Annotated in this window: 60 protein-coding genes and 1 riboswitch (1 of these 61 only partly in view); of the genes, 17 read left to right on the forward strand and 43 right to left on the reverse strand. The window is 36.0% G+C overall.

What is annotated here, in order from left to right; genetic code table 11:
* Positions 1 to 738, reverse strand: partial view of a TonB-dependent receptor gene (locus EKL99_RS10750; protein WP_126576932.1) — the 5' portion only. The gene continues 2,202 nt to the left of window position 1, outside the view; 738 of the gene's 2,940 nt are visible here — the first part of the coding sequence; it begins with the start codon at positions 736 to 738; its stop codon lies off the left edge, out of view.
* Between the two features lie 233 nt (positions 739 to 971).
* Between EKL99_RS10750 and EKL99_RS10755 the strand changes: the two genes are divergently transcribed.
* From EKL99_RS10755 to EKL99_RS10785, 7 genes are all read left to right on the forward strand, one after another.
* Positions 972 to 1,994 carry a LacI family DNA-binding transcriptional regulator gene (locus EKL99_RS10755; RefSeq protein ID WP_126515124.1) on the forward strand — a complete coding sequence of 341 codons (1,023 nt, stop codon included), beginning with the start codon at positions 972 to 974 and terminating at the stop codon, positions 1,992 to 1,994.
* 246 nt (positions 1,995 to 2,240) lie between these two features.
* The gene (locus tag EKL99_RS10760) at positions 2,241 to 3,602 is read left to right on the forward strand and encodes an MFS transporter (protein ID WP_126515125.1); all 1,362 of its coding nucleotides are present in this window, start codon (positions 2,241 to 2,243) and stop codon (positions 3,600 to 3,602) included.
* A 3-nt stretch (positions 3,603 to 3,605) separates the two neighbouring features.
* Positions 3,606 to 4,262 carry a beta-phosphoglucomutase gene (pgmB, locus tag EKL99_RS10765; RefSeq protein WP_126458345.1) on the forward strand — a complete coding sequence of 219 codons (657 nt, stop codon included), beginning with the start codon at positions 3,606 to 3,608 and terminating at the stop codon, positions 4,260 to 4,262.
* Positions 4,263 to 4,355: 93 nt separating this feature from the next.
* The gene (locus EKL99_RS10770; RefSeq protein ID WP_126576933.1) at positions 4,356 to 6,662 is read left to right on the forward strand and encodes a glycoside hydrolase family 65 protein; all 2,307 of its coding nucleotides are present in this window, start codon (positions 4,356 to 4,358) and stop codon (positions 6,660 to 6,662) included.
* Between the two features lie 213 nt (positions 6,663 to 6,875).
* Positions 6,876 to 8,753 (forward strand): glycoside hydrolase family 13 protein, encoded by a 1,878-nt coding sequence (locus EKL99_RS10775; protein ID WP_126576934.1) that lies wholly within the window; start codon positions 6,876 to 6,878, stop codon positions 8,751 to 8,753.
* 114 nt (positions 8,754 to 8,867) lie between these two features.
* Entirely contained in the window at positions 8,868 to 10,553 is a 1,686-nt protein-coding gene (locus tag EKL99_RS10780) for an alpha-amylase family glycosyl hydrolase (RefSeq protein WP_126576935.1), read from the forward strand.
* Positions 10,554 to 10,634: 81 nt separating this feature from the next.
* Positions 10,635 to 10,874 (forward strand): transposase, encoded by a 240-nt coding sequence (locus EKL99_RS10785; protein ID WP_126561245.1) that lies wholly within the window; start codon positions 10,635 to 10,637, stop codon positions 10,872 to 10,874.
* A 20-nt stretch (positions 10,875 to 10,894) separates the two neighbouring features.
* Here EKL99_RS10785 and EKL99_RS10790 read toward each other — a convergent pair whose 3' ends face one another.
* Positions 10,895 to 11,308: a hypothetical protein gene (locus EKL99_RS10790; protein WP_126458331.1), complete on the reverse strand. Its 414-nt coding sequence runs from the start codon at positions 11,306 to 11,308 to the stop codon at positions 10,895 to 10,897.
* Positions 11,309 to 11,470: 162 nt separating this feature from the next.
* Here EKL99_RS10790 and greA point away from each other — a divergent pair, with 162 nt between their 5' ends.
* The 4 genes from greA (at position 11,471) to EKL99_RS10810 (ending at position 13,375) form a co-directional block, all read left to right on the forward strand.
* Positions 11,471 to 11,947, forward strand: a complete 477-nt coding sequence (greA, locus tag EKL99_RS10795) for a transcription elongation factor GreA (RefSeq protein WP_126458328.1) — start codon at positions 11,471 to 11,473, stop codon at positions 11,945 to 11,947.
* Between the two features lie 55 nt (positions 11,948 to 12,002).
* Positions 12,003 to 12,392: an HIT family protein gene (locus EKL99_RS10800; protein WP_126458325.1), complete on the forward strand. Its 390-nt coding sequence runs from the start codon at positions 12,003 to 12,005 to the stop codon at positions 12,390 to 12,392.
* 225 nt (positions 12,393 to 12,617) lie between these two features.
* A complete protein-coding gene (locus EKL99_RS10805; RefSeq protein WP_126458322.1) occupies positions 12,618 to 13,076 on the forward strand; it encodes a transglutaminase-like domain-containing protein in 459 nt (152 codons plus the stop codon).
* A 65-nt stretch (positions 13,077 to 13,141) separates the two neighbouring features.
* A complete protein-coding gene (locus EKL99_RS10810; RefSeq protein WP_126576936.1) occupies positions 13,142 to 13,375 on the forward strand; it encodes a hypothetical protein in 234 nt (77 codons plus the stop codon).
* On the opposite strand, the gene EKL99_RS10815 is transcribed toward EKL99_RS10810, so the two are convergent.
* Positions 13,367 to 14,521 carry a HAMP domain-containing sensor histidine kinase gene (locus tag EKL99_RS10815; protein ID WP_126576937.1) on the reverse strand — a complete coding sequence of 385 codons (1,155 nt, stop codon included), beginning with the start codon at positions 14,519 to 14,521 and terminating at the stop codon, positions 13,367 to 13,369. The two genes, EKL99_RS10810 and EKL99_RS10815, sit on opposite strands and share 9 nt — an antisense overlap.
* Positions 14,522 to 14,695: 174 nt before the next feature.
* Between EKL99_RS10815 and EKL99_RS10820 the strand changes: the two genes are divergently transcribed.
* From EKL99_RS10820 to aat, 3 genes are all read left to right on the forward strand, one after another.
* On the forward strand, positions 14,696 to 15,571 hold the full coding sequence (locus EKL99_RS10820; RefSeq protein ID WP_126458313.1) for a flavin reductase family protein: 876 nt from the start codon (positions 14,696 to 14,698) through the stop codon (positions 15,569 to 15,571).
* Between the two features lie 26 nt (positions 15,572 to 15,597).
* Positions 15,598 to 15,975, forward strand: coding sequence for a DUF3127 domain-containing protein (locus EKL99_RS10825; RefSeq protein ID WP_091203008.1), 378 nt, complete (start codon positions 15,598 to 15,600; stop codon positions 15,973 to 15,975).
* Between the two features lie 101 nt (positions 15,976 to 16,076).
* A complete protein-coding gene (aat, locus tag EKL99_RS10830; RefSeq protein ID WP_126576938.1) occupies positions 16,077 to 16,715 on the forward strand; it encodes a leucyl/phenylalanyl-tRNA--protein transferase in 639 nt (212 codons plus the stop codon).
* 3 nt (positions 16,716 to 16,718) lie between these two features.
* Here aat and EKL99_RS10835 read toward each other — a convergent pair whose 3' ends face one another.
* From EKL99_RS10835 to rplM, 15 genes are all read right to left on the reverse strand, one after another.
* Positions 16,719 to 17,429 (reverse strand): HesA/MoeB/ThiF family protein, encoded by a 711-nt coding sequence (locus EKL99_RS10835; protein ID WP_126576939.1) that lies wholly within the window; start codon positions 17,427 to 17,429, stop codon positions 16,719 to 16,721.
* Between the two features lie 200 nt (positions 17,430 to 17,629).
* Positions 17,630 to 18,772 (reverse strand): 2-iminoacetate synthase ThiH, encoded by a 1,143-nt coding sequence (gene thiH, locus EKL99_RS10840; protein WP_126576940.1) that lies wholly within the window; start codon positions 18,770 to 18,772, stop codon positions 17,630 to 17,632.
* Positions 18,773 to 18,911: 139 nt separating this feature from the next.
* Positions 18,912 to 19,289 carry a GxxExxY protein gene (locus EKL99_RS10845; protein ID WP_126561252.1) on the reverse strand — a complete coding sequence of 126 codons (378 nt, stop codon included), beginning with the start codon at positions 19,287 to 19,289 and terminating at the stop codon, positions 18,912 to 18,914.
* A 187-nt stretch (positions 19,290 to 19,476) separates the two neighbouring features.
* A complete protein-coding gene (locus EKL99_RS10850; protein ID WP_126576941.1) occupies positions 19,477 to 20,247 on the reverse strand; it encodes a thiazole synthase in 771 nt (256 codons plus the stop codon).
* Positions 20,234 to 20,866, reverse strand: a complete 633-nt coding sequence (locus EKL99_RS10855; RefSeq protein ID WP_126576942.1) for a thiamine phosphate synthase — start codon at positions 20,864 to 20,866, stop codon at positions 20,234 to 20,236. Before EKL99_RS10855 ends, EKL99_RS10850 begins: the two co-directional genes overlap by 14 nt.
* On the reverse strand, positions 20,859 to 21,614 hold the full coding sequence (locus EKL99_RS10860; protein WP_126576943.1) for a hydroxymethylpyrimidine/phosphomethylpyrimidine kinase: 756 nt from the start codon (positions 21,612 to 21,614) through the stop codon (positions 20,859 to 20,861). The genes EKL99_RS10855 and EKL99_RS10860 overlap by 8 nt, the downstream gene beginning before the upstream one ends.
* Positions 21,590 to 22,186: a thiamine phosphate synthase gene (locus EKL99_RS10865; RefSeq protein ID WP_126576944.1), complete on the reverse strand. Its 597-nt coding sequence runs from the start codon at positions 22,184 to 22,186 to the stop codon at positions 21,590 to 21,592. The genes EKL99_RS10860 and EKL99_RS10865 overlap by 25 nt, the downstream gene beginning before the upstream one ends.
* 46 nt (positions 22,187 to 22,232) lie before the next feature.
* Entirely contained in the window at positions 22,233 to 24,077 is a 1,845-nt protein-coding gene (thiC, locus tag EKL99_RS10870; RefSeq protein WP_126458286.1) for a phosphomethylpyrimidine synthase ThiC, read from the reverse strand.
* A gap of 96 nt (positions 24,078 to 24,173) precedes the next feature.
* The gene (gene thiS, locus EKL99_RS10875; protein WP_126458283.1) at positions 24,174 to 24,380 is read right to left on the reverse strand and encodes a sulfur carrier protein ThiS; all 207 of its coding nucleotides are present in this window, start codon (positions 24,378 to 24,380) and stop codon (positions 24,174 to 24,176) included.
* A gap of 63 nt (positions 24,381 to 24,443) precedes the next feature.
* Positions 24,444 to 24,540, reverse strand: a riboswitch (TPP riboswitch).
* An 81-nt stretch (positions 24,541 to 24,621) separates the two neighbouring features.
* Positions 24,622 to 25,182, reverse strand: coding sequence for a DNA-3-methyladenine glycosylase I (locus EKL99_RS10880; RefSeq protein ID WP_126458280.1), 561 nt, complete (start codon positions 25,180 to 25,182; stop codon positions 24,622 to 24,624).
* A gap of 2 nt (positions 25,183 to 25,184) precedes the next feature.
* Positions 25,185 to 25,838, reverse strand: a complete 654-nt coding sequence (locus EKL99_RS10885) for a queuosine precursor transporter (protein WP_126576945.1) — start codon at positions 25,836 to 25,838, stop codon at positions 25,185 to 25,187.
* Positions 25,839 to 25,984: 146 nt separating this feature from the next.
* Positions 25,985 to 26,809, reverse strand: a complete 825-nt coding sequence (tsf, locus tag EKL99_RS10890) for a translation elongation factor Ts (RefSeq protein ID WP_126458271.1) — start codon at positions 26,807 to 26,809, stop codon at positions 25,985 to 25,987.
* Positions 26,810 to 26,916: 107 nt separating this feature from the next.
* A complete protein-coding gene (rpsB, locus tag EKL99_RS10895) occupies positions 26,917 to 27,729 on the reverse strand; it encodes a 30S ribosomal protein S2 (protein WP_126515137.1) in 813 nt (270 codons plus the stop codon).
* 180 nt (positions 27,730 to 27,909) lie between these two features.
* Positions 27,910 to 28,296 carry a 30S ribosomal protein S9 gene (rpsI, locus tag EKL99_RS10900; protein ID WP_126453913.1) on the reverse strand — a complete coding sequence of 129 codons (387 nt, stop codon included), beginning with the start codon at positions 28,294 to 28,296 and terminating at the stop codon, positions 27,910 to 27,912.
* Positions 28,296 to 28,751, reverse strand: a complete 456-nt coding sequence (gene rplM / locus EKL99_RS10905) for a 50S ribosomal protein L13 (RefSeq protein WP_066080505.1) — start codon at positions 28,749 to 28,751, stop codon at positions 28,296 to 28,298. Before rplM ends, rpsI begins: the two co-directional genes overlap by 1 nt.
* A 340-nt stretch (positions 28,752 to 29,091) precedes the next feature.
* Between rplM and EKL99_RS10910 the strand changes: the two genes are divergently transcribed.
* A complete protein-coding gene (locus EKL99_RS10910; protein WP_126563441.1) occupies positions 29,092 to 30,117 on the forward strand; it encodes a LacI family DNA-binding transcriptional regulator in 1,026 nt (341 codons plus the stop codon).
* 245 nt (positions 30,118 to 30,362) lie between these two features.
* Here the strand turns inward: EKL99_RS10910 and EKL99_RS10915 are convergent, their stop codons facing one another.
* The 4 genes from EKL99_RS10915 to EKL99_RS10930 form a co-directional block, all read right to left on the reverse strand.
* Positions 30,363 to 31,319, reverse strand: a complete 957-nt coding sequence (locus tag EKL99_RS10915) for a geranylgeranylglycerol-phosphate geranylgeranyltransferase (RefSeq protein ID WP_126576946.1) — start codon at positions 31,317 to 31,319, stop codon at positions 30,363 to 30,365.
* Positions 31,320 to 31,411: 92 nt separating this feature from the next.
* The gene (locus tag EKL99_RS10920; RefSeq protein ID WP_126458259.1) at positions 31,412 to 32,350 is read right to left on the reverse strand and encodes a mevalonate kinase; all 939 of its coding nucleotides are present in this window, start codon (positions 32,348 to 32,350) and stop codon (positions 31,412 to 31,414) included.
* Positions 32,351 to 32,409: 59 nt separating this feature from the next.
* Positions 32,410 to 32,604, reverse strand: coding sequence for a hypothetical protein (locus tag EKL99_RS10925; protein ID WP_126458256.1), 195 nt, complete (start codon positions 32,602 to 32,604; stop codon positions 32,410 to 32,412).
* 44 nt (positions 32,605 to 32,648) lie between these two features.
* Positions 32,649 to 33,749 carry a diphosphomevalonate/mevalonate 3,5-bisphosphate decarboxylase family protein gene (locus tag EKL99_RS10930; protein ID WP_126576947.1) on the reverse strand — a complete coding sequence of 367 codons (1,101 nt, stop codon included), beginning with the start codon at positions 33,747 to 33,749 and terminating at the stop codon, positions 32,649 to 32,651.
* A 113-nt stretch (positions 33,750 to 33,862) separates the two neighbouring features.
* Between EKL99_RS10930 and EKL99_RS10935 the strand changes: the two genes are divergently transcribed.
* Positions 33,863 to 34,342, forward strand: a complete 480-nt coding sequence (locus EKL99_RS10935) for a TspO/MBR family protein (protein WP_126458250.1) — start codon at positions 33,863 to 33,865, stop codon at positions 34,340 to 34,342.
* Positions 34,343 to 34,386: 44 nt separating this feature from the next.
* Here the strand turns inward: EKL99_RS10935 and EKL99_RS10940 are convergent, their stop codons facing one another.
* From EKL99_RS10940 to aspS, 18 genes are all read right to left on the reverse strand, one after another.
* Positions 34,387 to 35,595, reverse strand: coding sequence for an NAD(P)/FAD-dependent oxidoreductase (locus tag EKL99_RS10940; RefSeq protein WP_126576948.1), 1,209 nt, complete (start codon positions 35,593 to 35,595; stop codon positions 34,387 to 34,389).
* Positions 35,592 to 36,269, reverse strand: a complete 678-nt coding sequence (locus tag EKL99_RS10945) for a glycerophosphodiester phosphodiesterase family protein (protein WP_126576949.1) — start codon at positions 36,267 to 36,269, stop codon at positions 35,592 to 35,594. The genes EKL99_RS10940 and EKL99_RS10945 overlap by 4 nt, the downstream gene beginning before the upstream one ends.
* Before the next feature lie 538 nt (positions 36,270 to 36,807).
* Positions 36,808 to 38,178, reverse strand: coding sequence for an NADH-quinone oxidoreductase subunit N (locus tag EKL99_RS10950; RefSeq protein WP_126458241.1), 1,371 nt, complete (start codon positions 38,176 to 38,178; stop codon positions 36,808 to 36,810).
* A 13-nt stretch (positions 38,179 to 38,191) separates the two neighbouring features.
* On the reverse strand, positions 38,192 to 39,634 hold the full coding sequence (locus tag EKL99_RS10955; protein WP_126458238.1) for a NuoM family protein: 1,443 nt from the start codon (positions 39,632 to 39,634) through the stop codon (positions 38,192 to 38,194).
* Between the two features lie 107 nt (positions 39,635 to 39,741).
* Positions 39,742 to 41,625, reverse strand: a complete 1,884-nt coding sequence (gene nuoL, locus EKL99_RS10960; protein ID WP_126453956.1) for an NADH-quinone oxidoreductase subunit L — start codon at positions 41,623 to 41,625, stop codon at positions 39,742 to 39,744.
* A 6-nt stretch (positions 41,626 to 41,631) separates the two neighbouring features.
* The gene (gene nuoK, locus EKL99_RS10965; RefSeq protein ID WP_066079401.1) at positions 41,632 to 41,952 is read right to left on the reverse strand and encodes an NADH-quinone oxidoreductase subunit NuoK; all 321 of its coding nucleotides are present in this window, start codon (positions 41,950 to 41,952) and stop codon (positions 41,632 to 41,634) included.
* A gap of 1 nt (position 41,953) precedes the next feature.
* Positions 41,954 to 42,466, reverse strand: a complete 513-nt coding sequence (locus tag EKL99_RS10970; RefSeq protein WP_126453958.1) for an NADH-quinone oxidoreductase subunit J — start codon at positions 42,464 to 42,466, stop codon at positions 41,954 to 41,956.
* On the reverse strand, positions 42,467 to 43,012 hold the full coding sequence (locus EKL99_RS10975) for an NADH-quinone oxidoreductase subunit I (protein ID WP_126553083.1): 546 nt from the start codon (positions 43,010 to 43,012) through the stop codon (positions 42,467 to 42,469). It abuts the gene before it with no gap.
* A 205-nt stretch (positions 43,013 to 43,217) separates the two neighbouring features.
* Positions 43,218 to 44,270, reverse strand: coding sequence for an NADH-quinone oxidoreductase subunit NuoH (nuoH, locus tag EKL99_RS10980; RefSeq protein WP_126458229.1), 1,053 nt, complete (start codon positions 44,268 to 44,270; stop codon positions 43,218 to 43,220).
* Positions 44,263 to 45,312 carry a 2Fe-2S iron-sulfur cluster-binding protein gene (locus tag EKL99_RS10985; RefSeq protein WP_126453964.1) on the reverse strand — a complete coding sequence of 350 codons (1,050 nt, stop codon included), beginning with the start codon at positions 45,310 to 45,312 and terminating at the stop codon, positions 44,263 to 44,265. The genes nuoH and EKL99_RS10985 overlap by 8 nt, the downstream gene beginning before the upstream one ends.
* A 67-nt stretch (positions 45,313 to 45,379) precedes the next feature.
* The gene (nuoF, locus tag EKL99_RS10990) at positions 45,380 to 46,747 is read right to left on the reverse strand and encodes an NADH-quinone oxidoreductase subunit NuoF (RefSeq protein WP_126553081.1); all 1,368 of its coding nucleotides are present in this window, start codon (positions 46,745 to 46,747) and stop codon (positions 45,380 to 45,382) included.
* A gap of 1 nt (position 46,748) precedes the next feature.
* Positions 46,749 to 47,279 (reverse strand): NAD(P)H-dependent oxidoreductase subunit E, encoded by a 531-nt coding sequence (locus EKL99_RS10995; RefSeq protein WP_126458223.1) that lies wholly within the window; start codon positions 47,277 to 47,279, stop codon positions 46,749 to 46,751.
* Between the two features lie 86 nt (positions 47,280 to 47,365).
* A complete protein-coding gene (locus tag EKL99_RS11000; protein ID WP_126576950.1) occupies positions 47,366 to 48,604 on the reverse strand; it encodes an NADH-quinone oxidoreductase subunit D in 1,239 nt (412 codons plus the stop codon).
* Between the two features lie 34 nt (positions 48,605 to 48,638).
* Positions 48,639 to 49,160 carry an NADH-quinone oxidoreductase subunit C gene (locus tag EKL99_RS11005; protein WP_126458220.1) on the reverse strand — a complete coding sequence of 174 codons (522 nt, stop codon included), beginning with the start codon at positions 49,158 to 49,160 and terminating at the stop codon, positions 48,639 to 48,641.
* Between the two features lie 4 nt (positions 49,161 to 49,164).
* A complete protein-coding gene (locus EKL99_RS11010) occupies positions 49,165 to 49,713 on the reverse strand; it encodes an NADH-quinone oxidoreductase subunit B (RefSeq protein WP_113664545.1) in 549 nt (182 codons plus the stop codon).
* An 87-nt stretch (positions 49,714 to 49,800) separates the two neighbouring features.
* Entirely contained in the window at positions 49,801 to 50,166 is a 366-nt protein-coding gene (locus EKL99_RS11015) for an NADH-quinone oxidoreductase subunit A (protein ID WP_126458217.1), read from the reverse strand.
* Positions 50,167 to 50,454: 288 nt separating this feature from the next.
* Positions 50,455 to 50,649, reverse strand: coding sequence for a cold-shock protein (locus EKL99_RS11020; RefSeq protein ID WP_007137066.1), 195 nt, complete (start codon positions 50,647 to 50,649; stop codon positions 50,455 to 50,457).
* 132 nt (positions 50,650 to 50,781) lie between these two features.
* A complete protein-coding gene (gene aspS, locus EKL99_RS11025) occupies positions 50,782 to 52,527 on the reverse strand; it encodes an aspartate--tRNA ligase (RefSeq protein ID WP_126458214.1) in 1,746 nt (581 codons plus the stop codon).
* Positions 52,528 to 52,753: 226 nt separating this feature from the next.
* Here aspS and EKL99_RS11030 point away from each other — a divergent pair, with 226 nt between their 5' ends.
* Positions 52,754 to 53,098: a toxin-antitoxin system YwqK family antitoxin gene (locus EKL99_RS11030; protein WP_126458211.1), complete on the forward strand. Its 345-nt coding sequence runs from the start codon at positions 52,754 to 52,756 to the stop codon at positions 53,096 to 53,098.
* A gap of 534 nt (positions 53,099 to 53,632) precedes the next feature.
* Here the strand turns inward: EKL99_RS11030 and EKL99_RS11035 are convergent.
* From EKL99_RS11035 to galK, 3 genes are read right to left on the reverse strand one after another with little or no spacing between them, the layout of a single operon-like run.
* Entirely contained in the window at positions 53,633 to 55,303 is a 1,671-nt protein-coding gene (locus tag EKL99_RS11035; RefSeq protein ID WP_126458206.1) for a sodium/sugar symporter, read from the reverse strand.
* Between the two features lie 31 nt (positions 55,304 to 55,334).
* Complete coding sequence (locus EKL99_RS11040; RefSeq protein ID WP_126576951.1) at positions 55,335 to 56,384, reverse strand: UDP-glucose--hexose-1-phosphate uridylyltransferase; 1,050 nt, start codon at positions 56,382 to 56,384, stop codon at positions 55,335 to 55,337.
* A 1-nt stretch (position 56,385) separates the two neighbouring features.
* Positions 56,386 to 57,555 (reverse strand): galactokinase, encoded by a 1,170-nt coding sequence (gene galK, locus EKL99_RS11045; protein WP_126458199.1) that lies wholly within the window; start codon positions 57,553 to 57,555, stop codon positions 56,386 to 56,388.
* Between the last annotated feature and the right edge of the window lie 116 nt (positions 57,556 to 57,671).

Raw genomic sequence — 57,671 nt, forward strand, 5'->3', positions numbered from 1 at the left:
AATTTGCATTTCCCCTGCTTTACCTTTTTTGGTAGTAATTATAATTACCCCATTCGAAGCACGAGATCCGTAGATAGCAGTTGCCGAAGCATCTTTCAAAACCGTAATCGATTCAATATTATTTTGATTAATAGTACTCAAAGGATTTCTACTTCCTTCTACGCCACCAGCAGCAACCGGTACACCATCAATAACATACAACGGATCGTTATTAGCAGATAGTGAAGAGCCACTTCTAATTCTGATAGTTGCACCTTCACCTGGAGAACCTCCTCCATTAATAACCTGCAAACCAGCTACTTTCCCTGTTATCATTTGATCTGCAGAAGTAACAGGTCCTTTATTAAAATCTTTGGAAGTCAGCACGGTTACCGCTCCTGTAGCATCTTTTTTCTTAACAGTCCCGTAACCCACTTGGATCACCACTTCTTTTAATTGATTGGCATCTTCTTCTAAAGACACGTTTAATGAATTTTGAGCAACATAAGTCACGACCGTATTGGTGTAACCAATATAAGAGAACACAATTTTATCCCCTCTTTTTACATTAGACAACTGATATTTACCATCAAAATCAGTAGAAACACCATTATTTGTACCCTGTACATTTATGTTTACTCCCGGAATTGGCTCTCCTGACACTTTATCAAGAACGGTTCCGCCAACAATATTCTGAGCCAGAACACTAAAAGGGAGCAGCAGTACTAAAATCAACAACTTTTTATAAATTGTTTTCATACATTTTCTTTAATTTAATTGAATTTTCCTTGAATTTTTAAGCGTAACTATTACTTCGAATGTTAAATTTATGTAAATTTTTGCACGCCCGACAAGAGCCCTTTTTAATTGGGTTACGAAAACGTAATAGTGTTGAAAACTTTTTGTTTTATTTAAATTTTAACCCGTTTAATTACCATTTGTAAAATTAAATTTTATCTTTATTACGAAATAAAATTTTACTCCCTCTCCACATGAAAAGGAAAATAACGCTTAAACAAATTGCCAAAGAATTAGACGTTTCTATTTCTACCGTTTCTAAGTCATTACGGAACAGTCCAGAAATAGGCGAGGAAACCAGACTTAAAGTACAAGCTTTCGCCAAATTTTACAATTACAAACCCAATAACATTGCGCTGAGCCTAAAAAACAGAAAAACAAAAACCATTGGAATTATCATCCCGGAAATTGTGCATCATTTCTTCTCCACTGTCATCAATGGAATTGAACAAGTGGCCAATGAAAACGGGTATAGCGTACTCATTTGCCTCTCAGACGATTCCTTTGATAAAGAAGTCCTGAATATGGAAATGCTCGCTAACGGCAGTATTGACGGATTCATTATGTCACTGTCTAAAGAAACCCAATTCAAAGGCGATTTTCACCACATTACAGAAGTCATCAATCAGGGAATGCCTGTAGTCATGTTTGACAGAGTTACGAACGATATCCTTTGCGACAAAGTCATTATAGACGATCAATCTGCAGCCTATGAAGCCGTTCAGAGCTTGATTGATAAAGGACGGAAAAAAATCGCCTTAGTTACCACTGTTGATTATGTGAGTGTGGGTAAACTTCGCACAGATGGTTATATCAAAGCATTACTGGACAATGACATCCCCTTCAATGAAAATCTTATTATCAAAATTGAAGATGTTGATACCTGCGAAATCACTATTGGAAAACTATTAGAAGACAAAGCCATTGATGCCGTCTTTGCAGTAAACGAACTTTTTGCAGTAACGATAATTAAAACTGCCAATAAAATAGGATTAAATGTTCCTAAAGACTTAGCCGTTATTGCCTTTACAGATGGTATCATTTCTAAATATTCTACACCTACTATTACTACTGTAAGTCAGAATGGTATCAAAATGGGAAATAAAGCGGCAAAAATGCTGATTGAAAGACTCGAATCTGAGGAAGATGAAGAAGATGAAAATTACAAAACTGAAGTAATTGAAACGCATCTGATAGAAAGAGAATCTACACATTAGATATTATACGTTTTCAGTTGCCTTCATAAAACTGCGACTGAAAACTGTGACTAATTTTTAAAACAGCTGTATTATATTCAGTACTACAACCTTGTAGTGAAAAATGTTTCTTTTTATTTGTATCTGAAAAACAAAAGTTTAAAATATATTTTTATATTTACCCCATCAAAGCCTCACTTTTACTTCGAAAATAAGACAAGTTTTGATAAGCATATCGCTTATCGTATTAATTTATAAATTACGATAATGGAAAAGCGTAGATTAAGTTTCTGGCAAATTTGGAACATGAGTTTCGGATTTCTGGGAATACAGATGGGTTTTGCACTGCAAAATGCTAATGCCAGCAGAATTCTTCAGATTTTTGGTGCTGATGTGCACGAACTATCCTGGTTTTGGATCATTGCCCCGTTGATGGGACTTATTGTACAGCCCATCATAGGCCATTACAGTGATAAAACGTGGGGAAAATTTGGAAGACGAAAACCCTTCTTTTTAGTGGGTGCTTTGTTGGCCTCCATTGGTTTAATATTAATGCCGCAAGCCGAAATTTTCATTGCTCTTTTGCCTGCCTTATGGGTAGGTGCCGGAATGTTGATGATTATGGATGCCTCTTTCAATATTGCTATGGAACCTTTCAGGGCTTTAGTAGGCGACAATTTAAGAACGGATCAAAGAACACTTGGATTTAGCGTACAAACCGCCTTAATTGGTTTCGGTGCCGTGATTGGTTCTTGGCTGCCTTATGTTTTGACGAATTGGTTTGGCGTTTCCAATAGAGATAAGGATGGCGGTGTTCCCATGCATTTGATTTTATCTTTTGTAATTGGAGCTGTTATACTTATAGGTTCTATCCTGGTTTCCATTTTTTCTACCAAAGAATATTCTCCGGAAGAGCTAGCCCAATTTGAAGACGAAATGGCGCATCAGAAAACCAAAGTGGCTGATGCCAATGCTAAAGAATCCAGCGTACTGGACATTTTTGATGATTTCAGAAAAATGCCTACCACGATGCGGCAATTGAGCTGGGTACAATTTTTCTCTTGGTTTGGTTTGTTTGGAATGTGGGTTTTTACCACTCCGGCCATAGCCCATCATATTTATGGTTTACCTATTTCGGACAGCAAAAGTGAGGCGTATCAAAACGCAGGAGACTGGGTTGGCGTGTTGTTTGGTATTTACAATTTGGTTTCTGCTTTCTATGCTTTTGCGTTGCCTTATATCGCAAAAAAAATCGGAAGAAAATTAACCCATTCCCTATCCCTTATTATTGGTGGCCTTGGATTAATTTCGATCTATTTTGTCCCTAACGAAAACTGGCTTATTCTTTCTATGGTTGCAGTGGGTATCGCTTGGGCTAGTATTCTATCTATGCCGTATGCCATATTAGCCGGATCAATCTCCCCAATGAAAATGGGAGTTTACATGGGTATTTTCAACTTCTTTGTCGTTATTCCCCAAATTATCAATGCCTTAATTGGCGGACCATTAGTTAAATATGTATACCATGACAATGCCATATTTGCATTAGTCACTAGTGGTGTCAGCTTTTTGATTGCTGCTATTTTAGTAGTTAAAGTACAAGATGTTGATGACCTAATAAAACAATAATCAATGAATACAAAAGCATTTATATTCGACCTAGACGGAGTGATTGTAGACACGGCTAAATACCATTATTTAGCGTGGCAAAAAATTGCAAATGAATTAAATATCGAATTTACACTGGAACACAACGAATTACTAAAAGGAGTCAGCCGGGTGCGCTCTTTGGATATTATATTAGACCTAGGAAAAGTAACCGCCTCACAAGAAGACAAAGACCAATGGTTAGTCCAAAAAAACGAGGAATACTTATCTTATTTAGTGGATATGAATGAAAGTGAGATTCTTCCGGGAGTTTTTGAAATTTTAAAATTTTTAAAACAAAACGACCAACCCATCGCATTGGGTTCAGCCAGTAAAAACGCCAGACCCATTCTGGAAAAAACAGGACTACTCTCTTATTTTGACGCTGTTGTAGACGGAAATGATGTGACCAATGCGAAACCCGATCCGGAAGTATTCTTAATGGCCGCAAAATTATTAAAAATAAAACCAGAAGATTCAATTGTTTTTGAAGATTCAGTCGCAGGAGTTCAAGCGGCGAATATTGGTAATATGACCAGCATAGGAATTGGGGAAGCAACTACTTTGCACGAAGCAAAATACATCTTCAACGATTTTACAGCTATCGATACCCAATTCATAGAAGAATTAATTAACAAATAACGAAACAAATTCAAAAAAGTAAAAAGGATAATATTATTTGTGCATCACAATAATTTTTGAATTTTTAATCTTTGAATTTTTAAATTATAAAAAATGAATCAAGATTATATAAAACCAGACAATTGGTCTATCATAGAAGAAGGATTTGATGCCGAGTGTGTAAAATCATCTGAAAGTCTGTTCAGCATTGGCAACGGTGCTATGGGACAACGGGCTAATTTTGAAGAAAATTATACTGGTGAAACATTTCAGGGAAGTTATGTTGCAGGAATTTATTATCCGGATAAAACCAAAGTGGGCTGGTGGAAAAACGGGTATCCGGAATACTTTGCTAAAGTTTTGAATGCACCAAACTGGATTGGAATTGATATTGAAATCAATGGAGAAAAATTAGATTTGAATACCTGTGCTGAAGTCAAAAACTTTCGTCGGGAGCTGAACATGAAAGAAGGTTGGTACCACCGTTCTTTTGAAGCCACTTTAAAAAACGGAACCGAAATCGCAGTTAGTATTCGTCGTTTTCTTTCAATCGTGTTGGATGAAGTTGGGGTTATCAATTATGAAATTACCCCTTTGAACAAAGATTCAAAAATCGTTTACAAACCTTACATTGATGCTGGTGTAACCAATGAAGATGCGAACTGGGAAGAAAAATTCTGGGAACTGCTTGATGTAAAAAAATCAGGAAATGAAGCTTTTGTAACGGCACAAACCTTCAAAACACATTTCAAAGTAACCACTTTCATGCAAAATAGCATTTTTACTAGTGGTGAAAAAACGGGAATTTCTCCTTCTAATATTGATGCAACTGCTGATAAAATTCAGTTTAGTTATGATGTAATTGTGGGACAGGGTCAAAAATCATCGATCCAAAAAATTGGCGGGTATACGGTTTCTTTAAACCATGAAAATACCATTACTGCTGCCGAAAAAGTGATTCAATCCGCTTTAGCAGTAGGCTATGACCAAATGTTGCAGGACCAGATTGATGCTTGGGCAAAAATTTGGGAAATGTCAGACATTACAATTGATGGCGATGTCAAAGCACAACAAGGAATTCGTTTCAATATTTTCCAATTAAACCAAACCTATTTAGGCAAAGATTCCCGATTGAATATTGGTCCAAAAGGTTTCACCGGAGAGAAATACGGAGGTTCTACCTATTGGGATACGGAAGCGTACTGCATTCCGTTTTACATGGCGACCAAAGATCAGGAAGTGGCTCGGAATTTATTGACGTACCGTTACAATCAATTGGATAAAGCCATTGAAAACGCTACTAAATTAGGATTTACTAACGGAGCAGCTTTGTATCCAATGGTGACGATGAACGGCGAGGAATGTCATAACGAATGGGAAATTACTTTTGAAGAAATTCATAGAAACGGAGCTATCGCTTTTGCCATTTATAACTTTTACAGATACACTGGCGATTACAGTTATATTCCTGAAAAAGGACTGGAAGTATTAATAGGAATTGCTCGTTTCTGGTATCAAAGAGCGAATTTTTCGACTAATTTAAACCAATATGTAATTCTTGGCGTTACGGGTCCAAACGAATATGAGAACAACGTAAACAATAATTTTTACACCAATTATATTGCAAAATGGTGTCTGGAATATACCTACGAACAAATTCAGAAAGTATCGCTGGAATATCCTTCGGATCACAAAAGAATTACCGAAAAGGTAAAAATCTCCGATTCCGAATTACAGTCTTGGAAAAAAATTTCGGACAATATGTACTTCCCTTTTTCGGAAGAACATAATGTGTACTTGCAACAAGACGGTTTCTTGGACAAAGAATTGGTTCGTGTAGTTGATTTGGATAAAAGCCAAAGACCCATCAATCAGAAATGGTCTTGGGATAGAATTTTGCGTTCGCCATACATCAAACAAGCCGATGTTTTACAGTGTTTTTATTTCTTTGAAGATCATTTTTCGAAAGAAGAACTGAAAAACAATTTTGAATTTTATGAATCCTTTACGGTTCATGAGAGCTCCCTTTCGCCCTGCGTACACTCGATTCAAGCCGCTTTATTAGACAAAATGGACATGGCGTACTCGTTCTATTTGAGAACGTCACGTCTGGATCTTGATGATTACAATAAAGAGGTCGAAGAAGGGTGTCATATAACATCAATGGCCGGAACCTGGATGAGTATCGTAGAAGGTTTTGGCGGAATGAGAGTTAAAGATGATACGCTTCATTTTTCTCCAAAAATTCCAAAACAATGGAAAGGCTATTCGTTTAAAATCAACTTTAGAAATCAAATTCTGAAAGTAGCGATCAATCATAAAGAGACTTCATTTACAATTCTTGGAGATAAAGAATTGGAAATTGTGGTAAATGGCAAGACTCTTGTGGTCACTACTGAAAATTTAGTCTCCGTAAACTAACATTTGCTAGAACTTGTAGTTAATTCTATCATTTGAACCCAAGCCTTGCTAGGCTTACTGACAATCCCAATATCTATTGGGATTGTTCGATTGAAAACTACTCTTAAATAAAAAAAGAATGGCCTCTAAAATGCTGAAAATAGTTCTTTTCAAACATGAATCCGTTTTATTTGAAGCCAATACAACATTAAATAGCACTAAAAAATACATACAATGAAGAAAACAGATCAATTTCCGTTCTTAAACAGAAGCTTTCTAAAAAAAATAACTTTATTCCTTTTTTTTATGTCAATAACTGTACATGCGCAAATCGACAAAGTGGAACCGCCTTTTTGGTATGCAGGAATGCAGAATCCAGAGCTGCAAATTCTTTTTTATGGCAAAGGCATTGCTCAAAACCAAGTAACGGTTTCTAATAGCATAAAAATAACCGACGTAAAAAGAACGGAAAATCCCAACTACCTATTTGTTACCATTGACACTAAAAAAGTGGTGGCATCAGATCTGATTTTTACCTTTAAAAACAAAAGTAAAGAAACCTTTACACAAAAATACAGCCTTAAGAAAAGAAGAGAAAACTCAGCACAACGCAAAAGCTTTGACGCTTCGGATATGATGTATTTGTTGATGCCAGATCGCTTTGCCAACGGAAACAGAAACAACGATAGTGAAAATTCAACCCAAGAAAAATACAATAGAGAATTACCCGGAGGAAGACACGGTGGCGATATTGAAGGGATTATAAAAAATCTGGATTACATAGCAGAACTAGGTGCAACAACAATTTGGAGTACACCACTGTGCGAGGATAATGACGCTGCTTTTTCGTATCACACCTACGGACAATCTGATGTGTATAAAATAGATCCCCGTTACGGAACCAATGAAGATTATGTTCGATTGGCTGCTGAAATGCACAAAAAAGACCTGAAACTGGTGATGGATTACGTGACGAATCACTGGGGAATTGAACATTGGATGATCAAGGATTTACCCACAAAAGAATGGATCAATCAATTTGACACCTACACCCAAACAAATCATAAAAGAACAGTTATTCACGACACCAATGCCTCTGAAATTGATAAAAAAATCACGCTGGACGGTTGGTTTGTCCCATCGATGCCCGATTTAAATTTGAAGAATCCGTTGACTTTAAAATACTTGATTCAAAATGCCATTTGGTGGATAGAATATGCTGATTTAGATGGCTTCAGAGTCGACACCTACAATTATTCTGATCCAAAAGGAATTGCAAAATGGACCAAATCCATAACCGATGAATACCCCAATTTTAATATTGTAGGCGAAGTCTGGATGCAAAGTCAAGCGCAAATGGCGTATTGGCAAAAAGACAGTAAAATTGCAGCAATACAAAATTACAATTCATATCTGCCAAGTGTAATGGATTTTACATTATATGAAGCCGTCACTAAAGTTTTCAATGAAGATGACGGCTCTTGGGACAAAGGAATGGTAAAACTCTATGACAATTTTACCAATGATTTTCTGTATCCTAATGTCAATAATATGTTACTATTTGCAGAAAATCATGATACCAATCGCATCAATCAAACCTACGGGAACGATATCAGAAAATACAAAATGGCAATGACTTTGATGGCTACCGTTCGCGGGATTCCACAATTGTATTACGGAAGCGAAATAGGCATGGCCGGTGATAAAAACAAAGGTGATGCAGCTATTCGTCTTGATTTTTCAGGCGGTTGGGAAGGCGATAAAAACAATGCTTTTACGAAGGAAGGACGAACTCCGGAGCAAAACCACTATTTTGATTTTACCGCCAAATTGTTCCAATGGAGAAAAACAAAAGCAGTGGTTCATTTTGGAAAAACAACCCATTATATTCCGGAAAATAATATCTATGCTTATTTTAGATACAATGCAAATGAAACGGTAATGGTTTTAATGAACAACAGCAACGAAACCAAGACGGTAAACACACATCGTTTCAAAGAAAATATCAAAGACTTTAAAACTGGAAAAGATGTCATTTCTGAACTCACCTTTGACGTGACGAACGAAATTATAATCGAACCTAAATCTGTTTTGATTTTAGAACTGAAGTAATTCACACTCTAAAATACAAGAATCCGGAGAACTACTGAAAAAAATACCAGATACTGACTGCTGCTCCTTGAAAAAGAAGCTCCAGCAAAAAAATAATTATTCAATTTAAAAAAAATGAAAAAAAAATCTTTACTATTAATTCTATCCGTGCTCGCTTTTTGCGTGAGTTGTTCCGGTACCAAACCTGTTACGGAAAACAACACTCCAATAAAAAAGACAAAAAAAACTCCTTTTGTCTGGGAAGGTGCTAATGTCTATTTCCTTATGACAGATCGCTTTAATAATGGTGATCGTTCCAATGACATTACTTTAAACAGAACTAAAACTACAGGAAAACTTCGTGGTTTTGAAGGAGGAGATATCAAAGGAATTACTAAAAAAATTGAAGAAGGTTATTTTGACAAACTAGGGATAAATGCCATTTGGTTTACTCCTGTAGTGGAACAAATTCATGACGCTGTAGATGAGGGCACTGGATTGAGTTATGGCTATCATGGCTATTGGGCCAAAGATTGGACGGCATTAGATCCCAATTTTGGAACTAAAAAAGAATTAGCTGAATTAGTAAAAAAAGCGCATGCACGAGGAATCAGAATCATTCTTGACGGCGTCATTAATCACACCGGTCCTGTGACTGAAATAGATACTGTTTGGCCAAATTACTGGGTTCGTACCAATCCGGTTTGTGATTATAAAAATTATCAAAATACAACAACCTGCACTTTGGTGGCCAATCTTCCAGACATCAGAACTGAAAGCACCCAGAATGTAGACTTACCTCCTTTTCTTGTCGAAAAATGGAAAAAAGAAGGTCGATACGAACAGGAAATGAATGAGTTAGATGCTTTTTTTTCTCGGACAGGCTATCCTAAAACTCCAAAATATTACATCATAAAATGGCTGACAGACTACGTTGCTGATTATGGGATAGACGGCTACAGAGGAGATACCGTAAAACATACAGACGAAACCGTCTGGGCAGATTTCAAAACGCAATGTGACTATTCATTTGAGACTTGGAAGAAAAAAAACCCTACAAAAGTACTGGATAACAACTCCTTTTACACCATTGCCGAAGTCTATAATTATGGTATCAGCGGTGGACAAGATTTTGATTTTGGAGATAAAAAAATAAACTATTTTAAAAATGGTTTCAACAATATGATCAATTTTGAGTTCAAATGGGACGCCCAAAAAGACTATGAATTCATATTCTCAAAATACTCTGACAGGCTCAACAACGATTTAAAAGGATACAGTGTTTTAAACTATTTATCCTCACATGATGACGGCGCTCCATTTGATGCAAAACGCACCAAAAGCATCGAAGCCGGTACAAAATTATTGTTGAGTCCGGGACTTTCTCAAGTATATTATGGTGATGAGAGTGCACGTCCCTTAGTAATTGAAGGCACAAACGGCGATGCTACCTTACGCTCCTTTATGAACTGGAAAGATATAAAATCCAATCCTGAAACTAAAAAAATACTGACACACTGGAGAAAATTAGGAAAGTTCAGAAAGAACCATCCTGCTGTGGGAGCTGGAATTCACACCATGATTTCGGACACGCCCTACACATTTTCAAGAACATACACTAAAGGAACTTTCACAGACAAAGTAGTGGTTGGTCTGGATCTCTCTACTGGCAAAAAAGAAATTATTGTAGCCCCTATTTTTGAAGATGGATCTAGAGTAAGAGATGCCTATTCCGGAAAAGAAGCCAAAGTTTCAAAAGGAAAAGTGACTATTCGAACCGACTTTGATATTGTTTTATTAGAAATGCGAATCAAGGGTTAAGAAGATAGATGTTCTTTTGGAGATAAAATTTATCAAAACAAAGAATTTTTATCTGATTTTGAAAAAGAAAAAAACGCTGTAATGTTCACACCCGTTAAAGCAGTAAAAGGAGAATCTCAAGAAATTAGAAATAGAGATAAAGTTTCAAACGACTTGTATTCAACAGCAGTATCAAGAATTAGACAACCTATTGAATCCCTTTTTAATTGGTTGATTGAAAAAACCAATATTCAAAGAGCATGCAAAGTTAGATCCACAAAAAGATTATTAGGGCAGCTGTTTGGCAAGATAGCAGCTGCCTTTATAAACTTAATATTTTAACCCTTGATTCGCATTTGTAATTAATTATAAACCCGAAGCACATTTCCATTGACTTGAACGCGATACTGCTTCATAGGATATTGTAAAGTTCCTTGTCCGGTAAATAAACTGTATTCTTTACCGTCGCATCCGCAAACGGCATTTATCCCATTTATGGTCATGGTAGAACAAGAACTCATCGCTTGATTGGGACAAGCGGCATCAAAAGCATTGTAACCACTGCCTGTATTGAAAACAATAACACCTCGAGCGCCTATTCCGGATACATAAACCGCATTACTAACGAATTTAAGATTAGAGTATTCCGGCAAATTCAGGTTCAGGTCTACGGCGAAAGTATAATTAGGCACAAATGGATTGGTGTTGTCAAAACCAGAATCACTACACGAAAAAAATAAAGGAATAACAACGAAGAGCAGCAGAATTTTTTTCATTTTAAAATAGTGTCGAAGTATTAGTGAAACAAATTTAATTTATTTAACTTTGAATTATATATGATTAACATATATTTATCGACGAAAAAAAAATAATAATATCTTTGTGGAAAGAAATCCCGTCCTGATGGGATTTTTTCTATTTATATAAATGAAGAATTTATGAGTACAGTATCGTATTACACAGCAGAAGGCTTAAAAAAATTAAGAGAAGAATTAGATTATTTAAAAAGCGTAATGCGCCCAAAAGCATCGGCTGATATAGCTGAAGCACGAGATAAAGGTGATCTTTCTGAGAATGCAGAATACGATGCCGCAAAAGAAGCACAAGGGATGCTGGAAATGCGTATTGCCAAAATGGAAGAAATACATTCTAACGCCAGATTGATTGATGAAACCCATCTGGATGTTTCTAAAGTATTGGTATTATCCAATGTAAAAATCAAAAACCAAACGAACGGAATGGAAATGACTTATACATTAGTTGCCGAAAGTGAAGCCGATTTAAAAACAGGTAAAATCTCGGTAACCTCACCTATTGGAAAAGGTTTGTTAGGAAAATCAGTTGGAGAATTTGCTGAGATCACGGTTCCAAACGGTGTGTTGAAATTCGAAATTTTAGAAATATCTCGCGACTAATTAAAGGTTTATTCGGTTAACCGATTAATCGATTCAACAATTAACCAATTTCACAATGTCAAGTATATTTACCAAAATTATAAACGGAGAAATTCCGTGCTACAAGATTGCTGAAGATGAAAATTTCTTGGCTTTTTTGGATGTAAATCCAAATGCAAAAGGACACACACTTTGTATTCCGAAACAAGAAATTGATAAGATTTTTGAGATGGAAGATAATTTATATATTGGACTGATGCAGTTTTCTAAAAAAATCGCAGTTGCGCTTGAAAAAACGGTTCCGTGTAAACGAATCGGAATGGCAGTTGTAGGACTTGAAGTTCCTCATGCGCACGTTCACTTGATTCCATTGAATGAAATGGATGAAATGCGTTTTCAAAATAAAGTATCGCTGTCCAAAAATGAATTTGAAGCGTTGGCAGAAAGTATTAAAACCAATTTGTAAATTTGCACAAATAAAACAAATTGGTATGATTTTAGTTTAAAAGGGAATAGGTGAAAACCGATTCCCTTTTCTATTTTAGAGAACTTAAGTAAGTCGAAAGTTTAAAAGTCGTAAAGTCAAAAGAATTAACTTTAAGTAAAATAGCTTTAAATCAGATTGTTAAATAATTTTATCCTGATTTTAAAATACGACATTATACCATGGTTATTACTTACATTCGAGACTATGAAAAATATATTTTTGTTGCTTACCTTCTTTTTCTCCTTTATGAGTGTTGGACAGGTCAATCCCGGATATCTATTGGTTGATGCTAAAACGGCAGCTATTCCAGCTAATTCAACTACATCTACTGAAGCTATTGCCAATTATATCAATGCTAATTTTAAAACAGAAACCGATAAAATAAGAGCTGATTTCTATTGGACCGCATCTAACATCAGCTATGATGTTGCGAATAGGTATGCCGTAAATTCCCATGAAACGGGAGCTGAGAAAATCACGAAGACATTAAAAACTAAAAAAGGGGTTTGCATTCATTATGCAACGGTTTTTAATGCGCTTGTGCAAAAGATAGGAATCCAATCCTATATCATTGAAAGATATACCAAACAAAACGGAAAAGTAAGTGACTTGGCTCATGCTTGGACAGCAGCTGAAATTGACAAAAAGCGGTTGTATTGTTGAATGATTTTATACACTATCGAAACAATAAGTTTAAGCCTTCTTTTTCAGATACTGAAATTAGCCGTATGATTGAAATTCCGAGAATGAAACTGGTAAAGTGTCAAAACGATATGTATATCGTGGGTTCCGTTGGTAATCAAAACGTTTCTAATGTCACATCGATTAAAAAATCAATTGGAGCCTCTTTGGCGCAAGCCGAAGAGCACGCATTGTTTGTTAAAAATTATTTGAGTAAGTCCAAAATAGTCAGAAAAACAATGTTTTCTAAAACTACATGGTTTGGAGTTCCATTACGCTAGGTTGCTTTTTTTTAAACTCACTTGCATGGTGGTTCCTTTTCCAATTTCGGAGTTCAGTACTTTGATGGTTCCTTTGTGGTATTCTTCCACGATTCTTTTGGTTAGTGAAAGTCCCAATCCCCATCCGCGTTTTTTAGTGGTAAATCCAGGTTCGAAAATGGTTTTAAATTGTTGTTTTTGAATTCCTCCGCCAGTATCAGAAACATTTATTTTTACATAATCCCCTTCTTGTTCAATTTCTAAAGCTAATTTTCCTTTTCCTTTCATTGCATCGATGGCGTTTTTTACTAAATTCTCGATGGCCCAACTGTGCAGCGTAGGATTAAGAGATACCATAATAGGAGTTTTTGGCGCTTGGAACGAAAACTCAATTTGTTTGGAGAATCGGGATTGCAAATAGTCGTAAGATTGTTGTGTTTCGGCTACAATATCTTTGTTTTCTAATTTGGGTTCCGATCCTATTTTCGAGAAACGATCGGTTATGGTTTGCAAACGCTCAATATCTTTTTCAATTTCGAAAGTAGTACTTTCATCCATGTTTTCAGATTTCAGGAGTTCAACCCAACCAATTAATGAAGAAAGTGGTGTGCCTATTTGATGCGCCGTTTCCTTCGCCATTCCTGCCCAAAGTTTGTTTTGTGTTGCCATTTTGGTGCTTCTATAAAAATTATAAACTAAACCGCCAAAAAGCACTATGATCAGCACTAAAGCAACGGGATAATATTTCAATTTATTCAGTAAAGCCGAGTTGCCGTAATATAATTTTTGAAATTTCCCAGGGACATACTCAATGACTATGGGTACGTTTTCGTTTTTTAAGTTCTGCAAGAATGCGACTGCCTTTGAATTATTTTTTACAATAGCGTCGTCAATATTTACGGTGTTTATGATGCTGTCATTCTCTGTCAGTATAATAGGAATTGAAGTGTTGTCACTGAAAATTTGCAGCGGAAGATCAACATCTGTATTTTCATTGGCATTAATGAGTGTTTTTTGGGCTTGTGCCCAAAGATTCATTTTTAATCGTTCTTCGTTTTTGAAGATTTGAAAAAAAGTGTATGTGTTCCAAAGAATCAGTGAAATGATTAAAAAAGAGGCAGAAATTATAATCCAACGGGTTGTATTTCTTCTTTCAGAAAACTGCATAAATGAAAATTTGAATTATAAATATAACGAAATAAACGCTGTGGTATTTTAGTTTTAAAGAAAGATTTTTTTTTAGAGTAAATTCAGATGTAATTTTATTCTAATTGGATATACTCTTTCATAAACTGATCCGATTTGTTTACTTTTGTAGAGTACAGCTATAAAGTAAAAAATATGATTACGATTGATCCTAAAAGTATCGAAACGGCAAAATTACAAGGCTATTTGCAAAGTTCAGTTGGACCTAGACCTATTGCTTTTGCCAGTACTATGGATGCGGAAGGTAATGCTAATGTATCGCCTTTTAGTTTTTTTAATGTGTTCAGCGCAAATCCTCCAATCCTTATTTTTTCACCAGCAAGGCGCGTTCGTGATAATTCGATAAAACACACGTTGATCAATGCTGAAGCAACTCGGGAAGTAGTCATTAATGTGGTGAATTATGACATGGTACAACAGATTTCGCTGGCCAGTACAGAGTATGCTCATGGTGTGGATGAGTTTTTAAAATCAGGCTTGACTCCGATTGCTTCAGAGGTGGTGAAACCCTTTCGAGTAAAAGAATCACCGGTTCAATTTGAATGCAAAGTCACTCAGATTATTCCGCTGGGAACAGAAGGAGGTGCGGGGAATTTAGTACTGTGTGAAGTTGTTCGCATTCATATTGACGAGTCTGTTTTAGACGAAAATGGTGCGATTGATCAATATAAAATTGACTTGGTTTCCAGGTTAGGCAGCAATTGGTATTCCAGATCAAACCAAGGGCTTTTTGAAGTGCCAAAACCCTTGTCTACTTTAGGAATTGGAGTGGATGCCATTCCAAATTTTGTTAAAGAAAGTTCGGTTTTTAACGGAAATGATTTAGGGATGTTAGGGAATATAGAAGCCTTGCCCACAATGGAAGAAGTTAGTATATTTGTAAAACAGAATTTTGCTGTAAAAGGAGTTTTAAGTGCTGATGACCAGCAAAAAGTACACTTGGAGGCAAAAAAATACCTGAATGAGAATGATGTCTTATCGGCTTGGAAAGTACTTTTGGCAAAAAAATAATATAAATAACATTAAAAACAACGAAGATGGAAGTTACAGGAAAAATTAAAATGCTTGGGGATGCAAAAAATGTGGGAAGCGGAAGTTTCTTAAAAAGAGAATTGGTCGTAACCACCGAGGAGCAATATCCACAACATATTTTAGTAGAATTTGTACAAGATAAATGCGATTTATTGAACAGTTTTAAAGTAGGTGAAGCGGTTAAAGTTTCGATCAATTTAAGAGGACGCGAATGGGTTGACCCACAAGGAGTGACTAAATATTTTAATGCAATTCAAGGATGGAGAGTAGAAAGAGTAGCCACAGAAGCCACTGCTGCTCAAATGCCTCCGATGCCGGCTGCTGAAGCATTTGCACCAGCAACAAACCTAAACGAAGAAGAAGCAGACGATTTGCCTTTCTAAGGGATGAAAAAGTTAGAATTTAGAAGTCAGAAGTTTGAGTTTTACTTGAATTTCTGACTTTTTTATTTTTTGAAATTGGTATTGATTTTTGAAATTGAAAAATGTATTATTTATCCCCAACCTTATTTTTCCCTCCTGTTGACCAAGCCAATTGCGATGGAATTTTGGCCATTGGAGGTGATTTGTCCCCGGAACGCTTGCGACTTGCGTATCAAAGCGGCATTTTTCCTTGGTTTGAAGCGGGAGAACCTATTATGTGGTGGTCTCCAAATCCCAGAATGGTGCTATTTCTCGATGAATTGATTGTATCTAAAAGCATGCGAAATATCCTGAACCGGAATATTTTCAGTGTTACTTTCAATCAAAATTTCAGAGATGTAATTTCAAATTGTCAAAATATAGAACGTGACGGTCAAAACGGGACTTGGATTACCAATGACATGATTGAAGCCTATTGTAAGCTGCATGAAGTAGGAATAGCAAAATCGGTTGAGGTTTGGCAAGATGAGGTTTTAGTTGGTGGTTTATATGGAATTGATTTGGGAGGTATTTTTTGTGGTGAAAGTATGTTCTCGAAAGTATCTAATGCGTCGAAAACGGCTTTTATAGCTTTGGTCAACCAATTAAAAAAAGAAGATTACAAACTTTTGGATTGTCAGGTTTATAATCCGCATCTTGAAAGTTTAGGTTGCAGGGAAATCGACAGAACAGATTTTATCAAAATATTAAAAAGCAAATAACTCTTAAAATTCCAGCTTCTTAAAACTCCAATCCAGCGTATTAAAAAGAACCAATTCATTTTCCAATGTCGGTAAATCCATAACAAGTTTCAACGTTTCATGCGCCATCATGGTGCCAATAATTCCCGGAAGTGTGCCCAATACTCCGTTCAAATTACAATTAGGAACATCTTTAGGATTTGGAGGTTTCGGGAATAAGTCCCGAAGATTTTTATTTCCATTATGGTTAAAAACGGCCATTTGCCCCTCGAATTTTAAGATGCTGCCGTAAATCAATGATTTACCTAATGTTACGCAAGTATCATTTACCAGATAACGGGTTTCAAAGTTATCACAACCATCAACAACTACATCAAAATCCATGATGATTTCTTTGGCGTTTTCTACCGTTAATTTTTCTTCAAAAGCAATAATACTTATCAATGGATTTAAAGTTTCCAAAACTGATTTTGCCGTGATTGCTTTTAATTGACCAACGTGCCTCTCCGTATATAAAATTTGACGGTGCAAGTTGTGCAATTCAATTTTGTCAAAATCAACTATACCAATAGTCCCTACTCCAGCGGTTGTTATATAGTGTAAAACAGGACAACCCAGTCCCCCTGCGCCGATCACTAAAACTTTCGCTTTTTTGAGTTTTTCCTGTCCGGAATCGCCTATTTCCGGCATCATCATCTGGCGGTTATAGCGTAAAAAATCCTGAATGATACTCATTTTTTTAGTTTTAAAGTTGAAAAGTCATAAAGTTGGACAGTTATAAAGTCTATAAGTCAAAAGTTAAAAACATGTCAGTTCAAGCACAGTCGAGAACTTTTTTAAGGTTGGTTGCTATTAGTAATAAATATAAGGTGTGGCCCCATGTTGCTTTCTAAATTTTTAGACTCTTGTCTCTTGTCTAATTTTTTTGTTGATTTCTAAACTTTTAGACTTACGACATTCGACTTTTGACTAAAATTTTTATCCCAATCCTTCCAAACGGGCTCGTATCCTTTGCTGGAAATAATTTTTGCAATCTCGGCAACAGAACGTTCGTCACTGATTTCAAATTGTTCCAAAGATTGCGGATCAACAGCATATCCGCCAGGATTAGTTTTAGAACCGGCACTCATACTGGTAATTCCAATTGGAATAATATTGTCCCGGAATTTTTCGTTCTCTCGGGTTGACAGGGAGATTTCTAAATCTTCATTCCACAAACGGTAGGCACAAATGAGCTGGGTCAAATCCGCATCATCCATGATAAAGTTGGGTGCAATCACACCTTCTGCCGGTCGTAATCTGGGAAATGAAACTGCATATTTCGTTTGCCAATACGTTTTTTGTAAATAATCTAAATGCAAGGCATTAAAAAAACTGTCAGTGCGCCAATCTTCTAATCCCAATAAGACACCCAAGCCTATTTTATGAATGCCCGCAGTTCCTATGCGATCGGGTGTTTCTAAACGAAAATCAAAATTGGATTTCTTTCCTTTGGTATGGTACTGTTTGTAAACATCACGGTGGTAGGTTTCCTGATAGACTAAAATCGAATAGACACCGGCTTCGTGTAATTGTTCGTATTCTTCTGTTGACAAGGGTTGTACTTCGGCTGAAATGGTGGAGAAATCGTTTTTTATCTGAGCAATTGCCTTTAGAAAATAATGAATGTTTACGGTCTGATTGGCTTCGCCTGTAACTAATAAAACATGATCAAATCCTGCTTTTTTTAAGACTTCAATTTCTTGCGTAATTTCATTTTCGGTAAGTGTTTTTCGTTTGATTTTGTTGTCTAAACTAAACCCACAATACGTACAAATGTTCTGACACTCGTTGCTTAAATACAAAGGAGCATACATTTGAATCGTTTTGCCAAATCTTTTTTTGGTTAGTTCATGTGTCAGTTGTGCCATTTGCTCTAAGTAAGGTTTCGCAGCTGGTGAAATCAATCTCAGAAAATCATCGAGACTGCGTTTTTTTTTGTCTAACGCAGATTCGACTTCTATCGAAGTGGTATGGTATATTTTTGTTTTGATTGTTTCCCAATCGTAGTTGTCAAAAACCGATCTAAATGTGTTCATTGTTTTATTTTTTTTCGCAAAAAGGATATGCGGTTTTTGGCACGCAGATTCTGCAAATTTTCGCAGATTTTTTTAACCGTTTTTTTTAATTTTAGCTGTATAAATATGTGAAATCTGCGTGCTAATTTGTAATCCTTAATTATAATTTATTTGCAATTCGTTTAATGTCATCTAAAATAGTGACTGTATTAAAATTGACAAGTAGGCCTAATTTTTTATTAGTAAGTTTTAAATAGTTTGTAATTTGTTTGTAATGAATAGGTGCTAAATCTTCGACAGATTTCAATTCAATAATTACTTTGTCTTCTACTAATAAATCAATTTTAAAAGCAACATCTAATATGATGCCATCGTAAGGAATAGTGATTTCTAATTGTCTTTCAACTTTTAAATTTATTTTAGTTAATTCATAATACAAAGCGCTTTCATAAACAGATTCAAATAAACCTGGACCGAGTGTATTGTACACTTTGAAAATGGCTCCTCTTATTTTGAATGATATGTCGTTTTCGGTCATTTTTAAGAATTTAAAAATTAGTACTAATTAAAAACTAAATGTAGTTATTTTGATACAACTATAAATTTCTGTAGTCTGTAAATTGTGCGAATTTTTGCAGATTCTTTTTTATTTCCCATCTGTGTAAATCTGTAAAATCTGCGTGCCATTTTTTCAACAGTTTTCTTGTAAATAGACCAAAAACATATTACTCATACAAAAACGCGGTCAAAGGACTTGAAGCCATTGCACGATTTACTTTTTGGGCTAATTGTGCTTCGTAGGCTTTTCGACCTGCAATAACGGCTTCTCTGAAAGCCTCTGCCATCAATATAGGATTTCTTGCCACGGCAATTGCTGTGTTTACTAAAACCGCATCAGCTCCAAGTTCCATGGCTTTTGCTGCGTCGGATGGTGCGCCAATTCCGGCATCTATAATCACGGGAACTCTGCTCTGTTCAATTATTATTTCTAAAAAATCGATCGTTTTTAATCCTTTGTTGCTACCAATTGGAGAACCTAAAGGCATCACCGCCGAAGTTCCTGCGTCTTCCAGTCGTTTACATAAAACGGGATCCGCATGGATGTAAGGCAAAACGATAAACCCTAATTTGGCTAAAGCTTCCGTAGCTTTTAAGGTTTCGATTGCATCTGGCATTAGATATTTTGGATCAGGATGAATTTCCAGTTTAAGCCAATTGGTCTCCAACGCTTCTCGTGCTAGTTGTGCCGCAAAAACGGCTTCTTTGGCATTTCGTGCGCCAGAAGTATTGGGGAGCAAATTAATTAGCGGGTGTTTGAGATGGGATAAAATGGTATCGGTTTCGGTTTCTAAATCGATACGTTTTAGCGCTACGGTTACTAACTCGGTTCCAGAGGCTAAAATGGCTTCTTCCATCTGTTGATTAGAACCGAATTTTCCTGTGCCTAAAAACAAGCGGGATTGAAAGGTCTTGTCTCCTATTTTAAATGGTACCATATAATTTGTCGTTAAGTTGAGTAATAAGTTGTGATGGATTTTCGCTTTGGGTGATCAAACCAGAAACGGCAATACCCTGAATTCCGTTTTCCATCAGGTCTTCAACGTTTTCTAGTGTGATTCCTCCAATGGCATAAATGGGAATTTGGATGTTTTTTATTTTCATTTGTTGGATAATCAATCGATACCCTTCCAATCCTAAAATGGGACTTAAATTTTGTTTGGTTGTCGTAAATTGAAATGGACCCAGACCTATATAATCACAGTTTTCGGCTGTCCTTTGGCGCACATCTTCAAAAGTATTTGCCGTTCCTCCAATAATTTTTGTTTTTCCTAAAATTAGTCTTGCTTCTTCCACTTTCATGTCACTTAAACCCAAATGAACGCCATCGGCATCCAATTGCTTTACCAAATGCACGTTGTCATTGATGATAAAAGTGGCTAAATATTCTTTACATAACATTTTTACGGCTTCCGCCAAAGTGAAAACTTCAAGCGCGTTTTGATTTTTGAATCGCAATTGTATCCAATGGCAGCCATTGTCCAGTGCTTTGTGAATGTTGTGCAATTGTTCTTCGACAGTATTTCCTTGCGAAATGTAGTGTAGCTTATTATACATGATGGTATCCTAATTTGGTTTGATTAGATTGTAAATAGGTTTCTATATATTTTTTGGCATTGATGCAAGCTGTTTTCAGGTCTAATCCCAAAGCTAAATTGGCTGTAATCGCTGATGATAATACACAGCCAGAGCCGTGTTTCTCGAAAACCGAAGTGTTATTTGGCGTAAGCATGAAGATTTCCTTTCCGGTATACAAACAGTCAACACCAATTGCCAGAGGATTGTGACCACCTTTTAGTAATACAGCACAATGTTTTGACAGCTCGTGAGCAATTAAATCAGGATTTTTTTCTGCTGCGGAAAGCTGTAAAATTTCATTGTAATTGGGTGTTATCAAATCTATTTTTTTTAATATTTCAATCAAAACAGAATGATTTTCTATAGTTATAAAACGAAATTTGGTTGTAGATTTTAAAACGGTATCCCAAACAATCTTTGTTTTTGGCGAAAGCTTTTTTATAGCAAAAACAATTTTTTTTAAATAATCCAGTGAAGGAACAATTCCAATTTTTACGGCTTTGATAGCATAATTTTCAAACAATTTGTCCAATGATCTCAAAACGAAAGCTTGGTCAGTCCAGTGCATTTCGAAGAACTGATTTTCGGTTTGAATGGTGTTACCGGTATTGACGGCAAAACCATAAACGTGATGTTGCTCGAATGTCTTGATGTCTGCTAAAACTCCCGCGCCTCCAGAAGGATCAAAGCCTGCAATTGTTACTACGAAAGGTCTGTTTTCTTGCATTGTTTAAAATTTTCTATTGGATGGTTACTGTTCCAAATGGCACCTAAAAGTGCCACATCATCAAAGCCATATTTTAATGCCGTTTTAATTTTATCAGCTGTAATTCCACCAAGTGCTACTAATGAAGTTTCGTTATTCTTCCTTTGTTGCAATGCTTTTTTAAAGTCAATATCCGAAGCATACTTTGGTTTTGAAATACTTTCGAAAACAGGACCAAAAAAAGCATAAGCAAAAACAGTAGGTAGTTCTTCAAAATCAATCATTTGATGAATCGAAGTAGAGAGTTTAAATCCACTTTCTTTCCAGTTTTTTAAACTTTTCTCCGATGTTTCAATTCTTGCTTTTTCTGTAAAATGAATCCGATGTATTCCAGATGCTAAAGCCAGTTGGTGATGACTGTGCAAAACCACTTGCTGACGGAAATCTGATTTTATTTCGGATAAAAAAGCGGTCATTTCTATTTCTGAAAAATCAGGTTTCCGAATATGAAGCAACTCCAGTCCATTCTCAAAAAGAGAATGAATGGTGTCGATTTCATTAATTACAGGAATTGGATTTGTGATTACGATCATAATCTTTTTTCTTTTCTCTTTTCTCTTTTCTCTTTCTTCTACAGTCTTATAAGTAAATTTCTTTGCCGCTTTCTACAAATTCTTTTGATTTTTCTTTCATGCCTTTTTCGGCTTCAGCTACATCGCGAATTTCTTGTGAAATTTTCATAGAACAAAATTTTGGTCCACACATGGAACAAAAATGAGCTACTTTGGCACCATCTGCTGGTAATGTTTCATCATGAAATTCACGAGCCGTATCGGGATCTAAGGACAAGTTGAATTGGTCTTCCCAACGGAATTCAAAACGGGCTTTGCTCAAGGCATTGTCACGGTATTGCGATCCGGGATGCCCTTTGGCCAAATCAGCAGCATGAGCCGAAATCTTATACGTGATTACGCCGTCTTTAACGTCTTTTTTGTTGGGTAAACCAAGGTGTTCTTTTGGTGTCACGTAGCATAACATCGCACAACCATACCAGCCAATCATAGCCGCGCCAATGGCAGAGGTGATGTGATCATAACCTGGAGCAATATCAGTAGTTAATGGTCCTAAAGTATAAAAAGGAGCTTCATCACAGTGCTCTAATTGTTTGTCCATGTTTTCCTTAATCATGTGCATGGGTACGTGGCCAGGGCCTTCAATAAATACCTGAACATCGTGTTTCCAGGCGATTTTTGTCAGTTCGCCAAGTGTTTCCAGCTCTGCAAACTGAGCGGCATCATTCGCATCGGCAATAGAACCGGGACGTAACCCATCTCCTAATGAAAACGCTACATCATATTGTTTCATAATTTCGCAAATGTCTTCAAAATGGGTGTAAAGAAAGTTTTCTTTATGGTGAAACAAACACCATTTTGCCATGATAGAGCCTCCACGGGAAACAATACCGGTAACACGTTCAGCAGTCAAATGGATGTAGCGCAATAAAACACCGGCATGGATGGTAAAATAGGAAACCCCTTGTTCCGCTTGTTCGATTAGCGTATCACGATAAACTTCCCAAGTGAGATCTTCGGCCACGCCATTTACTTTTTCCAAAGCTTGGTAAATAGGCACGGTTCCAATTGGCACAGGAGAATTTCGGATAATCCATTCTCTGGTTTCGTGAATGTTTTTACCGGTTGATAAATCCATAATCGTGTCAGCTCCCCAGCGGCATGCCCAAACTGCTTTTTCTACTTCTTCTTCGATTGTTGAGGTTACGGCGCTGTTGCCAATGTTAGCATTAATTTTCACTAAGAAGTTACGACCTACAATCATAGGCTCACTTTCTGGGTGGTTGATGTTATTTGGAATAATGGCACGTCCTCTGGCTACTTCGCTTCGGACAAATTCAGGGGTGATTTTCCCCACCCCAGCCCGGCCCGAAGGAGAGGGAGTGTTTGCGCCCCAACTATTTCCTTCGTGTTGGTGTTGCATGGCTTTGGTTTGTTCGTTTATCAACTCCAAGCGTTGGTTTTCACGAATGGCTATGTATTCCATTTCTGGAGTAATGATTCCTTGTTTTGCATAATACAATTGGGAAACGTTGGCTCCTTTTTTGGCACGCTTAGGTTTGTGCAAATATTCGAAACGCAATTCGTTTAGTTTTTCGTCATTCAAACGCTTTTTCCCGTATTCGGAAGAGATTTCACTTAATTCTTCGACATCATTACGATCCAGAATCCATTGTTCACGAATGCGGGGCAGTCCTTTTCGAATGTCAATTTCGATATTTGGGTCGGTAAATGGGCCCGAAGTGTCATAAACGGTTACAGGCGGGTTTTTTTCTATTCTGCCATTTGACATTTTAGTGTCAGTCAATGCAATTTCTCGCATCGCTACTTTTATGGGATGAATGGTTCCATCTACATAAATTTTTGTAGAATTAGGAAAAGGAGTGGTTGATATTTTTTCTTCGTATTTCATATTTTTTTTATTGAAAGATTTAAGTATTAAAAAATTGAAAGATTGAAGAGTGGATTTGATAAATATTTTAATCTTTCAATCTTTAAATTAAAATGGTTATCCTCCTTGAGTTGCAGAGATGATGAGAATGTTATCGGTTTCTTGTATGATGTGGGAATTCCAGTTGGATTTTGGAATTATACTATTGTTAATGGCTACCGCAATTCCGTTTTGTTTTATGGGAATTTCCAAGTCAAGAAGTGCCTGAACAGTAAGACTGTCAGTTGCAAATTGTTTCGTTTGATTGTTGATTTTGAGTTCCATTCCTTTTGAATTTAGTATACAGTTATACTTTAGGAATGGCTATAGGAGTACATAAATGTACCAGAAAGTCATCTTACTTTTCCCTACGCTAGTATGAACTAGATCAGGTTCAGAGGGTAATTCTCAGCCTACAATGTTGTAGACACCCCTAAAGTGTGAAACAAATGTAATGGTTTTTTTGATTAAAGTTTCGGATTTAAAGTTTTATTTGATAATTTAAATGTCGAAAACGGATTACTCACTACTGTTTTTTCCAGCAATCTGCAACGTGATCATCAACCATTCCGGTGGCTTGCATGAGTGCATAAACTACTGTAGAACCGACGAATTTGAATCCGCGTTTTTTCAAATCTTTGCTTATTTTATCCGAAAGTGGAGTGGTTGCAGGAACTTCTTTTAGAGATTGTCGGTTGTTTTGAATGGGTTTTCCTCCAGTAAATTCCCAAATATATTTTGAAAAACCGCCAAATTCCTCTTGTACTTTCATAAAGGCAGTAGCATTAGAAACGGCTGCGCGAATTTTTAACTGATTGCGAATAATTCCTGCATCAAGGAGTAATTCCTGAATTTTATTTTCGGTATAAAATGCTGTTTTTTTATAGTCAAAATCATCAAAAGCCAATTGGAAATTTTCTCTCTTTTTTAGGATTGTAATCCAACTTAGTCCGGCTTGGAAAGTTTCTAAGATTAGAAATTCAAATAATTTTTGGTCCTCATATACTGGAACGCCCCATTCTTCGTCGTGGTATTTTTTGTATAAATCGCTGGAAGTGCACCAACCACATCTTGTTTTTTTATCCATAATTATTCTTTTTCTGCCGCTAAATAGTTTTTTATAATGTAGTGGCCCAAGTAAATTAAAGGAGTCAAGAGAATGGCAATTCCAAGTTTGAAGGTATATCCTGTTAAGGCGGAGGTTAAAAATGTATCAAAGTTTATTTTTCCGGGCAACCAAAAAGCAATTCCCAACACAATAAAAGAATCGAATAATTGCGAAATGATAGTAGAACCCGTAGCTCTGAGCCATATTTTTTTGTTTCCTGTACGGTTTTTGAAAAACCAAAAAACGGTTACATCTATCAATTGAGAAACTAGGAACGCAATGATACTTCCCACTATGATCCACATGCTTTGTCCAAAAACGGCAAAAAACTGCTCATCATTGACTGGACTGATTCCTTTTGCGGCTGGTATATTGATCGCGAAAAGTAAAACAAGGAAAGAGTAGGCGATTAAACCGGCAGTGATTAAGGACAATTTCTTTACTCCTTTTTCTCCAAAGTATTCATTGATTAAATCAGTAGTCAGGAAAACAATAGGCCAAGGCAAAATACCAATGCTCATTACAAACGGACCTATTTGTATCAGTTTCCCACCGATGAGTTCAGCAGTAACGGCGTTAGTAATGAATATTCCGGCGAGAATAACGAATACAAGTTCTTTTTTGGTTTTGAACATAAATAAAAATTAAATTTCAAATTTAGTGTTTTAATTTTTTTTCAAACAAAAAAAATCCCATCTTGTTTTAGAACAAAATGGGATTTATATTGAGGTTAGAAAACTTCTAAAATAAATTTAGAGATTCTAAAACCATTTTAGGATGATTATCCTAACGCAGCTCTTTTAAAACCGGTAACGATAAGATCTTTATCTAAAGATTTAACATAAGCAGCAACGCTCATTTTGTTGTCTTTGATATAATCTTGGTTTACTAAAGTATTATCTTTAAAGAAACGAGCCAATTTACCTTTAGCGATATTGTCTAGCATTGCTTCTGGTTTACCTTCTTGACGTAGGATATCTTTAGCAATTTCTATTTCTTTAGCGATGGTGTCAGCATCAACACCCGTTTCGTCTAAAGCTATTGGAGCCATTGCAGCTGCTTGCATCGATACGTTTCTTGAAACTTCTTCAGCACCCTCTACATTTGCAGATAGCGCCACTAAAGTAGCAATTTTGTTTCCGGAGTGAATGTAAGATCCGATAAAGGCACCTTCTAATTTCTCGAAAGTTCTGATTTCTAATTTTTCACCGATAACACCAGTTTGTTCGATTAATTTATCAGCAACAGTGATTCCGTTGAAATCAGCTGCTAAAAATTCTTCTTTTGTATTGAAGTTCAATGCTAGATTAGCCATTTCAGTAGCCATTTTCACGAAGCTTTCATTCATTCCTACAAAGTCAGTCTCACAGTTTAAGGTGATTACAACTCCAGCAGTTTTATCAGCATTTACAACAGCAATTGCAGCACCTTCTGTAGATTCTCTATCAGAACGGTTTGCAGCTACTTTTTGTCCTTTTTTACGTAAGTTTTCGATCGCTAAATCAAAATCTCCTTCTGCTTCAACCAAGGCTTTTTTGCAGTCCATCATTCCTGCACCAGTGATTGTTCTTAATTTATTTACGTCTGCAGCAGTAATTGTTGCCATAATTTTTTTATTTTAAAGATTAAAAGATTGAGAAATTTAAAGAGTTCATTATCAATTTTACAATCAATAACTTTTATCTTTAAATTCTTCAATCTTTAAATTTATTTTTATTCTTCAGTTGCAGGAGTTGGAGCTACTGTTTCAGTAACAGGAACAACTACTTCAGCAGCAACAGGAGCTACTACTTCGGTTGTTGCTTCAGCAACAGGAAGATCAGTTTCTTTATCAGAACCTCTATCAGAAAGTCCTTCGATAATTGCACCAGTTACTAAAGTTAAGATTTTGTCAATTGATTTAGAAGCATCATCGTTAGATGGAATTACGAATTCAACCTCTCTTGGGTCAGAATTGGTATCCACCATAGCGAAAACTGGAATGTTTAATTTTTGAGCTTCTTTTATTGCGATATGTTCTGCTTTGATATCAACTACGAACAATGCAGCTGGTAGTCTTGACATGTCAGCGATTGAACCTAAGTTTTTCTCTAATTTGGCACGAAGACGATCTACTTGCAAACGCTCTTTTTTAGAAAGTGTCATGAAAGTACCATCTTTCTTCATTTTATCAATAGTTGCCATTTTTTTAACAGCTTTACGGATAGTTACGAAGTTAGTTAGCATTCCACCAGGCCATCTTTCAGTGATGTAAGGCATGTTTGCAGCTTTAGCTTTTTCAGCTACGATGTCTTTAGCTTGTTTTTTGGTAGCTACGAATAATATTTTTCTACCTGATGCAGCGATTTTTTTCAAAGCGTCATTCGCTTCTTCAATTTTTGCTGCTGTTTTATAAAGATTGATAATGTGTATACCATTACGCTCCATATAAATGTAAGGGGCCATGTTTGGATCCCATTTTCTAGTCATGTGTCCGAAGTGTACACCTGCTTCTAGTAATTCTTTTACTTCTACTTTGTTTGACATTTTTTGTTTAGTTTACGTTCTGTTGATTAGCAATGTTCCTTTTTAATTTAAAGATTCAATCTTTTAATTGGGTTTCATTTAGATGCTAAACTAATTTCCCGTCTCAACGGGACAACAACAACATTGTTTTTAAATTTAATAATCAATACGTCTTGTATAAATAATACAAGACAGGTACTATTAACGTTTAGAGAATTGGAATCTCTTACGAGCTTTCTTCTGACCGAATTTCTTACGTTCAACCATTCTTGGATCTCTTGTCAATAAACCTTCTGGTTTCAGTATCGCTCTGTTTTCAGCATTTACTTCACACATAACACGTGCCAATGCCATTCTTACTGCTTCTGCTTGTCCAGTTGAACCACCTCCGTAAACGTTCACTTTTACATCAAAATTTGTTACATTTTCTGTCATAGACATAGGTTGTAATACTTTGTACTGTAACGTTGCAGTTGGGAAGTATGTTTCGAATGCTTTTTTGTTTACAGTGATTACTCCTGTTCCTTCCGAAACATAAACACGTGCAACAGCGGTTTTTCTTCTACCGATTTTGTGAATAACTCCCATTACTTAAGATCGTTAAGGTTAACTGTTCTAGGTTTTTGAGCGCCTTGTTTGTGCTCTGATCCTACAACAACATTTAAATTTCTAAAAAGCTCAGCACCTAATTTGTTTTTAGGTAGCATTCCTTTTATTGCTTTTTCAACTAGTAATGCAGGGTTTTTTGATTGCAATACTTCAGCAGTTAAAGTTCTTTGTCCTCCAGGATAACCAGTGTGACGGATGTAAGTTTTTTCTTTCATCTTGTTCCCTGTAAGGTTGATTTTTTCTGAGTTGATAACAATTACGTTATCTCCACAGTCAACGTGTGGCGTATAACTTGCTTTGTACTTACCTCTAAGGATCATTGCGATCTTCGAAGCCATACGACCTAAGTTATGCCCATCAGCATCTACAACAATCCACTCTTTTGTAACGGTGGCTTTGCTTGCTGATTGTGTCTTGTAGCTTAATGCGTCCATAATATTATTTTAATTAAACATTCCATCCCCAATAAAGGGGTTGCAAAAGTACAATTAATTATTTTAAATACAAATACCTTAAAAGATTATTTTTTTCTTGTTTTAGTGCTGATTATCAAATGTATATTTGAAATATTTTTCCGGCAATGAATTTAGAATTAATCGAAACCGTCGATAGATTGTTTTGTTGTGAATTTTTATGTAAATTTATTGAATATTCCTCATTTTTCAGAGCCAATTTTTATATTATAATCGCTATTTTTGTCGATCTAATTGTTAATATTCTATTTATTTACATCTTGTCCCTTTTTTCTTTATTAATTACAATAAACATTTTTTTATGAAAGCCAGAGCTACACTAAAACAAATCGCAAAAGAACTGAATGTTTCTGTTTCTACAGTTTCAAAAGCACTTAATGATAGTCCGGAAATTAGTGAGTTAACTAAAATAAAAATAAAAGAATACGCAAAGCTAAAAAATTACAAACCTAACGTAATTGGTTTGAACCTAAAAAACAGGAAAACAAGAACCATTGGGGTGATTATTCCTAATATTTTGAATTCTTTCTTTGCCAAAGTATTTAGTGGTATCGAGAAAGTGGCTGATGAAAAAGGATACAATGTGATTATGTGTATTTCAAATGAATCTTTGGATAAAGAAGCGCATACTTTGGAGATGCTCAGCAATGGTACTATCGACGGATTTATTGTTTCGGTTTCTGAAGAGGCTCAAAAAAATCAGGAATACAGTCATTTTTCGGCAATCATTAATGATGGAACTCCTATTGTGATGTTTGATCGAATTGCGGATGGCGTTGATTGTGACAAAGTTATTGTTGATGATTTTGATTCGGCCCTAGATTCTACCCAACATTTAATTGATTTAGGGTGCAAAAACATAGCGCTGTTTTCTTCAGTTGATAATTTGAGTGTCGGGAAATTGCGCGCTGACGGCTATATGAAAGCCCTAGAAATCAACAATATACCCATTAATAAGGCTATAATTTTGAGAACTGATTGTGATGAAAATCTAAATAATCTCATAGAAAATATTTTTGATACCAATACAATTGACGGGATTTTTGCTTTGGACGAAAATGACTCCGTAGCTGCTTTGAGAATTGGACTCAAAAAAGGATATAAAATTCCCGAAGCACTTTCTATCATAGGTTTTGCAGATGGTATACTCGCCTCCCGTAGGTTGTCTCCCAGTTTGACCACGGTCAGTCAGCATGGCATAGAAATAGGCGAAGTTGCTGCTAAACTACTTATTGATCGACTGGAATCTAAAGAAGAACACATTCCCTATGAAACGGTTGTCATTAAGACAAAATTGAAAGAAAGGGAGTCAACAAGAAAACTGTAGAAGGTATTATAGCAATCCTGCGGAATCACGTTTAGCAATGAAATGAACCCGAAAAAGGGTTTGTACAATGCCCCATAGCATAAAAACTGCTCTTTTTTTGTTTTTATTGAATACATAAAATTAAAAATCAAATTAATAAATGGTTGTGATTTTCTAATTTTATAGTAGGAACCCTTCTTCTATTTCAAGAGAATGCCTAGCCTGATGATAGAGGTTTTTTTTAGTAATTCTTAAAAAGGGATTGTCTAAAGCATCATCAGCAATCTTTTGCCGTGCCATAAAACACTCGGATCAATCAGTACAATACAAAATACTCCAGAGACAATTAAAAATTTCAGGACATTATGAAGCAATAGAAATTGTGGTTTAGCATTTGATTTCCACAAGTAAAGCAAGGATAAAATAAGGATTATGAGCGAGGAATAAAAATAAATATCCATATATCCCACATCGTAAATTTCGATTAAAACATAAACGGGGAAAACGGTAAGGAGTGTCAAAAAGGTTATGATTTTTTTTGAAATTTCTTCTCCATAAACAATGGGAATCGTTTTATAATCAGTAATTAAATCGCCTTTCAGATTTTCTAGGTCTTTAATCATTTCCCGAATCAGCAGCAATAAGAACAAAAAAGAGGCATGCACAAATATTACTCCAAGCTGTCTTTTGTAATTTTCAATTTCTTCAAACGGGATCTGATTGTAGTAATACAATAGTATGGCAAAAAAAGGGGTCACGGCAAGTAAAGCCGCTGTCAAATTTCCTATTATAGGGTATTTTTTTATTTTATGGGAATAAAACCAAATAACGAAAATGTATAGGGAAAAGAATAAAAAAGCACGCCAAGAAACAAACAGAGCCATTAAGGCAAGTATGAAATTCAATGTAAAATAGACGTTTAGTTTTGTTTTTTGACTCACTAATCGATCTAACATGGACTTGTTAGGGCGATTGATTAAATCTTTTTGGCTGTCATAAAAATTATTGATAATATATCCCGAAGCAATTGTTAGTGATGAAGCAAAAACCAAGATAAATAAATTGAAATCGAGTAAAATAGCCAAAGCTCTTGTGTCAGGAGCCAAAATAAATATGGCTGAGAGGTATTGTGCCAGGATAATGACCGGAATGTTATAGCCTCTAACCACAGAGAACAAACTTGCAATTTTCATTAGGAGAAGTTTGTGGTGCCTGCTTAACATTTAGATTTATTTAAGAATGTGCTCCCAATAATAAGGGTGCTATTTTAGGTTTTCTTCTCCCTCTCCTTTGAAGAGGGTTGGGGAGAGGATGTTTAAAACTGGTACACGACTTCTAGTTTATACTCTTTCAGGGAAATTTTGGCTTTTTCTAAATCTTCTGTGAATCCTAAGATGTAACCACCGCCACCAGAACCACATAATTTCAAATAATAATCATTACTGTCAATTCCTTGTTGCCAGATGCTGTGAAATTGTTCCGGAATCATTGGTTTAAAGTTATTCAAGACCACTTTAGATAGTTTCTTGGTATTCATGAACAATGATTTCATGTCTCCGCCCAGGAAATTTTCAACGCAGGCATCTGTATATTTTACAAATTGATTTTTCAACATGGCGCGGAATCCTTTGTCTTTCAGGTTTTCCATGAAAATATTCACCATGGGAGCGGTTTCGCCCACAATTCCAGAATCTAACAAAAATACGGCTCCTTTGCCGTCAAAGCTTTGATTTGGAATTCCGGTTGCTTGAATGTTATCTTTAGAATTGATTAAAATAGGGATACTCAAATAACTGTTCAAAGGATCTAATCCAGAACTTTTTCCGTGGAAAAAACTCTCCATTTGAGAAAATATATTTTTTAGCTGCAATAATTTTTCACGAGTCAAATTTTCCAGAACCGTAATTTTATTTTGAGCATATTTATCATAAATAGCGGCTACAAGTGCACCACTGCTACCTACGCCATAACCCTGAGGAATACTGGAATCAAAATACATTCCGGCTTCCACATCATTTTTCAAGAGGTCTAAATCAAAAGTAACCAGATTGGGGTGTTCGTCTTGTAAAGTGTCTAGATAGATAACAAAACGCCTTAAATTCCCATTTGATTTTACCGCTTCTTCAGACGAATTTCCGTCTCTTTTGAGCGCACCATTATAAAAATTATATGGAATTGAAAGCCCTTTTGAGTCACGAATTATTCCGTATTCTCCAAAGAGTAGTATTTTTGAGTAAAATAAAGGTCCTTTCATATGGTGTTGTAAATTAACAATTTGGGGGTTGGCAATTAGGCATTTTTTAATGTGCTGTTTTATAAATCAACTTGATCGCCACGATTCGCTTCCTGAATTTCAAGGTCAATTTCTTCTTGTTGTTCAGGTGATAAATTTTTCCAAACCTCTTTTTTTTGTGATTTGAAAATGTTTTTCACAGCTTCAATTATGGCTGTGTCGTCAGTTTCTAACAACATTTTTATCAATTCTAATTTCTCGGATTGAATGTCCATGTTTTCAGGTCTTTAAAAATTAAAGATAGTGAAAAATAAATAAATTAAAGCAATACCGCTCCATTTCCAATTTCGTCACAAATGTACTGACCATTTTGACAATAGCCAACTAATTCGTGCTGAATAAATTGTAAAACTTTTTCGGCAACATTCTCAGGATATAAAACATGCACATTTGCTCCGGCATCCAGCGTAAAACAAACCGGAATTGTAGTCTCATTTCTAAATTTCCAAATCGCATTTATAATCTCCAACGTATTTGGTTTCATCAATATAAAATAAGGCATCGAAGTCATCATCATGGCATGTAACGTCAAGGCTTCGCGCTCTACAATTTTGATGAATTCGTCCAGATTTCCACTTTCGAAAATTGAGATCAGTTGGTCTAAATTTTCGTGCGCCTGTGCAAACCGCCTTTCGGCAAAAGGATGGTTGTGCATTAAATCATGTCCAATGGTACTTGAAACTTGCTTTTCTCCTTTGTCAACCAGCAAAATAGTGTCTTGAAAATTCTTGAAATTAGCATGAATTGCATTTGGAAATTCCACGCCAAATAAATCCGAACTTCCGGAGATATTTGCATGATTTCCCCACACTACAACTTGTCCTTTTACACTTCTGCAAGCGCTTCCAGAACCCAAACGTGCCAGCAAAGACGCTTTCTGATAAAAATATTCTTTGGTCATTTCAGGGTTTAGTGCTTTTTCTAAACTCATTAAGTTCATCGCCAAAGCAGCCATTCCAGATGCTGATGAAGCAATTCCGGAACTATGTGGGAAGGTATTTTCCGTGTCAATCGTAAAATGGTAGTCTTTCAAAAAAGGTAAATAAATTTCTATTCGCTCCAGAAATTTTTGGATTTTTGGTTTGAAATCTTCTTTTGGTTGTCCTTCAAAAAGTAAGTCAAAAGAAAAATCATCTTTTATGTTTAGCGCAGTTGAAGTATTTTTTTTGGCGAAAGCCAATTTCGTAATCGTTTTACAATTGTTCAACGTAAAACTCACCGAAGGATTTGCAGGAATTTGATTGTCTTTTTTTCCCCAATATTTTACAAGGGCAATATTGCTTGGTGCGCTCCATTGAAAATTGCCTTCTTCAATCGAATGTGTGTATTGTGATGGGATAAAATCGTTTGCTGAAATCATGAATGTATAAATTTATGCAAAGATACTTTTTTTGGGTTATTTGTTTATTCGTTTAGTTGGTTAATCGTTACAAAGATTTGAGTAAATTTGGCTCACATTAGAAAAATATAAAAATGAATAAAATCACCCGAATATTAGCTGTTGTTGTTACGTGTCTTGCGATTGGTTATTTCTCTGGTACGGTTACTCGTTCTGCCATTACCACTTGGTATCCAACCTTAATAAAACCAAGTTTTAATCCGCCCAATTGGATCTTTGCACCAGTCTGGAGTATGCTATATGTGATGATGGGTGTTGCGGCTGGATTAGTTTGGGACCGAATAGAAGTAGAAAAAGAACTAGTAAAAAAAGCGTTGATTTTCTTTGCGATTCAATTAGCACTGAATGCTTTGTGGTCGTATTTATTCTTTGGATTACACAACCCGATGTTAGCCGGATTAGAAATTATTGTATTGTGGTTGATGATCTTTGAAACGTACCTTCAGTTTTCAAAAATCAATAAAATTGCGGGCTATTTATTCATTCCGTATTTGGCTTGGGTAAGTTTTGCAGCGGTTTTGAATGGAAGTATCTGGTGGTTGAATAAAGGATAGTTTTTTAACCTTTTAGGCTTCCACACTGTTAAAGCGTTGATTTATTATATAGCACTCGCCACAATAAATCCACTAGTCCACGCATTCTGAAAGTTGAATCCGCCTGTAATCGCATCAATATTTACGATTTCACCAGCAAAATATAGGTTTTCATGCAATTTGCTTTCCATGGTTTTGAAGTTGATTTCCTTTAAATCAATTCCGCCTGCCGTCACAAATTCTTCTTTAAAGGTGCTTTTTCCATTCACTTGAAAAGTGCCATTCGTTAATTGATTCGCAAGATTCGTCAATTGAATTTTAGACAAATCGGCCCATTTCGTCTCCGCTTCAATTCCGGAAGCGAACACCAAACTTTCCCATAATCTATTGGTTAATTCGAAAGGAGATTTCTTGGAAACTGATTTTTTCGCGTGTTCCTGTTTTAAGTCTTTTAGCTTTTTCTCGACATCTTCTTTGTCAGCATCGTTCAACCAATTCACGAAAATATTGAACTGATAATTTTTATCATGCAAGATGCGGGCTCCCCAAGCGGAGAGTTTCAATATCGCCGGTCCGCTCATTCCCCAATGGGTAATTAACAACGGTCCTGTTGAGCTGAGTTTGGTGTCTTTTACTTTTACGGTTACTTGCGCCGCAACTCCGGGTAATTCTTTTATTCTGGAATCTTTGATATTAAAAGTGAATAAGGAAGGAACCGGGCTGACAACTGCATGACCAAAATTCTGTAACATTTCCCATACTTTAGGATTACTCCCAGTAGCTAGAATCAGTTTTTCGGCAAGATAATTTTCAGTTTGGGTTTCGATTTTCCATTCATTCTCTTTCTTGAAAATTGATTGTACACTTTGTCCTGTAAGTACTGTAATACCCAGTTTTTGTGTGGCAGTTAGAAAACAATCAATAATAGTTTGTGAAGAATTCGAAACCGGGAACATGCGTCCGTCTCCTTCTATTTTTAATTCTACACCATGTTTCTCAAACCATTCAATCGTATCGCCAGAACAGAACTGATGAAAAGGGCCTCGTAATTCTTTTTCGCCACGCGGATAAAACTTCACTAATTCATTTGGCTCAAAACAAGCGTGCGTCACGTTGCATCTTCCACCACCGGAAATGCGAACTTTATTCAGCACTTCTGTACCGCGTTCTAAAATCGCGACTTTCAATTTTGGATTTTTCTCTACGATATTAATCGCTGTAAAAAAACCTGCTGCGCCACCGCCTACTATTATTATATCAAAATTCTGATTCATATTCTATTTGGGAAATCGGTGATGATTCCGTTTACGTTGAATGTTTTTATTTTTTCAATATCTTCTAATTCATTGATAGTCCAAGGAAAAACCTGCAATCCTTTTTCTTGCATTTGCGCCGTGTTTTCTTTTGTCAATAAATGAAAATGCGGATGAATGGATTTTGCCTGAATGAATTTGGCGAAAGCCAAAGCCAAGTCTAAATCAGTTTCCGTTAAAACGCCAATTGAAATTTTATCATTTAAAAATGCCACTTGCTGCAACGCATTCCAATCAAAACTGGAAATTAAAAAACGATCATATTTCCAACCTTTTTTAGCAACATATTTTTCAATGAGTGAGACTACTTTGTCTGTTGCTTCGTAGCTTTTGAGTTCAATATTGATCAGGCAGCCTTGGTTTACCAAATCAAAAACCTCTTGTAACGTAGGGATTTGGTGCTTTCCATTTATTCGAAATGCCTTTAATTCTTGCAAAGATAAAACTTTTACAAAACCTTTTCCATTGGTCGTACGGTCAATGGTTTCATCGTGAATAACAATTAATTCTTCATCAGCACTCAAATGCACGTCGAGTTCAATACCGTCCACATGTAGGTCTATTGCTTTTTGAAACGAAACAAGAGTGTTTTCCGGTTCGTATCCTTTAGCACCACGATGTCCAATTTTGAGCATTGCCTTTTAATTTCGAGTAAAGATAAACATAAAAAAAACGCCTTCATTTCTAAAAGCGTTTGGATTTAAAAAGTAAACTCATAGTCAGTTTAGATTCTTCGGTATCGTCTCCAGCTTTTGGAGAGTCCCAGATTTTATTATTTCAATTCTAATGCGAAACAAGTGTTAAGAATCAGTATTACAAATCGATTAAAAAAAACAGAAACACCTTCTATATATCTTATTAAAGTATAAAAATAAGCGACTTACGGAATTCTCGAAGTGCTTTTAAACATACGATTATTCAGACTAAAGCATTAAAATTAGTGCAAATTTATTCGACAATTTGTGAAAAATTAGAAAAGATTTAAAATATACTTGTGAGCGATTCAGTAACAACGATAAGCCAGATTTAACAGATCCAGAAATTATGACCATCTATTTTGAAAAAAGACAATACCGTTCCATTAGATTGAGCACACAATTCATTGCAAAAACACATGACAAAAAAATTCTGATAGCTAAGTCATCAGGATTTTTTTTAATATACAGATTTAATTTATGCCAACAAATCCAACACTAAGGATGGAAACAACCCTAATGCGATATTCAACACAATTGCTACAATGGCAACCGCATAAATAACAACCGGCGTTCCTTTTCGTTCCTCGTTTGGTTCTTTAGTGTACATCGCCAAAATCAATTTGAAGTAGTACCCAACGCTTATAATCGAATTGATCACTGCTACGATCACTAAAGTCAAATAACCCGCTTGAATCGTTTGATTGAACAAAACCAACTTAGCAAAGAAACCCGCAAAAATAGGAATACCTGCCATAGAAAGTAAAGCTGCCGTAAGAATGGCCGCTAATAAAGGGTTGGTTTTTCCTAATCCGTGGAAATTTACAACATCTTCGTTGTCTCTATTTTTACAAACGTATAAAATCACACAAAAAGCAGCGATTCCAGATAAAGAATACGCTGAGGCATAATACAACAAACTTCCAGCTGATGTAGACAAACTCAACAAAGTCATCAACATAAAACCGGCATGAGAAACGCCAGAAAAAGCCAACATACGCTTCACGTTTGTTTGTCTCAATGCCATAATATTACCAACGGTCATCGAAGCCATCGAAATCACAACGACTACCATTTTGAATGACTCAGAAACATCCGCATTCATTACTGATAGTAATTTGTACAAACTAGCCATAGCAACTACTTTTGCCAAAGTACTCATTAATGCAGTGGTCAACGCTGGAGAACCTTCGTAAACATCAGGTGCCCAGAAATGAAATGGAACTGCCGCCACTTTAAACAACATCCCTATGGTAACCAACACAATTCCTATTGGAAACCAAACTGGCAATTCCGCTGATTGCGACAATTCACTGATTTCAGTAACGTCAAAACTTCCCATGGCACCATAAATTAAACAGATCCCAAAAAGAATGATTCCAGAGGCAAAAGATCCCATTAAAAAATATTTCATTCCCGCTTCGTTACTTTTCAAACTCAAACGGTCACTTGCAGCAAGAATGTAAAGTGCAATGGACAACACTTCGATTCCTAAAAAGAACATCGCTAAGTTTCCAAAAGAAACCATTGCCACTGCCCCTGCTAATAAAAATATTTTTATGGCAATATAATCCGAGATTTTAGATTGGTGATTTTCGTAAAAATTATGTCCTAAAGCTACCAAGAAAATGGTTAGCACAATAAACAAAGATGAAAAAGTAGTTGAAAATTTACTCACAACAATCATGTTGCTATAGTAACTTTCTGTTGAATTATATTCAGATATAGTTAAACCCAGCACTCCCAATAATCCAATAATCATTATTGGAACAATGGCTCTTCTTAAATTAAAGATTTCAAATAAAAGGCATAAAACACCTAATCCTATTATAGCTATTAATGTATTCATTTTTTTATTTGACTTAGTTAATTCGGTTTATTTGAGTTAAAATTTCTTCCAGACTTGGGGTAATCAAATCAGTAATTGGCTTTGGATACATCCCAAAAAAGAATAAAACACCAATTATTAGTACCAAAGTTATTCCTTCATTGAACGTTACATCCGCAAAAGGTTTTGAATTAGTTTCGCCCAACATGGCATGTTGAAACATTTTCAACATATAATACGCTCCTAATATTATGGTTGTTCCTCCTAAAATAGCAAACCAAATGTTGATTTGTGAAAGACTGTATAAAACGGTGAATTCTCCAATGAAATTAAAAGTAGTTGGCAAAGCAACAGAGGCTAAAACCAAGATTAAAAACATTGATGTAAATTTTGGTGTCTGTGAACGAATGCCTCCCATTTCAGCAATTGCTCTAGTTTCATATCTTCTAAAAATAATTTCAGCTACATAAAACAACCCAACAACTACAAATCCGTGTGCAATCATTTGTAAAACAGCACCACGCAATCCGTCTAATGTCAACGTGTACGTTCCGGCTGCTATTAATCCAACGTGAGCCAAAGAAGAATACGCTAATAATTTCTTCAAATCTTTTTGTTTCAATGCAACGATAGACCCGTAAATCACCCCTGCAAGTCCAAGTCCGATGAAAATATACATGTATTCCTTAGCTGCCAGAGGTGTCAAAGGCAATTGCCAACGAATAACGCTATACAATCCCATTTTTAGCATGATCCCTGACAAAAGCATCGTACCAACGGTTGGTGCTTTCTGATACACATTTGCCTGCCAAGTATGAAAAGGAATTAATGGAATCTTAATGGCATACGCCAAGAAGAAAGCTAAGAATATCCACAATTGTTCAGTTGCTGTTAGGTTCAATTTGTATAAATCTTCTAATAAAAGACTTCCCGCTTTTTGATACATATAAACAAAAGCCACTAACATAAATAAAGAACCTGCTAAGGTGTAGATAAAGAATTTAACTACTGCTTTTTTGCGTTCTTCTACGTCTCCGTTACCCCAAATTAAAGCGATGAAGTAAATTGGAATCAATGATAATTCCCAAAAAACATAATACAACAAACCGTCTGATGCTAAGAATGTTCCTGCCATTGCAAATGACATGAACAAGATTAACGCATAAAAAGATTTTGAATTTTCGTATTGATTTCCAAAAGAAGAGAATATAATTATTGGAATCAAAACCGTAGTCAATAAAAGCATCGCCATTGACAATCCATCTGCTTTTAGAGCGAAAGAAATATTAGGTTGCGTAATCCACTGGTTGATGAAACTGATGTTTTCACCTAAATTATAGTGATTTAATAATACAATTGAAGCGCCTGCAGCAGCTAACCCAAAGAACAAAGCTACTTTTGAAGCTAGCTTATCGCCTGCAAGATACGTTGCAAACGTACCGACCAAAAGTATAATTAATATTAGAGATACATTCATTTGTAATTATTTATTGTTTTTTAAACATCCTTCGAACCAGATTTTTAAAAGAAAATTTATTTTGAAATTATAATTTTAGTATTATGAAAACTTGTGTATAAATTCGGTTATTCTGCTAAAAACAAATACGAAACAATAGCACAAAGTCCTAAAACAAAGGCAAAGAGATAAAGACCGATACTTCCGTTTTGGACTTTCTTTCCTTGAAAACTTATTTCGTTTGCTACTTTTCCAATACCAAAAACAAAAGCTGTTACACCCGTTTCTATTGTGTCTCTGAAAAAACGAGACAAAAAGTTAATTGGTTTAACAAAAATAGCATCATAAAATTCGTCCACATAATATTTATTGTAAAGAACTTTAGAAAATCCTGTAATGGCCGCATCCTCTGTAGGAACCTCGTTTTGTTTGATGTATTTAGCGTAAGCAATACCAATTCCAACCAATCCACCCACAACAGCAATAACCATTAAGATGTATTCAGTAGTTCCTAAATGGTGTTCTGCCGTGGCTAATTTAGGTACAATAGGAGTCAAATATTCATTCAACCAACTATTTCCAGGCAAACTGATCATACCACCTATAGTAGCCAATATTGCCAAAACAATCAAAGGAATGGTAATCAAAGCTGGACTTTCGTGCAAATGGTGCTTTTGTTCTGCTGTTCCTCTGAATTCTTGGAAGAACGTTAAAAACATTAAACGGAACATATAAAAAGCAGTCATTATAGAGGCAACCGAAGCCACAATCCATAACGGAATGTTATTATGGAAAGCCACTAATAATATTTCGTCTTTAGAGAAAAAACCGGAGAATAATGGAACTCCTGAAATCGCTAATGAAGCAATAAGCATTGTTGCAAAAGTAATTGGCATTGCTTTTTTCAATCCACCCATCTTGCGCATGTCTTGTTCACCGTGCAAAGCATGAATTACAGAACCGGAACCCAAGAACAAACAAGCTTTAAAGAAAGCGTGCGTGATTACATGGAAAACAGCCACTTCATAGGCGCCCAATCCCAAAGCCAAAAACATTAATCCCAGTTGAGAAACAGTAGAATACGCCAAGACTTTCTTAATATCATTTTGCAGCAGTCCAATGGTTGCAGCAACCAGAGCAGTAACGGCTCCAACAATAGCAATAATCGATTGTACATCCGGAGTCAAATCAAATAAGAAATTCAATCTGGTAATCATAAAAATCCCTGCTGTTACCATCGTCGCCGCGTGTATCAGTGCCGAAACCGGTGTTGGTCCCGCCATCGCGTCCGGTAACCACGTATACAATGGAATTTGTGCTGATTTACCACAAGCACCAATGAATAACGCGAAAGCAGCAACAGAAAGCCAATACATATCAAGATCCGTTGCACCGGCAATAGCCGTTTTTAAAGTAGCGTAATCTAAAGTCGAGAATAAATTACCCAGAATGAAAATTCCAACTAACAACCCTAAATCCCCAATACGGTTCATAATAAATGCCTTTTTAGCTGCATCATTGAACTCTTGGTTTTTATGCCAAAAACCAATTAACAAATACGAACAAAGACCTACGCCTTCCCAACCGATGAACATCACTAATAAGTTACTTCCTATTACTAATGTGATCATGAAAAATATAAACAGATTCAAATACGCAAAAAAGGTATGCATATTTTCATCCTCATGCATGTAACTGATCGAATACAAATGAATCAAAGATCCAATTCCGGTCACAAAAAGCAACCATAAAATGGACAGTTGGTCCAATTGAAATCCAAAATCGACTTTGAAAGTACTGATTTGGATCCAGTCAAAAAGAGCAATTCGAATGCCTTCTGGTTGCGCTGCAATTCCACCGAAGAAATAAGCAGTCGCAATAAAAGAAACCACAACTGACAGGGTCCCTATTATTCCTGATAGCGATTTTCCAAGGCTTTTACCAAAGAAAACATTGATTAAAAATCCTAAAAAAGGAGCAAGAACTAAAACTAAAGCTATATTGGTATTCATTTCCATTTATCCTTTTAGGTTTTTTAAATTATCGATGGTAATTGAACCTAAATTTCTAAAAATAGAAACCAGAATTGCCAATCCTACCGCAACTTCTGCCGCAGCAACAGCCATCGAGAAGAACACAAAAACTTGTCCTTGCGCATCTTGATGATACGTCGAAAATGCTACAAACAATAAGTTTACTGCATTCAGCATAATTTCAATTGACATAAATACGATTATGGCATTTCGTCTGTACAACACCCCAAAAACGCCAATACAAAAAAGTATCACGCTTAGGAATATATAATTTTCAATACCAATGTGGTTTAAAATATTGTTCATTTTATTTTTGCAATTTTTCTTTTTTAGACAATAAAACAGTACCAATCATAGCGACCAAAAGCAATATAGAGGCAAATTCAAAAGGCACCATATATTCGTTGAGCAACACTTTACCCAGTACTTTTATAGATTGATAATCTTCGCCAGTGGTTACATATTCGCCAACAATAGGTTTTGAGTTGATAAAAATAGCAATCAAAATCAAACATATCAAACAAAAAGAAACAATTGCTCCTAATCTTGTTATTCTTGGTTTGTGGACTTCTTTTTCTTCGTTCAGATTCATCAACATGATCGTGAACAAAAATAAAATCATAATCGCTCCAGAATACACGATGACATGTACTATGGCTAAAAATTGAGAATTCAATAATAGATAATGACCCGCAATCGAAAAGAAACACACCACTAAATAAATAGCACTGTGAATCGGATTTTTGCTGAAAATTGTCAAAAAGGCGGTTGCTAATGTGATAGCAGCCAATACACAAAAAATTATAAGTATTGTAGACATTTAGTTCGCGTTTTTAAGTTGAGCATTTTTCATTGCGATATCTAATGGCATGACCAATCTGTCTTTTCCAAAAATGAAATCTTCTCGTTCATAACTTGAAGGAACCAATACTTTAGAAGTCGTCAGGTAAATGGCGTCTTTAGGACAAGCCTCTTCACACAATCCACAAAATATACAACGCAACATATTGATTTCATATATCGAGGCATATTTTTCTTCTCGATACAAATGTTTTTCATCCGCTCTGCGTTCTTCAGCCTTCATCGTAATGGCCTCTGCAGGACAAGACAACGCACACAAACCACATGCTGTACAGTTTTCACGCCCTTCTTCATCTCGCTTCAACATGTGCTGCCCCCGATACACAGGACTCATTTCACGCACTTGCTCCGGATACTGAATCGTTACTTTTCTGGTGAACAAATGCTGAATCGTAATTATCAAGCCTTTGACAATCGCAACCAGGTACATTCTTTCCCAAAAAGTCATCTCTTTATTAGAGACTACTTTTTTCCTTCCCGATAAGGATATGTTTTCTATACTCATTTTTTAGTCATTTCGAGGAACGAAGCAATCGAACACTCAATTTTAATCCTTTCTACTTATTTTATTTGAAGCTTAATCCTGCTATTCGCTGTATCTTTTATTTTTTAAAGAAAAAAATAAAAGGATGCCGCTACTATCAGGGCTAGTGATTTTGAGATTTATGTATTAAATTTAATGCTAATTAATTTTATTTTAAGAGTAGACATTAAAATCCTAAATAAGCCGCAATATCGTTTCTCAAAATTACAATACCCGTAATCACTATATTGATGATAGACAGTGGAATCAATATTCTCCAACCCAAATGCATCAATTGATCGTATCTAAATCTTGGAATAGTCCATCGTACCCACATATAAAAGAAAATGAATCCACATATTTTTATAAAAAGAACTCCAATACCTATAACATTAGCAATATTGATTCCCCAATTTTCAACCACCCAACTCATCCCGGGATAATTATAGCCGCCAAAGAATAAAACTGCCAAAATAGTAGATGAAATAAACATATTTGCATATTCAGAGAACAAATAGAAACCCATTTTCATCGACGAATATTCCGTATGATACCCCCCAATTAATTCGGTTTCACATTCTGGCAAATCAAATGGCGTTCTGTTGGTCTCCGCAAAAGCACACACCAAGAAAATCAAAAAAGATAAAGGTTGGTAAAAAACATTCCAACTCATTCCAGACTGCTGTGCTGAAATTTCTCTCAAACTCAACGTCCCGGTCATCATCAATAGAGCTATAATTGAAAGCCCCATTGCCACTTCATAAGAAACCATTTGAGAGGCAGCACGAACCGCACCAATCAATGAAAATTTATTGTTTGAGGCCCAACCTCCAATCATAATTCCATAAACACCTACAGAAACAACTCCAAAAAAGTATAATAATGCTATGTCAATATCAGCTGCTTGCAGCAAAATATCCCTGCCAAACAAATGAAAACGATCGCCCCAAGGAATAACAGCACTAGTCATTAAGGCCGTACTCATTGCAATGGCCGGACCTGCAAAAAACAACACCCGGTTTGGCGTATTGGGTTCAAATTCTTCTTTCGAAAACAATTTCAAACCATCAGCAAGTGGTTGAAACAATCCCATAGGTCCCGCTCTGTTAGGACCAACTCGATCTTGAAGCCATGCGGCAACTTTACGTTCTGCCCAAGTAGAATACATCGCCATAAGCATTGTTATAGCAAAAACTACTACAATAATGACGCTTTTATCAATGATAAGTGTACTATCCATTATTACCTAAGCTTTTTTGATTCGTAATATCTTCTTCAGTCAATGGAAACTCTACCATGCTTATTTTCTTGCGGTCTTTCTCTCTTCCTAAAAGAATATTCTCTTCGGTAGCGATTTCCACTTTTTGTAATTTTCTATTGTATTTATTTTGATTGATCACAGAATCTTTTTCAAAGGCTCTCGGCCCTTCAATAATCCAATCCGCAACATCTTTGTGATCAAAACGACACCCATTACAAATAAATTCATCTACTTCATGGTACTCATCTTTTCTTCCTGTAACGCGTTGAATTTCGTCACCAAACATCCAAACGGTAGTTTTTCCAGAACAAGTTGGGCAATCTCTGTGTGCATTATAAGGTTTGCTAAACCAAACTCTCGATTTAAATCTAAATGTTTTATCTGTTAAAGCGCCTACCGGACAAACATCAATCATATTTCCAGAGAATTCATTGTCAACCGCTTTTGAGATACACGTTGATATATTAGAATGATCTCCTCTATCCATTACTCCGTGCACACGATCGTCTGTCAATTGATCAGCCACCATCACACAGCGGTAACAAAGAATACAACGGTTCATGTGTAATTGAATATTTGGTCCTATATTTTCGGGCTCAAATGTTCTTTTTTCTTCGATAAAACGCGTTTCTGACTTTCCGTGCTCAAAGCTTAAATTTTGCAAATCACATTCTCCTGCCTGATCACAAACCGGACAATCTAATGGGTGATTGATCAATAAAAACTCTGTTACTGATTTTCTGGCTTCGGTTACTCTTGGCGAAGATTTACTGTTCACTTCCATTCCGTCCATACAGCCCGTTACACAAGATGCCATTAATTTTGGCATTGGTCTTGGATCAGCTTCACTTCCTTTTGCCACTTCCACTAAACAACAACGGCATTTTCCGCCGCTTCCTTTTAGTTTAGAATAATAGCACATCGCTGGCGGAACTACCTCTCCACCTATCATACGTGCTGCCTGCAGGATTGTTGTTCCTGGTTCTACTTCTATGCTTTGACCGTCTATGGTTACTTTCATTATCTACCAATATTTAACTCCTACGGAGTATCTTAATTCTGAAATCAAAAAACGTTAATCCTTACTCTTAAATCATTTCTTTAGAAACTAAATGCTTTACTTTTTCAAAAGGTTCCGCAACAAAATGATCTCTATGTTTTATTTTTTCCGGGAAACGAATGTGGTATTCAAACTCATCTCTAAAGTGCCGAATCGCCGCTGCCACTGGCCAAGCTGCCGCATCACCCAATGGACAAATTGTATTACCTTCAATTTTGCTTTGAATGCTCAACAACAAATCGATATCTTCTTCCCGACCGTGACCATTTTCTATTCTATGCAATACTTTTTCCATCCAGCCTGTTCCTTCACGACAAGGGGAACATTGTCCACAACTTTCATGGTGGTAAAAACGAGAGAAATTCCAAGTATTACGTACAATACAAGAGGTATCATTATAAACGATAAATCCACCTGATCCTAACATAGAACCTGTTGCAAATCCACCGTCACTTAACGATTCGTAGGACATTAAACGATCTTCACCGGCGGCAGTTTTATAAATCAAATGCGCTGGTAAAACCGGAACAGAACTTCCACCGGGTACAAATGCTTTCAAAGGTCTGTCAGAACTCATTCCGCCTAAATATTCATCAGAATTCATGAATTCATAAACACTTAAACCCAATTCAATTTCATAAACACCCGGATTTTTAATATGTCCAGAAGCCGAAATTAATTTGGTCCCTGTAGAACGCCCAATACCAATTTTGGCATATTCTGCACCTGAATTATTAACAATCCACGGCACCGCGGCGATCGTCTCTACGTTATTCACCACCGTTGGATTAGCCCAAAGTCCTGAAATAGCAGGAAATGGTGGCTTGATGCGAGGATTTCCTCTTTTTCCTTCCAACGATTCTATCAATGCAGTTTCTTCGCCACAGATGTAAGCTCCGGCACCACAATGAACATATAGTTCTAAATCATAGCCTGAACCTAATATATTTTTACCCAAAAATCCAGCGGCTTTTGCTTCGTTAATGGCTCTTTCTAATATTTTATAAACCCACATATATTCTCCACGAATGTAGATGTAGGATAGGTTTGCACCCAAAGCATAACTGGAAGTGATCATTCCTTCAATCAACAAATGAGGAATAAATTCCATCAAATAACGATCCTTAAAAGTTCCTGGTTCTGATTCATCCGCATTACAAACTAAATGCCTTGGTTTTCCTGATTTTTTATCAATGAAACTCCACTTCATTCCTGCGGGAAAACCTGCCCCACCGCGACCTCGCAATCCGGAAGTTTTCACTTCTTCGACAACCTCGTCTGGCGTTAATGTTTTGATGGCTTTTTCTACTGAAGCATATCCACCATTCTGACGGTACACTTCGTAAGTTTTAATCCCCGGAATATTTATTTTATCTAATAATATTTTTTGTGACATATTATGTATCGTGTAAAACTATTGTATCATTTTTGCAATCTTCAATTAACTGGTCGATTTTTGCCACCGTCAAATGTTCTTTATAAAAGTCTCCTAATTGCATCATTGGAGCGTAACCACAAGCTCCTAAACATTCCACGCCTCTTACTTCAAAAAGACCATCTTGAGTAGTTTCACCTACTTTTACACCTAATTTTTCACAAGTGTAATCCATTAAATCCTCGACTCCGTTCAAACAACAAGGAGAGGTTTGGCAAAATTCGAACATGTATTTTCCAATTGGTCTTTGGTTGTACATCGTATAAAACGACACTACTTCGTACACTTCAATTGGTTTAATCAAAAGGATTTCGGCCACTTTATTCATTAATTCAATACTCAACCAATTCTCATGAGCGTCTTGAACTTCATGCAAAATAGGCAATAACGCCGATTTTCTTTTGTTTTCAGGATAATGACTAATCAATTCATTGATGCGAGACATCAATGCTTCAGTCATATTTATTTCTTGTTTGTGATACGTACGTTCCATTTTTTATTATTTCAAATTTTGAATGCTAAATTTTTAATGTTTTTTAACTTTCATTCAAAATTTATAATTCATCATTTATAATTTCATTAAGCGTCTAATTCTCCGGCAATAACATTTAAACTTGATAAAATAACAATTGCATCTGAAAGCAAGGCTCCTTTTATCATTTCTGGATAGGCTTGGTAATAGATAAAACAAGGTCTGCGAAAATGCAATCTGTACGGCGTCCGACTTCCATCAGTAACCAAGTAAAAACCAAGTTCTCCATTACCTCCTTCTACCGGGTGATACACCTCAGCAACCGGAACCGGAACTTCACCCATTACAATTTTGAAATGGTAAATCAAGGATTCCATATTGTTGTACACATCCTCTTTAGGCGGAAGGTAATAATCCGGGACATCCGCATGGAACTCGTTGCCTTCTGGCATTTTTTCCAATGCCTGACGAATAATACTCAAACTTTCCCAAACTTCAGCGTTACGAACACAGAAACGATCATATGTATCTCCTGATTTTCCCACCGGAACAATAAAATCAAAATCTTCGTAAGAAGAATAGGGTTGCGCAACACGAATATCATAATCAACACCGGTAGCCCGTAAGTTAGGACCGGTAAATCCGTATGCCATAGCTTGCTCAGCCGATATAGCGCCAACATTTACAGTTCTGTCAATAAAAATTCTATTTCTTTCGAATAAGTTTTCAAATTCTTTCCAAGCGACTGGAAAATCAGCTAAAAAAACATCTAATTTTCTAAAGGCTTCTGGTGACCAATCTCTTTCGAAACCACCAATTCTTCCCATATTGGTAGTCAAACGAGCCCCGCAAATTTCTTCGTATATTTCGTATACTTTTTCTCTAAATTGGAAAACATACAAAAAACCGGTATAGGCGCCGGTATCGACACCAAGGATTGAATTACAAATAATGTGATCCGTAATTCTCGCCAACTCCATTACGATAACTCTTAAATATTGTGCTCTTTTAGGAACTTCAATATCTAATAATTTTTCTAATGTCATCCACCAACCCATGTTATTGATAGGCGACGAACAATAATTCATTCTGTCCGTGAGGGGAGTGATTTGGTAAAAAGGTCTGTTTTCAGCGATTTTTTCAAAAGCTCTGTGGATGTAACCAATGGTTGGTTCCGCCTCCAGAATTCGCTCTCCATCCATCAACAGGATATTTTGAAAAATACCGTGAGTCGCAGGATGCGTAGGACCTAAATTCAATATAGAAAGCTCGCTTCCATCTTCATTTAACTGCGCTGCAATTCTTTTAGCATAGCGATGCTCTGGGGATAATAATAGTTCTGACATTTATTTAATGTGAAAAATTATAATTGTTTTTTTTTTAATAATTGTCGGTTGTTCTACCAAAGAAACGGTCATCTTTATCCGTTCTTCCGCTGTCTTCCATTGGGAATTCCTTTCGCATTGGAAAAGAAATCATTTCGTCCATATTCAAGATACGTTTCAATTGCGGATGACCAATAAAATTTATCCCATAAAAATCATACGTTTCTCTTTCCATCCAGTTTGAACTTAGGAAAATACTTGATATCGATTTTATTTCAGGGGTTTCACCATTGATAAACACTTTGATTTTAATTCTTTTGTTTTCGTACCAATTGTGTAAATGATATACTACCGCAAATTGATGTTCTACATCATTATCTGGGTAATGAATTCCACATAGATCAGTTAAAAAATGAAAACGCAATATGGGATCATTTTTTAAAAAAAGAATCACCGCAGTAATTTTGTCCGCAGTAACTTCAAATGAAAATATATCTCTCTCTTGATTGAATTCAAAAACAGCTGAATCAAATGTCTCAACTAATTTCTCTTGGATTTGTATCGTTTCTAGCGCCATTCTTTTATTTGATATTATACGAAGCTAATAATTCTTGGTATTCCGGGGAACTTCTTCTTCTTACGGATTCAGTTCGAACCAACTCTTGTAATTTCATAACTCCGTCAACAATTTGCTCCGGTCTTGGCGGACAACCCGGAACATAGACATCGACCGGTATCACTTTATCAATTCCCTGCAAAACAGAATAGGTGTCAAAAATCCCTCCAGAGGAAGCGCAAGCACCAACGGCTATTACCCAACGAGGCTCTGCCATTTGCTCATATACCTGACGCAAAATAGGGGCCATTTTTTTTGAAATCGTTCCCATTACCATTAACATATCGGCCTGGCGCGGAGAGAAACTCACTCGCTCTGAGCCAAATCGAGCCAAATCATAATGCGAAGCCATTGTTGCCATAAACTCTATACCGCAACAAGAGGTTGCAAAAGGTAATGGCCATAATGAATTAGCACGAGCCATACCCACAACATCATTCAGTTTTGTAGCGAAGAAACCTTCTCCTACAACTCCTTCGGGTGGCGCTACCATATTTATTTTAGAATCACTCATCTTTTATTATTTTGAATTACAAATTTTGAATTGTAAATTATAATGAAACCATTTAAAATTTAAAATTCAGCATTTAAAAATAAATTTTTATTCCCACTCTAACGCTTTCTTTTTGATGATATAGAAAAACCCTATCAAAAGCAAAGACATAAAAATCACCATCTTTACCATTCCTTCCATTCCTAATTCTTTGAAATTGACTGCCCAGGGATACAGAAAAATTACCTCCACATCAAACAAAACAAACAATATGGCTACTAGAAAATATTTAACAGAAAATGGAATTCTGGCATTTCCTACCGATTCAACACCGCATTCAAAGTTTTTATCTTTCGCTTCTGAAGATCTTTTAGGCCCTAATTTACCAGAAATTATTATGGTGCCTACAACAAATCCCACCGCTAAAACTAACTGCATTAATATTGGAATATAACTTAATTGATCGGATTGCATGGTTGTGGTTTTTTTAAATAAATATAAATGACAAAGATACCCTTCAAATTATTAAATAGCAATGAAAACTTAAAAATACATGGCTACTATATCGATGTAAATTTACAATTTTTATTAATTATAAATAACAAAAAATATTTATCTTGTGATGTGTTTAACATCCCAAGGGTTTAACAAAGTCAAATATCAGTAGTCTTTTTGAATACTACGCTTTGGTGCAAAAAAAAACGTTCCGATAAATATCGGAACGTTTTAAACATTCGTAGGCAAAAAAATTAATTTTTATGCTTAGATCACTGCTACTTTCGCAGCAACTTTTCCTTTTCTTCCTTCTTCTTCTTCATAGCTAACTCTATCCCCTTCGCGTAATTCTTCCGCGTTGATTCCTGATGCATGAACAAAAATGTCTTTTCCTGTTTCTTCGTCTGTAATGAATCCGTAACCTTTAGATTCATTGAAAAATTTAACTGTACCTGTACGCATTGTAATAGTAATAATAATTTATAATGGAGCAAATGTAATATTTAATATAATACGAAATACGATGTTGTGTTTTTATTTTGCAAAAATATTGACATTCAACGTTTTCTAACGAATTTTATCGACAAACTACAATTACGCTAACTTTATATGCAGCTCTTTTAACTGTGATTCGTCAATTTTAGACGGAGCATCAATCATAACATCCCTGCCCGAATTATTTTTTGGAAAGGCAATAAAGTCTCTAATGGTTTCCTGTCCGCCAAGAATGGCTACTAAACGGTCCAATCCAAAAGCCAATCCTCCGTGTGGCGGTGCGCCAAACTGAAATGCATCCATCAGGAATCCAAATTGCGCTTTTGCATCTTCCGCTGTGAAGCCTAAATATTTGAACATTAATTCCTGTGTTGCTTTATCATGGATACGTATTGAACCACCACCAATTTCATTTCCATTCAAAACCATATCATACGCATTGGCACGAACTTTCCCTGGATCGGTTTCCAGTAAGTGCATATCTTCCGGCTTAGGAGATGTAAAAGGATGATGCATGGCATGGTAACGGCCACTTTCCTCGTCAAACTCTAATAAAGGAAAATCAACCACCCACAACGGAGCAAATTCAGCTGGATTTCGCAATCCTAAACGAGTGGCGAGTTCCATACGCAACGCACTTAACTGCGTTCGCGTTTTATCAGTAGGACCAGAAAGCACAAAAATCATATCTCCGGGTTTTGCTCCGGTGATTTTTGCCCACTGTGCTAAATCGTCTTGATCGTAAAATTTGTCAACGGATGATTTATAGGTTCCATCTTCATTGCATTTTACATACACCATTCCGGATGCACCCACTTGAGGACGCTTCACCCAGTCAATTAATCCATCAATTTCTTTGCGGGTATAGCTCCCAACTCCCGGAACTGCAATTCCAACCACAAATTCCGCCGCATTAAAAACTGGGAATTCTTTGTGTTGTGCTACTTCATTTAATTCCCCAAACTCCATTCCGAAACGAATGTCCGGCTTGTCATTTCCGTAGGTCTTCATAGCATATTCATAGGTAATTCTTGGAAATTTTTCTACTTCAATACCTTTTATTTCTTTTAATAAATGTCTGGTCAGTCCTTCGAAAACATTCAAAATATCTTCTTGTTCCACAAAAGCCATTTCACAATCAATTTGTGTAAACTCCGGCTGTCTGTCTGCTCGCAAATCTTCATCTCGGAAACATTTTACGATTTGGAAATATTTATCCATTCCGCCCACCATCAATAATTGTTTGAACGTTTGCGGGGATTGTGGCAATGCGTAAAATTGCCCTTCATTCATTCTGGAAGGCACCACAAAATCTCTGGCTCCCTCTGGAGTAGACTTGATCAAATAAGGAGTTTCTACTTCACAGAAATCCAAATCCGAAAGATATTTACGCACTTCCATCGCTACTTTATGACGAAACATCAAACTGTTTTTCACTGGATTTCTTCGGATATCAAGGTAACGGTATTTCATTCGGATATCTTCGCCACCATCCGTTTCGTCTTCAATAGTAAAAGGAGGCGTGAGAGAAGCATTCAAAATAGTAAGTTCCGTTACTAAAATTTCTATCGCTCCCGTTGGGATATTATTATTTTTGGCTTCGCGCTCAATAACAGTACCTTTTACTTGAATCACAAATTCACGACCAAGGGTTTTAGCTCTTTCAAAAACTGTTTTATCCGAACGACCTTCGTCAAAAATTAATTGCGTAATTCCATAACGGTCGCGCAAATCAACCCAGTTCATAAATCCCTTATCACGTGATTTTTGCACCCAACCGGCAAGTGTAACTTCGGTGTTAATATGTGAGGCGTTCAACTCGCCACAGTTATGACTTCTATACATGTTCTAAATTTTTGATTATTTTGTCCTTTGGACATGGCTGCAAATTTAGGACTAATTATGAATAATGAATTGAGAAATAAGAAATTTTAGTAATGAGTAACGCAAGGCACTTCGTTAAAATGTTAAATTTTATTCTAATGTTACTAAATTGTTAAGTAAAAGTTTTTTTATTGTAAAATAATTTATATATTTGTTAAGCCAATATGAATTTTAAAAACCCAAAACCATGAAAAAATATATAATATTAACCGCACTGCTTTTTTCAGGAATAGCATTCGCTCAAGAAAATAATCCAAAATTAGAAGCTCTAGGTGATTTAGTAAAAACAACTTACTACTTTGAAAATGGAAAAGTACAACAAGAAGGCTTTTTTAAAAATGGAAAATTGGAAGGGATCTGGACTGCGTACGACACAAATGGTAATAAACTATCTGTTGCTATTTATGAAAATGGAGAAAAAACTGGAAAATGGCTTTTTTGGAATGGCAATAATTTAAACGAAGTAGACTATTCTAACAGCAGAATTGCTTCCGTAAAAACTTGGAAACAAGATGCATTAGTAACCAACTAAAAAAACCTCAACAACTATAAAAGCTTTCGTTACTCCGAAGGCTTTTTTTTGTGCCTTATATTTTTGGGTTAATACATCTTTAAAGTTTTGTCTCATCTAATAAAAAAATGGACATGAAAAATTAAACTAAAAATATAACGTTTCTTCGGGAAATAATCAGTCCTAAATTAAAAAAGTCCTTATAGCCATTAGGTCTAATTTTTAAACCTCACTCCGACTTCGCTCTGTGCTGGCTAGAAATATCGATTTTGTAATTCCGGTAGGCCTGTCACTTTTTTTAGAGAAAACCAAATCTATGTGGCCCAATACCACAGAAGGACTGGAGAAGCAACCTAATAATTGGGCTATCTGGCTCTTTTTTCTATGTTTTTATTAGATGTCTTTTTTATTTAAGATTAATTGAAGTTTTTATGGATTCATAACTAATGGATTTGAATCGTTTTTATGATCCTCAATACACTTTTTTAAACAACAAAAAAGCGATGAATTCAATAGAAATTGAACGCATCGCTTTTTTTGAATCTAAAACATTATCTACCAAAAAATAGTGTAAAACGCTGCAATAATCGAAAGAACAATCAACATGCCTACGGTAAAACCTGGTGACATTTTAAACATGGTACGATCAATTTCCAGACCATTAGTTTTAACGCCTCGCGCTGTTTCATACATACTGATGCTGTACATCCCGATGACACAAATTAAGAAAACAAATCCCATGCGATCAATAAAAGGAATTTCATAGACACCATTCCCATTTGGAACTGAAAAACCGGAAGAATGAAGGAACGATAAATCTACAAAAGCCGGCATGAATTTAAACAGAATAGAAAACATAAATCCACCAATTGTTGCAAACAAAGCCGCGTTAGAAGTTGTTTTTTTCCAAAAGAATCCTAAAATAAACATAGCGAAAACGCCCGGACTTACAAAACCTGTATATTCCTGAATGTATTGAAATCCTCCTTTTTTATCAATTCCAAGAAAAGGCGCTACTACAACTGCAATTAACATCGCCGCTACAATTGCTTTCTTCCCCACATTAACTAATGTCTTTTCATCGGCATGCACATTCAATTTGGTTTTGTAAATATCCAACGTAAAAATAGTAGCGATACTATTCGCTTTTCCGGCCAATGACGCTACAATCGCCGCAGTCAAAGCAGCAAATGAAAGTCCTTTTAGGCCCACAGGAAGCAAATTTAACAAAACCGGATACGCACGATCAGGATTTACTGTACCATCTTGCAACATTTCAGCGCCAAAATGCCCGTTCTGATACAATACAAAAGCAGCTATTCCGGGCAAAACAACAATTATAGGCATTAGCAATTTCAAGAAAGCAGCAAACAAAATTCCATTTCTCGCCGTTTTTAAATCCGCCCCCAACGCACGTTGTGTAATGTATTGGTTACATCCCCAATAATTTAAATTGATGATTAACATTCCTCCTATCAAAACTGACAATCCTGGTAAATCCATATAATTAGGATTCGTTTTTTCAAAAATCATGTGAAAATGGTCGTTTGCATGAGTCGTCATCAAATTGAACCCATTTATAACTCCCGTAGAACCAAATTCTTCGGCAACTAAATTCAATGCTAAATAAGTAGTAACCAATCCACCCAAGATCAAAAAGAAAACTTGAATCACATCCGTATACCCAATCACTTTCATTCCGCCCAGCGTAATCATCACCGCAAAAAACGCTAAGAAAATCATACACAAAGTAATATCCAGACCAGAAATGCTGCTTATCGCCAAAGCGCCCAAATACAATATAGAAGTAAGATTGACCAAGACATACAACAACAACCAAAAAACAGCCATAATCATAGCAACATTACTGTTATACCTTTGATTCAGGTATTGCGGCATGGTGAAAATTTTATTTTTCAAGTATACCGGAATAAAGAAAATAGCAACGATAATCAAGGTAAAAGCTGCCATCCATTCATACGTAGCAATCGCCAGTCCCATTTTGAAACCACTTCCACTCATTCCTATAAATTGCTCCGCACTAATATTACTGGCAATTAATGATGCGCCTATGGCCCACCAAGTAAGCGATCCTTCTGCTAAGAAATAATCTTTACTGCTCGTTTCTTCTTTCTTTTTCTTTCTGTAAATCCATATTCCATAACTGACAATCAGGATGAAATAGAAGAAAAAGACAATATAATCTTGGATTGCTAAAGTTTGCATTGGTTAAATGTATTTGGTTATTGGTTAATGGTTATCTATTTTTATAATGTACATTTGATTGCGCTCTTAAAACGGCTGCACTTTTCTCCGCCGTGATGTCCCTTTGCGATTCACCCATCATTTCATACCCTACCATAAATTTCTTTACGGTTGCAGACCGCAACAATGGTGGATAAAAATGCATGTGAAAATGCCATTCCGGATGCAATTCTCCGTCTGTTGGCGACTGATGAATTCCGGATGAATATGGAAAAGATGTTTCAAAAAGGTTATCGTATTTGGTTGTCAAATGTTTTAAAATAATTGCAAAATCCGTCACTTCGGTTTCCGTGAAATCAGTTATTTTACTCACATTTCGTTTGCTGACAATCATAGTTTCGTAGGGCCAAATCGCCCAAAAAGGGACTAATGCCACGAAATGATCATTCTCAACAACAATGCGCTCGTCCAGTTTCATTTCCTCTTGTAAGTAATCCTGAAAAAGTGTTCTGTTGTGTTTATCAAAATACGTTTTTAGATTTTTTTGCGTTTTTTCCACTTCGGTGGGCAAAGATGATTGGGCCCAAATTTGTCCGTGCGGATGCGGATTGCTGCACCCCATCGCACTTCCTTTATTTTCAAAAATCTGAACGTGGTTGATGTACTCCACATTACCCAAATCCATATATTCTTTTTGCCAGGTACGAATGATATTTTCAATCGCTTCGGCCGGCATTTCTGGCAATGTCAAGTGGTGTTTTGGCGAAAAGCAAACCACTCGAGAAATTCCTCTTTCTGGTTTTGCTCTAAAAAAAGTCTCGCTTATATTTTCCTCAAAAGCTATTTCTTCTTGTTTTAAAGCCGCAAAATCATTTTCAAAAACAAAAGAACTTTCATAATCCGGATTTACCATTCCATTCGCTCTAACATTCCCTGGACACAAATAACAAGTCGGGTCATATCCGGGCAATGCATCCGAAGGTACCACTTCATTTTGCCCTTGCCAAGGGCGTTTCGAACGATGTGGAGAAACCAGCACCCATTCGTTAATTAACGGATTATAACGTCTGTGCGGATCTTCGTTGATATCAAAGTTTTTCATTCTAATTATTGTTATAAAGTGATGTTCCGTTTCCAATTTTAACATCATAAATTTTTAATTCTATTCCAAATTTATCTAAATAAAGAGTAGAGAGCTGCTTTTTAATTCGCTCTTCTTGTCCTTTTTTAATCAAATTAATGGTACAACCGCCAAAACCGCCGCCCATTAATCGAGAGCCTATCACTGATTTGTCCTCTTTCACCGTGTGTACTAAAAAATCCAATTCGGCGCAACTCACTTCATAATCCAATGATAATCCTTCGTGCGTACTGAACATTAGCTGTCCTAAAACTTCAATGTTTCCATCATCCAAAGCGTCACAAGCCAGTTTCACGCGATTCATTTCTTTCACTACAAAAAGGCTCCTTTTGAAAACATTCGCAGACATTTTATCTTTTAGACTCCAAACGTCCTCTTCTTTACAATCTCTAAAACTACTAATTTCCGGGAAATAAGCACTAATTATCGATATTCCTTCTTCACATTCTTTCCGTCTGGTATTGTAAGCCGAGCTAAATAAGGAATGTTTGACATTACTATCGAATAAAACTAAGGAGTAATCACTAAAATTAGCATTATGGTATTCATATTCTAATGTCCTGCAATCAATTTTTATGACTTTGTTTTCAAGACCCATTACACTGGAAAACTGGTCCATAATTCCGCAATTGATTCCCACCCAATGTTCTGCTTTTTGTCCCATAAGCGCAATATCAATGGGTTTAATTTTAAAATTGAACAGTTCATTTAAACCATACAAAAAGCCACATTCTAAAGCCGCCGAAGATGACAAACCGGAACCAACCGGAATATTACTGCTGAAAACACAATTGAAACCCTCCACGGAATAACCGTTCCTTTTCAATTGATTCAGAACACCACGCAGGTAATTTGTCCATACACTATCCGTCTGATTTTGCTCTTCGTTTGTATAAACTTCGAACTCGTCATTCAAATCTATAGCCACAATTTTAGCGGTATCCGAATTGTTTTTTTCGAAAGCAAAACAAATAATTTTATCGATGGCTGCCGGCAAAACAAAACCATCGTTGTAATCAATGTGCTCTCCTATAATATTGATTCTGCCCGGGGAAAGAACAATTTTTTCAGGCTCTGATCCAAAAGTCTCCTGAAAAAAATCAATTGTTTTGTGTACTAAAATGTCATTCATGATTTAAAAATTATCCATTTCCTTTTTTTAGGAACTCGCTGTTGTTATTTTTTTAAATATTCAGTAAAACTATATGAATTTTGGTTTATTTAGTAGCGTACAAGGTCAATTTACCG

Origin of the sequence: Flavobacterium sp. ZB4P23 (genome assembly GCF_003970375.1) — a bacterium.
In the GTDB taxonomy this organism is placed as follows: domain Bacteria; phylum Bacteroidota; class Bacteroidia; order Flavobacteriales; family Flavobacteriaceae; genus Flavobacterium.

Coding starts and splice junctions, on each gene's coding strand:
- thiS (WP_126458283.1), bottom strand. CDS start 24,380: ATGGAACTCAAAATCAACAATCAAACGAAACAATTTGCAACTGACAGT.
- EKL99_RS10910 (WP_126563441.1), top strand. CDS start 29,092: ATGAAAGCCAGAGCTACACTAAAACAAATCGCAAAAGAACTGAATGTT.
- nuoF (WP_126553081.1), bottom strand. CDS start 46,747: ATGTCACAAAAAATATTATTAGATAAAATAAATATTCCGGGGATTAAA.
- rpsB (WP_126515137.1), bottom strand. CDS start 27,729: ATGTCAAACAAAGTAGAAGTAAAAGAATTACTAGAAGCAGGTGTACAC.
- EKL99_RS10775 (WP_126576934.1), top strand. CDS start 6,876: ATGAAGAAAACAGATCAATTTCCGTTCTTAAACAGAAGCTTTCTAAAA.
- rpsI (WP_126453913.1), bottom strand. CDS start 28,296: ATGGGAGTTATTCACAAAATCGGTAGAAGAAAAACCGCTGTTGCACGT.
- EKL99_RS11030 (WP_126458211.1), top strand. CDS start 52,754: ATGAAAAAATATATAATATTAACCGCACTGCTTTTTTCAGGAATAGCA.
- EKL99_RS10780 (WP_126576935.1), top strand. CDS start 8,868: ATGAAAAAAAAATCTTTACTATTAATTCTATCCGTGCTCGCTTTTTGC.
- EKL99_RS10950 (WP_126458241.1), bottom strand. CDS start 38,178: ATGAATACATTAATAGCTATAATAGGATTAGGTGTTTTATGCCTTTTA.
- EKL99_RS11040 (WP_126576951.1), bottom strand. CDS start 56,384: ATGAAAAACTTTGATATCAACGAAGATCCGCACAGACGTTATAATCCG.
- EKL99_RS10915 (WP_126576946.1), bottom strand. CDS start 31,319: ATGTTAAGCAGGCACCACAAACTTCTCCTAATGAAAATTGCAAGTTTG.
- EKL99_RS10760 (WP_126515125.1), top strand. CDS start 2,241: ATGGAAAAGCGTAGATTAAGTTTCTGGCAAATTTGGAACATGAGTTTC.
- EKL99_RS11000 (WP_126576950.1), bottom strand. CDS start 48,604: ATGTCAGAACTATTATTATCCCCAGAGCATCGCTATGCTAAAAGAATT.
- greA (WP_126458328.1), top strand. CDS start 11,471: ATGAGTACAGTATCGTATTACACAGCAGAAGGCTTAAAAAAATTAAGA.
- EKL99_RS10970 (WP_126453958.1), bottom strand. CDS start 42,466: ATGTCTACAATACTTATAATTTTTTGTGTATTGGCTGCTATCACATTA.
- EKL99_RS10920 (WP_126458259.1), bottom strand. CDS start 32,350: ATGAAAGGACCTTTATTTTACTCAAAAATACTACTCTTTGGAGAATAC.
- EKL99_RS10855 (WP_126576942.1), bottom strand. CDS start 20,866: ATGTATAATAAGCTACACTACATTTCGCAAGGAAATACTGTCGAAGAA.
- EKL99_RS11020 (WP_007137066.1), bottom strand. CDS start 50,649: ATGCGTACAGGTACAGTTAAATTTTTCAATGAATCTAAAGGTTACGGA.
- EKL99_RS10820 (WP_126458313.1), top strand. CDS start 14,696: ATGATTACGATTGATCCTAAAAGTATCGAAACGGCAAAATTACAAGGC.
- EKL99_RS10785 (WP_126561245.1), top strand. CDS start 10,635: ATGTTCACACCCGTTAAAGCAGTAAAAGGAGAATCTCAAGAAATTAGA.
- EKL99_RS10880 (WP_126458280.1), bottom strand. CDS start 25,182: ATGGATAAAAAAACAAGATGTGGTTGGTGCACTTCCAGCGATTTATAC.
- EKL99_RS10790 (WP_126458331.1), bottom strand. CDS start 11,308: ATGAAAAAAATTCTGCTGCTCTTCGTTGTTATTCCTTTATTTTTTTCG.
- EKL99_RS10755 (WP_126515124.1), top strand. CDS start 972: ATGAAAAGGAAAATAACGCTTAAACAAATTGCCAAAGAATTAGACGTT.
- EKL99_RS10865 (WP_126576944.1), bottom strand. CDS start 22,186: ATGATCGTAATCACAAATCCAATTCCTGTAATTAATGAAATCGACACC.
- pgmB (WP_126458345.1), top strand. CDS start 3,606: ATGAATACAAAAGCATTTATATTCGACCTAGACGGAGTGATTGTAGAC.
- galK (WP_126458199.1), bottom strand. CDS start 57,555: ATGAATGACATTTTAGTACACAAAACAATTGATTTTTTTCAGGAGACT.
- EKL99_RS10940 (WP_126576948.1), bottom strand. CDS start 35,595: ATGAATCAGAATTTTGATATAATAATAGTAGGCGGTGGCGCAGCAGGT.
- EKL99_RS10945 (WP_126576949.1), bottom strand. CDS start 36,269: ATGCTCAAAATTGGACATCGTGGTGCTAAAGGATACGAACCGGAAAAC.
- tsf (WP_126458271.1), bottom strand. CDS start 26,809: ATGGCAACAATTACTGCTGCAGACGTAAATAAATTAAGAACAATCACT.
- EKL99_RS10800 (WP_126458325.1), top strand. CDS start 12,003: ATGTCAAGTATATTTACCAAAATTATAAACGGAGAAATTCCGTGCTAC.
- EKL99_RS10975 (WP_126553083.1), bottom strand. CDS start 43,012: ATGAGTATAGAAAACATATCCTTATCGGGAAGGAAAAAAGTAGTCTCT.
- EKL99_RS10770 (WP_126576933.1), top strand. CDS start 4,356: ATGAATCAAGATTATATAAAACCAGACAATTGGTCTATCATAGAAGAA.
- EKL99_RS11005 (WP_126458220.1), bottom strand. CDS start 49,160: ATGGCGCTAGAAACGATACAAATCCAAGAGAAATTAGTTGAGACATTT.
- EKL99_RS10850 (WP_126576941.1), bottom strand. CDS start 20,247: ATGGTACCATTTAAAATAGGAGACAAGACCTTTCAATCCCGCTTGTTT.
- EKL99_RS10825 (WP_091203008.1), top strand. CDS start 15,598: ATGGAAGTTACAGGAAAAATTAAAATGCTTGGGGATGCAAAAAATGTG.
- nuoH (WP_126458229.1), bottom strand. CDS start 44,270: ATGGATAGTACACTTATCATTGATAAAAGCGTCATTATTGTAGTAGTT.
- EKL99_RS10810 (WP_126576936.1), top strand. CDS start 13,142: ATGATTGAAATTCCGAGAATGAAACTGGTAAAGTGTCAAAACGATATG.
- aspS (WP_126458214.1), bottom strand. CDS start 52,527: ATGTATAGAAGTCATAACTGTGGCGAGTTGAACGCCTCACATATTAAC.
- EKL99_RS10985 (WP_126453964.1), bottom strand. CDS start 45,312: ATGAAAGTAACCATAGACGGTCAAAGCATAGAAGTAGAACCAGGAACA.
- EKL99_RS10805 (WP_126458322.1), top strand. CDS start 12,618: ATGAAAAATATATTTTTGTTGCTTACCTTCTTTTTCTCCTTTATGAGT.
- EKL99_RS10955 (WP_126458238.1), bottom strand. CDS start 39,634: ATGAATGTATCTCTAATATTAATTATACTTTTGGTCGGTACGTTTGCA.
- EKL99_RS10995 (WP_126458223.1), bottom strand. CDS start 47,279: ATGGAACGTACGTATCACAAACAAGAAATAAATATGACTGAAGCATTG.
- nuoL (WP_126453956.1), bottom strand. CDS start 41,625: ATGAATACCAATATAGCTTTAGTTTTAGTTCTTGCTCCTTTTTTAGGA.
- EKL99_RS10930 (WP_126576947.1), bottom strand. CDS start 33,749: ATGATTTCAGCAAACGATTTTATCCCATCACAATACACACATTCGATT.
- nuoK (WP_066079401.1), bottom strand. CDS start 41,952: ATGAACAATATTTTAAACCACATTGGTATTGAAAATTATATATTCCTA.
- EKL99_RS10815 (WP_126576937.1), bottom strand. CDS start 14,521: ATGCAGTTTTCTGAAAGAAGAAATACAACCCGTTGGATTATAATTTCT.
- aat (WP_126576938.1), top strand. CDS start 16,077: ATGTATTATTTATCCCCAACCTTATTTTTCCCTCCTGTTGACCAAGCC.
- EKL99_RS11015 (WP_126458217.1), bottom strand. CDS start 50,166: ATGCAATCCGATCAATTAAGTTATATTCCAATATTAATGCAGTTAGTT.
- EKL99_RS11035 (WP_126458206.1), bottom strand. CDS start 55,303: ATGCAAACTTTAGCAATCCAAGATTATATTGTCTTTTTCTTCTATTTC.
- EKL99_RS11010 (WP_113664545.1), bottom strand. CDS start 49,713: ATGAGTGATTCTAAAATAAATATGGTAGCGCCACCCGAAGGAGTTGTA.
- EKL99_RS10935 (WP_126458250.1), top strand. CDS start 33,863: ATGAATAAAATCACCCGAATATTAGCTGTTGTTGTTACGTGTCTTGCG.
- EKL99_RS10925 (WP_126458256.1), bottom strand. CDS start 32,604: ATGGACATTCAATCCGAGAAATTAGAATTGATAAAAATGTTGTTAGAA.
- EKL99_RS10860 (WP_126576943.1), bottom strand. CDS start 21,614: ATGCAAGAAAACAGACCTTTCGTAGTAACAATTGCAGGCTTTGATCCT.
- rplM (WP_066080505.1), bottom strand. CDS start 28,751: ATGGACGCATTAAGCTACAAGACACAATCAGCAAGCAAAGCCACCGTT.
- EKL99_RS10885 (WP_126576945.1), bottom strand. CDS start 25,838: ATGTTCAAAACCAAAAAAGAACTTGTATTCGTTATTCTCGCCGGAATA.
- EKL99_RS10835 (WP_126576939.1), bottom strand. CDS start 17,429: ATGAGTATCATTCAGGATTTTTTACGCTATAACCGCCAGATGATGATG.
- thiH (WP_126576940.1), bottom strand. CDS start 18,772: ATGAACACATTTAGATCGGTTTTTGACAACTACGATTGGGAAACAATC.
- thiC (WP_126458286.1), bottom strand. CDS start 24,077: ATGAAATACGAAGAAAAAATATCAACCACTCCTTTTCCTAATTCTACA.
- EKL99_RS10845 (WP_126561252.1), bottom strand. CDS start 19,289: ATGACCGAAAACGACATATCATTCAAAATAAGAGGAGCCATTTTCAAA.